This is a genomic window from Bradyrhizobium sp. Ai1a-2, assembly GCF_000426245.1.
GTDB lineage: Bacteria > Pseudomonadota > Alphaproteobacteria > Rhizobiales > Xanthobacteraceae > Bradyrhizobium.
On record NZ_AUEZ01000002.1, the window covers coordinates 1 to 57,175 of the forward strand.

Genomic DNA, 57,175 nt, shown 5'->3' on the forward strand with positions numbered 1-57,175 from the left:
ACCTTGGCCAGCACGTCCTCATCCGACCAGGCCGCGTTGGCGACAAAATGCAGCAGCGACTGGTGCTGTGCCGCCGTGCGCGCCGGAGCCGTCCGCGCCGCCATCGGCTCCACGCTCTTGCGCTCCCCAGGCAGCATCAGCCCCGTGCAATAGTCGCGCAGCGGCCTCGTCCGCTCCGCGTGACCGATCGCGCTTCCAAGACCGGCCACATACTCCGCAAACCGTGCTTCGCTCTGATCGAGATCCATCTGGCCCTCCACGTGCCAAATATTGAATCTCTTCAATTACTTGATTCTCAGCCCCAAAAGACCGCGACCGCTTGACTCAGTAGTGTTAGCGCAGCGTAACCAGCCATTTCATTTGCGAGAATGCCGGCGGGTTACGCTGCGCTAACCCGCCCTACAGACCAATACTCACGGCCGAAGATGCGGCGTCGTGTTCGGCGCGGGGGCCTGCTCCAGCTCGGTCTCTTCGGGCAGCTTCTCGCCATGCACGGCGAGCGGCGGGCCGATCCAGAGCGGATCAACCAGATGGTCGCGGCGCGGATTGCTCGTGTTCGGATGCACGAGGATGCTGAGACTGCCATGGTTGAGCATCAGCCATGGCACGAACTCGGCAAAGACCTCTTTGGCGAAAGCCACCTGGTACATCGCCTGGTCGTGCGGCCCGACCTTGACGTCGTGCCATCGGCCGAGCGTGACCAAGAAGCGCTCGCCGATCCATGTCCTCAAGCGCTCGGCCTCCGACCGCGTCGTCGCCGGATCGTAGTAGATGTGGGCGTGATAGCTCGCGATCTCGCCGACCGATCGCGGTGCGGCGCCTTGCTGTAAATCGCTCATTCGATTCACCTCGCCTGTTCAGGCAGGGTAATCTAAGCGTTCCTCGGTTCCGGCGCCACGGGCCGCCTCGGCACCTATTCTGATGAGGCCGATGAGCGTGTTCGATTCAACGACCAAAGCCTCAAGACGAAATACGGACGCGCAGCCAGGTCCACAGGCATATGATCACGGGTATGGCGACGGTCACCCACGAGAGGTAGCGGCCGAAATCGCCCAACATCAGCGCGGCCAGAAGCCCGATCAACGTCAACGCGGCGACAAGGATCGGCGCGCCGAATACGCTGAGCCAACGGGGCGAGCGGTCGGTGCGACTGGTCATCGCGACGCAAGCGCCACTGCACCTTCCGCCCGCACGGCAGCGGCATGCGCCTTCCTGCTGCGTCGCGCGAGCCAGAGGTAGAGACCGCTGCCGATCACCACGATCGTCATCACGTCGAGCGCCACCCAGATGATCTTCAACGGCAACCCGCCATAGTCGCCGAAATGCAGCGGCTGCGAGATCAGTAGCGCCTGCAAATACGCTGGCAACGCGCGCGTATCGGCCACCGCTGCCGTCTCGCCGTCGAGCAGCACCGGCTTCAACAGGCGCGAGGTCAGCGGCGTATCGCCGCGCATGAAGGCGGCAAAATGATGCGATGAGGTGAAGGGCGTGCCGGGATATGCGATGAATGCGATCTCCATGCCCGGCGCCGCCTTGGTCGCCTGCGCAACGACATCGTCCAGCGATGCGAGATGCGCCGGCGGTGGCTTGCCGGCATAGGGCGCGACCATGGCGGCGAGTTCGGTCGATTTCCACTGCGCCAGCATCAGTTCCGCCCAGGTATTGACGACGCCGGTCAAGCCGACCACGAGCGCCCAGGCGATGGTGACGACGCCGATCAGATTATGCCAGTCGAGCCAGCCGACCCGGCGCGAGCTGTTGTTGCGGATTGTCGCAAAACTCAAACGACGCGTGAACGGCCAGTACAGAACAACGCCTGAAACGATCGCGACCGCGAACAACAGCCCCATGCCGCCGAGGAACAGCTTGCCGGCCTGGCCGGCGAACATATCGGTGTGGAGCTTCAGTACGATCAGCATCGGGCCGGTACCGACTGGGCCAAGCAGCCTGGTCGAGACCGCGTCGAAGGCGCGCACTGTCGCATTGTCCGGCTTGCCGTCGACGGCATCGTTGGTGAAAGCCAGCACGAGCCCGGGCTCATCCTTGTCCCAGGAGATGTACTGCATCACCCGGCCGGCATCGGCGGCGAGCGCTGCTTCAACGATCCGCTGCGGAGGCACTGGCCGCACGCCGGCCGCAGCTTCCGGCTGTGGCGCATAGCCCAGCGCCTCGTCGATCTCGTGGTGAAAGATCAGCGGTAGGCCGGTAAGGCACAACAGCAGCAGGAACAGGGTCGAGACCAAGCTCGTCCAGGTGTGGACCAGCGACCAGAGCCTGACGGCGCGTGCCTTCAGCGTCTTACTCCTTTACCATTTGTAGGTCAGGCTCGCCGTGATCCGGCGCCGATCACCGTAGAAGCAGGACGTCGACGATGCGCAGCTTGCGACATAGATCTTGTCGGATACGTTGACGACATTCAAGGCGGCTCGCCAGTTCTGCCATTCATAGTGAGCCACCGCGTCGCCAAGGAACACGGACGGCACGATCAGCGTGTTGGCGGGGTCGGCAAAGGATTCGCCGACGTAACGCAGACCGCCGCCAAAACCAAACCCGCGCAGTGGCCCATCCTGGAACGTATAGTCCGCCCAGGTCGACGCCACCTGCTGCGGCGAGTTGGTGGGCGCCTTGCCGATCAAAGCGGGGTTCAGGTCCTTGCTGATGAAGAGTTCGTAGGTCGAGAAGGTGCCGGTCAGCTTCAGACCGGGCATGATATTGGCGACCACTTCGGCTTCGATGCCGCGGGAGGTGACCTCACCATTCTGGGTCTGCAGCAGAGGAAAGACCGGGTCGGTCGTCAGCGCATTCTGCCGCTTGAGGTCGAACCAGGCGACACCGAAATGCCCGTTGAAGCCCGCCGGCTCCACCTTCAGGCCGATCTCGGTTTGCTCGCCTGTTTCAGGCAGCAGCAGTCGGTTGGCGGCGTCGGTGCCGATGACGGGATTATAGCTCGTCGCATAGGCGATATAAGGCGCAAAGCCGCTGTCGAAATTGTAGATCAGGCCGACGCGGCCGCTGAATTTGCTGTCGGTGCGGTTGAGCTGGGTGACGCCGGATGGACGGTCGTCCTGGTTGGTCGAGACCCAATCGTTGCGGCCACTCAAGACCAAAGTGAAGCCGCCAAACTTCATCTGGTCCTGCATATAGGCGCCGAGCTGCTGCTGGCTCAGGATGAAATCCCGGAACGGCGTCCCCGAAAACCCCGTGATCGGCGTGTAGATCGGATTCAGGACGTTGATCGAGGGGGCATCGAAACTGAAGCCCTGGAAGTCGGCGATCCGGTATGATCGCAAATCGAGCCCGAACAATGTCGTGTGCTTCACCGGCCCCGTCTCGAACCGATATTCCACCTGACTATCCAGGTTGGCCTGGTTGGCGACATCGTGGGCGAAGAACTTGTAACGCGCGAGGTCGCCCGCCGCGATGTTAGAATAGCCGTTGCCGATCAGCCCCGAGTAGGTGACGTCGACATGGGCGAAACGGGCATTTTGCCGGAACGTTACGTTGTCGGAAAGATTGCGCTCGAACTGATATCCCAGCATCTCCTGTTCGCGCCTGAAGGAGTCGACGCTGGGATCGCCCCCGAAGAAGTGCGTGGGAATTCGGCCGAACGGTGCATTGACGACCGTGCCGACATAAGGGAGGAAATTGATGCCGCGCGTGTCGTTCTTCGACGCCGAGGCCAGCACCGTGAAGGTGGTATCTGCGTCCGGCTTGAACGTCACCGATGGCGCAATGAAGTAATTGTTGTCCGGCGTGAAGTCGACTTGCGTTCCGCCGTTCTGGACCTGGCCGACCACCCGATAGAACAACTGGCCATTATTTGCGCCATTGCTGGTCTGCGTTTGCACCGGCCCGCCGAAATCGAACGAGAGATAGGCGTTTCCGAAATTGTTGACGCCGGTCTCGAGATAGCGGATCGGTTCGGCTGGCGGCATCTTGCTGATGGCATTGACGATGCCGCTCGGGCTGGAGCCGCCGTAGAGGACTGCCGACGGTCCACGCAGGACCTCGACACGTTCCATGTTGAATGGCTGTAGCTTCCAACTCGCATAGGCTGTGTAGAAGAGCTGCATGCCATCGAGGAACAGGCCGATATCGTCGGATTTGAAGCCGCGGATCAGGAACCAGTCGTTGCGGGTGTCGGCGCCAAAGGTGCTGGCCACGACGCCAGGTGCGTAGCGCAGGATCTCGTCGAACTTGATCGGCTTCTGATCGCGGATCTGCTCGCGGCCGATGACGGATATCGCCTGCGGCGTTTGCATGATCGGCGTATTGGTCTTGGTGCCGGTCATGCTGCGCTGGGCAACATAACCATCGATCGGCCCGCGTGGATCCTCAACTACGGTGGTATTGCGACGTGGCGGCTGCGCCTGGCGTGGCGGCGTGATCTGCGTGGCGCGCTGGACGCGGCGCTGCGCCACGGGCGGCGCGCGGCGGCGCGCTTCAGGCGGCGCGACCACGACCGGCGGCAGCGGCTGCGCCGATTGCGAAGAACTCGACTGCGCAAACGTTGCCTGCGGCAACAATGCCAAAAACGATACCGTCGCCGACGCGGCGACCGCCACCCCACGAAGAACCTTCAATCCACCACCCCAACTACAGCTTGACCCCTGCGCGCCGCAGACAAGCTCGGCGCGCCAGCGCGATCACGCTTAGGCGAGGAGTGGAGGCCGCCGCCAATAGAACACCTCTAGAGTTTTCAAGAATCGTTCCAAGAACGATTCTAAAACCTGGGCGTCGGTGGCATCGAGAAGCATCATCGCCTGAGCTGTGCGACATCGCGCATCTGCGCGAGATCAATCATGCGTCCGTGGCTGACGACGACGGCCGGAGGCGCGTGAAAGCGCAGCACATTCGTGACATCGGGATGATCGAGCACGACAAGGTTGGCGGTATACCCCGCCTCGATGCCGTAGTTCGCCAGATTGATCGCTGCGGCAGGGCGCGACGTGATCATCTCATAGAGGGTATCGATGTCCTGCTGCTTCGTCATCCACAAGAGATGCGCGGCGAGGAACGCCACCTCGGGCATGTTGTTCCGGCCGAATGGATAGTAGGCATCGGAAATATCGTCCTGCCCGAGACAGACGTTGACGCCCTGTTGCAAAAGCTCCTTGACCCCTGCGTGCAACGGACCGGTGTGGGGATCGCTGACGATGCTGACGCGCGCCTGGCGCAGCAACCCGGTCAATTCGCCGAAGTAGGTTTCGGGATAGAGCGCCATCGCCCGGCAATGATGCGCCAGCGCGCGGCCCTGGTAGCCACGCGCGATCGCCTGGCGCGCCATCGCTTCCAGCGTCTTCATGTTGGGATTGCCGACATCGTCCAGCAGCATCGAGATATCAGCATTGAACTCGGCAGCGAGATCGAAACAGAAATCGATGTGGGCGCGCATGTCATCGGCGCTGGCTTCGATCCAGGGAATACCGCCGACGACGTCTGCGCCCATCGCCATCGCCTCCCGCATCAAACGGTCGGCACCCGGCTCGCGCGCAAGTCCATCCTGCGCGAACGCCACGACCTGGAGATCGACGATATCGCGGAACTCCTCGCGAATCGCCAGCAGTGCCTTGACGCCCTCGAGCCGCGCCTTGGTGTCGACGTCGGCAAAGGCCCGGATATGCAGATTGCCATGCAGCGCCGCCAGCGCGACCGCACGCCTCGCGTTCGGAATGATCCAGGACGCGTCGTATTGCTCCTTCACCGCGGCGGCGAGATCGATCGCTTTCGCCGCCTCGCTCATGCTGCCGCCGTGATAGGCTTCGAGCGCCGCTTCCGACATCATCGGCAATGTCCACACCTTGCAAAGATGCAGATGGGCGTTGACGTACGGCGGCGTGACCAGGTTTCCGCCGGCATCCAGCGTCAGGCGGGCATCGCCGCCGAGGCGCGGCGCGATCTCGGCAATGACGCCATCCGAAATCGCGATGTCCGCAAGCGCGTCGCCCTGTCCCAGCAAGCGGGCATTTCGGATCAGGAGGTCGGTCATATCAGGGAATTCCGGTCGGCAGGAGAATTGAGAATACGGGTCTCGTTTCGAGCGCCGCAATGCACATCTGATGCAAGATGGATACCGTTCTCTGCAGGCGCGGCCGTTCGCGCCTGCCCACCCGGGCAGTTTCCAACGGCGCAAGAGCGTGCCCAGATCGGAGAAAATCCAACGGAGTTTTGCCATGTCCGATCCCTCAGTGCTTGCCACAGTCTCCGGCGCGACGGCCGAAATCGTCGCCCGCGCCGCGCCTGCCGTCGTCTCCGTGCACTCGCACCGCTCGCGCGCCTCGGGCTTTGTCTGGAAAGCGGGCCTGGTCGTCACCGCCGATGAGGCGCTGGCCGAAGAAGGCGAGGTCCTCGTCCGCTTTGCCGACGGAACTGAACGGTCAGCAACTATCGCCGGACGCGATCACACCACCGATGTCGCGTTGTTGCGGGTCGAGACCTCTAACATCTCGCCGATCAAGCTTTCAGCCGGGGTACCGGCGCTCGGATCGCTGGCGCTGGTCGCCGCCGCCGAGCGTGGCGTGCCCGCGGCGGCGCTGGGCCTGATATCGCTAGTCGGCGGCACGTGGCGGAGTCTGCGCGGCGGCGACATCGATGCGCGCATCGAGCTCGACGTCCGGCTGAGGCCCAGTCACGAGGGTGGGCTTGCGCTCAATGCCTCAGGCGATGCCATGGGCATGGCCGTGCTCGGCGCGCGGCGCGTCCTTGTCATCCCGGCCGCGACCATCGAGCGCGTGGCGGGCCGGTTGGAGACCCATGGCCGGATCGCGCGCGGCTATCTCGGGCTCGGCCTGCAGCCGGTCAAGCTCGACGACGGCATCGGCGCGATGGTGATGAGCGTCGACAAGACTGGTCCCTCGGCCGCCGCCGGCATCCGCCAAGGCGACGTGATCGTCGGCTGGAACGACGAGAAGATTTCCGGTGTGCGGGCGCTGCTCAAAGCGCTCGGGCCCGACAGCGTCGGCGCGACCGTCGACGTGGCAGTGCGGCGCGGCGGCGAGCCGGTGCGCGTCAAGCTGACGGTCGGGGAAAGGCCGGAGACGTGAGCGAACAGACCTCGCTTCCCCTCGTCATCGCCATCGACATCGGCGATCCCGCGCTGGCGGACCGGCTCGCCTCGCTGCTCGGCGGCGTTCCCGGCTTGCGCCTTGCCGCCCCGGGCGAAGCGGCAAGCATCGCGCTGGTCTCGCGGGAGCAGCCTGCAAGCGAACGATCGGAGATCGAGCTGACGCCGCGCGAGCGCGACGTGCTGGCGCTGATGGCCGAGGGCGCCTCGAACAAGACGATTGCGCGACAGCTCGGGATCTCCGTGCACACCGCCAAATTCCACGTCAGCTCGCTGCTCGACAAGCTCGATGCCACCGGCCGCACCGACGCGGTGGCACATGCGGCGCGGCGCGGCGTGATCCATCTCTAGTGGTGCGAGGTGACGCATCGTCAAGTAATGCGATCGGATGCTAGTGATGCGGGCGAACTCCGTCGCAGGCACCCTATGCTCGATCGTATAAAACCCTGGGCGCGCTCGCTCAAACGCGACAGTCGCGCCATCTATCTGGCCGCCCGAGATCCGCGGGTGCCGTGGTATGCGAAGCTGCTTGCCGTTGCGGTTGCCGGATATGCGCTTTCGCCGATCGACCTCATTCCCGACTTCATTCCGGTGATCGGCTATCTCGACGATCTCGTGCTGGTGCCGCTCGGCATCTGGCTCGTCATCTCGCTGGTCCCGAAGGAGATCATGGTCGAGTGCCGCGCCAGGGCGAGTGAGGCCTCGCCTCCAGCCAGCCGTACCGCAATGGCCGTCATCATCCTGGTCTGGATCGCTACGGCGCTTGCCGCCGGGTGGGCGGCCTATGCGCGCTGGAGTTAGAACGTCGCCCGCACGCCGACATAGAACGCGCGCGGCCGCGCCGGGCTGACCGAGCGCGCATCGGTGAACTCCGTGCCGCCAGCGGGGAAATTCGGCACCTGGTCGGTCTCGAAAAAGGTGCCGTAGGTCGCGTAGTGGTTGTTAAGTAGATTATCGATGCGGCCATAGACCTGGAAGTTCTTGGTGAACTGGTAGGAGGCGTGAGCATTGAACACGGCGTATGACGCGAGCTTCGGCGCCTGGTTGGAATCGTCGCCGACAAAATACTGGCCGCTGACATAGATCGCGTCCGCGCCGACCTTGAACTGATCGGTGAGCGCATAGTCGAAGCCGGCCTTGATGCGATGGCGCGGAACGGGAACCTGGTTGCCGGGCAGGATCTGCACATTGCCGTTTTCATCAGCGAAGGGGCTGTTGGAGCCGACCTGGAGCGCATCCAGGAAGCGCGCATCGATAAAGGCATAGCTCGCATACATCTGCAGCGCGGATGACTTCATCTGGATCTCGGCCTCGACGCCCTGTCGCCGCGTCGAGCCGACATTCTGGAAATAGCCGAAGCCCTGCAGCTCAGGGCTTGGGATCGCGAGAATGTCGTCCTTGTTGGTGGCGCGGAAGCCGCCGACCTTCCAGGAGAGCGTGCCGATGTTCAATTCCTTGGTGCCGCGCAGGCCGGCCTCGACGGTGCGCGACACCACCTGCTGCAGCGGCGGATCGGAGACCAGGAAGGCGGCGACGATGCAGGGGCGCGCGGGATCGGCGCAGCCGAGCTCCAGCGGCGTCGGCGCGCGGTTGGCTTCGGAATACCCGGCATAGGCGGTCAGCTCCGGTGTGATCTTGTAGGTGCCGCCAATGAGCGGATTGAAGCGGTCATAAGTGTTGTAGCCGCTCAGCGCGCCGCCGAGCTGGTCGTCAAGCCTGATGCGCGCATCGTTGAAACGGCCGCCCGCGGTGATCGAGAACGCCTTCGTCACGTCGAAGGTGTCGACTGCATAGATGCCGGTATATTGATTGGTGGTGCGCAGCGAGACCGGGCCGATCGAGATGGGATCGCCGGACTGGCCGAGGAAGATGCCGCTGCCACTGACCACGTAGTTCGTGCCGATGGTGCCGAGCTCCGCACTCGCGGTGAAGTAGGTAACGCTGGTGTCAAAGCTGCCGCCGATCGTGAAGCGGTTGTCATGGCCGAAGAGCTGATCCGTGTTCGTCGCCGCCAGTTGCATGCCTCCCGTGGTCGATTTCGTCGTGGTGCGGTCGTTCTCGCCGAGCACTGCGCCCGCTGGAAACGGATTGGCGAGCTGAACGCCGTTCAGGCCGTTTGCGGGGACATCATCACTGTTGAAGCACAATAGCCCGGCATCGGCCTCGCAGGGCTGCGTCTCTGTCGGGTTGCCATCCTGCGTCTTCTGCTTGAAGAAACGCAGATGCGCGGCGCCCTCGATGGTCCAGGTTGGGGTCGCCTCCACCTTTCCGGTCAGGTTGAAGTAGCCGACTTTGTTGGCAGTGGTTTGCGGTGTCGTGTAGGTCGCGCCCCAATATCGCTGCAGCAGTTCGACCGGCACCGTCGCCGCCGCGCCGAACTTGTTGTCGGCGAGCCCGATATTGAGATGGAATTCGCTGACGTCGTTCTTGTGGGCGACATCGCCGTAGAAGCGGCGGACGTCGGACTGGGAGAAATTACGATAGCCGTTGTCGTGCAGGCCCTCGAGCGCGCCATAGACGGCAAAATTGTCGATCTGCTTGCCCCACTGCGCCGCCCCCTGGAAGCGGCCGTACGAGCCACCCATGCTGTTGATCTCGGCGCCCTGATAGGAAAAGCCGTCTTTCATCTGTACGACGACCGCGCCGCCCAGCGCGTTGAGACCGAAGGCCGGATTGTTGGTCACGACATCGATGGACCTGACCGCGCTGGTCGGGATCAGGTCCCAGTTGACGGTGTCACCAAAGGCTTCGTTGACCCGCACCCCGTTCTGATAGACCGCAAGGCCCTGCGGCGTGCCTGCCACGGGAGACGCCACGAAGCCGCGGAACTGAACGTCCGGCTGGAAGGGATTGCCGGCGACCTCGTTGACGATGATGCCGGGCACGCGTTGGTCGAGCGCAGTCGTGATATTGAGCGAATCGGTTCGCGCGATTTCTCTGCTGTCGACGACATTGACGGCCGCGGGCACCTTGTCCGCCTCGACTGCAGCAGCCGAATCCGAGGTCGGCGTCGGCGCGGTCGGGACATACACCACTCTTGGCGCTCTCGCCCGCGCACGAACGGGAGCCGCCGTCGGACGGCCGCGCCTGGCGCGGTCTGCAGGCGTCACCTCGACCGGCGGCAATGTCTCGACTTGCTGTCCCCCGCTCTGGGCGAATCCCGTCTCGTTCCCACTGACAACGACGACCCCCGTCGCAATCGATGCGGCAAGCCAAACCCGCACGCCCACCATTTACCACCCATTCCACCCACCGTCCGGCCGTTATCGCCGGTTCGAGCGATAGTAGAGTGCGGAACGAGCAGTGCGCTACTTGCAAGTGTTCCCGAAAGTTCCGGGAAGAATTCCCGACCCTTCGCGGCCGGAGCCCTCGGCCACCAATAAATATCTGCTATATGCCGATGACAGTGAATTCGTCTCTGGTTACTCCCCATGAAGCCAATCCCCGGCACCCAGCCGAAGCGGCCCGACGCCGCGTCACTCATGACATCAACGGAATTGCGCCGGCGCTGGCGGGCCGGCGAGGAGGTGGCGCTGCTCGATGTGCGCGAGGAAGGCCCCTACTCGCTGGCGCATCCCTTCTTCGCCGTCTCCCTGCCGCTTTCGCAGATCGAATTGCGTGTTCTCGATCTGATCCCGCGGTTCGGCGCCCCCATTGTCGTGTACGACGACGGCGAAGGATATGCCGAGCGGGCGGCGAAACGTATTTCAGCACTCGGCTATACGGATGTCTCGATCCTCGATGGCGGCCTGGAAGCCTATCGAACGGTCGGCGAAGTCTTTCGCGACGTCAATGTGCCGAGCAAGGCGTTCGGCGAACTCGTCGAGGCGATCCGCCACACACCTTCCCTGTCGGCGAACGAGGTCAAGGCCCTGATCGAGACGGAGCCCGATCTGGTGGTGCTCGACGCCCGCCGGTTCGAGGAATACCGCACCATGAGCATTCCCCGCGGCGTCAGCGTTCCCGGCGGTGAGCTCGCGTTTCGCGGCAGGGAAATCGCGCCCGCGCCTGGCACCACCATCATCGTCAACTGCGCCGGCCGGACGCGCAGCATCATCGGCACGCAGTCGTTGATCAACGCCGGGCTTCCGAACCGGATTTTCGCGCTACGAAACGGCACGATCGGCTGGACCCTGGCCGGACACGAGGTCGAACGCGGCCGGACCGACCGGTTCCTGCAGCGCCCCGAAGCGACTTACTCCACGGCCCTTGCCAGCGCGACGCAATGGGCAGCGCACGTCGGCGTTTCGGCGCTCGACCACAGCACATTCATTCGCTTTCTCGCGCAAGCGAATGAACGTACGCTCTATTTGCTCGATGTAAGGACACCGGAGGAATACGAGCGCGGACATCCGCCGGGCTTCGCCTCGGCACCTGGTGGGCAGCTCGTGCAGGCCACGGATGAATGGATTGCCGTGCGCGGATCGCGGCTCGTGCTGTTCGATGACGACGGCGTTCGCGCGCGCATGGCCGCATCCTGGTTGATCCAGATGGGCTGGGACGCTCACGTCGTCGGGCCGGAATTGATTGGGCCGACCGAGGCCGGCGCTCCGCCACCGCGCCGTCCGGTGCCAACAGCCTCCGGCCCCGCGATCGACGTCGCAGAACTGATCGCAAATCGCGACAGCTGGACCGTCATCGATCTGGCGCGCAGTCCCGCCTATGCGGCGGGCCATATCTCCGGCGCGCATTTCGTGCTGGCCTCGCGCTTCGCCAAGGATCTGCCGCGACTGCCCGGCGAGGGCGCGATCGTTCTCACCAGCGCCGACGGCGACGAAGCGATGTTCGCGCTCGCGGATGCGACCGCCTCGACACAGCGCAAAGTGGCCGTGCTGAAAGGCGGAACGCGCGCCTGGACCAATAGCAATCAGCCGCTGGAGCGGGACCGGCATTCCTGGATCTCGCAACCCGATGATGTCTACAAGCGCCCCTATGAGGGGACGGACAATGCGGCGGCCGCGATGCAGGCCTATATCGATTGGGAGCTGCACCTTGTGACCCAGCTCGCAAACGATTCAGTGTCCAACTTTCACGTGGTCTGAAGCGTCACGCTGCCATTCGAGCCAGTCTAGGAGCGCGCTTGCGTGGGTACCAGCGCCTCCACCGTCACGCCGTCAGATGACGAAACCGTCAGCGAGCCGCCCAATGCCAACAGGCGTTCGCGCATGCCGGTGAGGCCGAAGCCGAACTGGTGATCGGGGCTCAAGCCGCGGCCGTTGTCGCGGACCTGCACCCGCGCGCTGCCGCGATGTCCCCGCACGCTGTCCGGCTGCTCAGCCGGCTCGACGGTGACCTTGACTGCGGTCGCGCCGGCATGACGAAAGGCATTGGTCAGCGCTTCCTGGACGACGCGATAGATCGTGAGATCGGCGGTCTCGCCGGTCTCGCCAAGGGAAGGTGAAATGCTGGTCTCGATCGCCACTTCGGGATGCGATTCGGTCCACAAGCGGAACAGGGCAGAGAGCGCCTCGTGAAGTCCGAGCTCGGCTAGTCCGACCGGGCGCAGCTTCTCCAGTATCCGGCGGGTGAACTGCTGCAGCGCATTGACCTGCTCCAGCATCGCCCCGCCGTGCTTTCGTACCTGGTCCGGAGCTGCATCGCGCGCATCAGATAGCCGCATCAACGCGCTTGCGTGAGCGCGCAATGCGAACAGATGCGGGCCGAGTTCGTCGTGCAGTTCGCGCGCGATCTCCTTGCGCTCCCGATCCTGCAGCGAAAAGGCGCGTTCGGCGAGCTGCCGCTTGTCCTCGATCGCTTCGCCTAGCGTGGCCGCGAGATGATTGAGCTTGGCGCAGATCGCAGCCAGTTCCGGCGCGCCGCCCGGCGTCACCCGAACATCGTATTGCCCAGCCTCGATCTTCGCCATGGCTTGCGACAGCGACTCGAGCGGCGCCAGCGCGCGCCCGACAACGCTCCTGATGATCAGGAAGAGCACAATTACGATCGCGGAACCGACCGCGAGCTGAGTGACGATGCCATCCCAGATCTCCGCCATCTCGTCATTCGGATGCGAGGTGATCACGAGCGATTCGGATTTACCGCGGATCGAGATCGGCACGCTAACGGAAGTTGTCTCCGGATGGACCAGCGTGACGAACCAGGCCGGCGGCGATCGCGCTTCCTCGCGGCTGTCAATCGCCTCGGCCTCCCCGGACCTCGCGGTCGCGCCATCCTGTCGCGTGATGCTGACGTGACGCAGCCGGCTCAGATCGCGAACGATCTGGTCGAGCCGGGCGTCCGGATCGGGAGCCTCGTTCAGCCCGGACACGATCGTGGTTACGAATTCCCGCGCGAGGCGGATGACGCTCTGGTCTTCAGCCTGGACCCGGGGCCCGGCCTCGACGACAAGGCGGGCGATGTTGATGGCGAGACCGAGCGCGAGGACGAGCGCCAGCAGCAGGTTGATCCGCCCGCGCAAGGAAAGTTTCTGCCACATCGCCTTTGCCCACGATCATCCGCTTAGGTTCCTCAATCAAGAGGAGCGTTGACAGACAAATACCGCGTCTGTCTAATCGAAGGGTACAGTAATCGCGCTGGAGATGCATGAGCGGGCCCGGCGGGAAGCCGCGTCCATGCAATCTGATGCGGTGCAGCAACGCACTGACGCAGCTATCCGGGACTTCAAGCATGCGCGTTCTGATCGTTGACGACCATCCGATCGTCGCTTCCGGCTGCCGCACCGTGTTCGCCGACGAACCGGAGATCGAGTTACTTGAAGCATGCGACGCCGAAAGCGGCGAACGCGTCTTTGTCGCCGAACGTCCCGATATCTCCGTGATCGACATTAACCTGCCGACCGTCTCGGGCTTCGAGCTGGCGCGGCGGATGCTGATGCGCGACGATTCCGCACGCATCATCATGTTCAGCATGAACGACGATCCCGTGTTCGCCGCCCGCGCCATCGAGATCGGCGCCAAGGGCTATGTGGCGAAGACCGGCGATCCCAACGATCTCGTCGAGGCCATCCACGAAGTCGGCAATGGCGGGGTCTATCTGCCGCCCGCCATCGCGCGGCGCGTGGCCTTTGCCGGCCCCGCCGCGGCGCAGAGCCCGCTGTCGAAGCTCAATCCGCGCGAGATGGAGATCCTGCGCCTGCTCAGCGCCGGCAAGACGCTCTCCGAGATCGCCTGGCTGGTTCATTCCTCCTACAAGACCGTCGCCAACACCTCCTCGATCATGCGCCAGAAACTGGGCGTGCGCACCTCGGCCGAACTGGTGCGGTTGGCGATCGAGAGCGGCGTCGCCTGAAGATCGCGCACGCATGATACGGACATGCAGGCAGCGGTTTTCCGAAAAAATTATGCGCAGACAAAGCAAAGCGCCGGAGTGCTGGAGATGACGATTCAAACCGTTTCAACCAACAAATCCCATGGCGGCATCCAGGGCGTGTACAAGCATGCCAGCCGCGAGACCAGGACCGACATGACCTTTTCGGTCTATGTCCCACCGCATCCGGCAGGCGCGAAGCTGCCGGTCGTGTACTATCTCTCCGGCCTGACCTGCACCCATGCCAATGTCACCGAGAAAGGCGAATACCGCGACACCTGCGCCGATCTCGGCCTGATCTTCGTGGCGCCCGACACCAGCCCGCGCGGCGAGGGCGTGCCCGGCGATCCCGCCGGCGCCTACGACTTCGGGCTTGGCGCCGGCTTCTATGTCGACGCCACGCAGGAGCCCTTTGCCCATAACTACCGGATGTGGAGTTACGTGACGCACGAATTGCCGCAGGTCGTCGCGGCAAATTTCCCGGTCGATCCCGTGCGGCAGTCGATCATGGGCCATTCCATGGGCGGGCACGGCGCGCTGACGGTGGCGCTGCGCCATCCCAACCGCTATCGCGCTGCGAGCGCTTTCGCGCCGATCGTGGCGCCGTCGCAGGTGCCCTGGGGCACCAAGGCCCTCGGCGGCTATCTCGGCGACGACAGAAGCGCGTGGCGCAAGCATGACACGGTGGCGCTGATCGAGGACGGCGCGCGATTTTCCGACCTGCTGGTGGACGTTGGCGATGCCGACTCGTTCCTTGCTGAACAGCTTCGCCCGGAACTGCTGCAACAGGCCTGCGCGCAGGCGCATATCCCGCTGCTGCTCCGACGCCAGGAAGGCTACGACCACAGCTATTATTTCATCTCCACCTTCATGGCCGATCATTTGCGCTGGCACGCCGCGCGGCTGACGGCCTGAACCATCTTCGTCGCGGTTACGGGTACAGCGGCAATTCACATCATTGCCGCGACGGCAAACCGCGCTCTCATGATCGTGATCGGGCGGAATCGAGAACGTCGCAACGACAAAATGCGGGGTTGCAAGCCGGGACAATTCAGTCATCTTGCAGCCCAAGAGTAGCTCCATCGCCGGTCAAGGCGAGGAGCGTCGGGAGGAAACATGGTCCGATGGCTGGTCGCCGCAATCGGTCTGATCGCAATGGCGATGCCGGTGTGTGCCGCCGAGCCGATCGCGATCGGCATCGGCTATCTCAGCCGTGCCGGCGTTCAGCAGAAGCTGTCGCTGGTCGAGCAGCCCGCCGAGAATGACGGCATCGCCGGCGCGCGGCTTGCGATCGAGGACAACAACACCACCGGAAAATTCCTCAACCAGCGCTTTAACCTGGAAGAGGTCCGTCTCAAGGAAGGCGAGGACGTGGCGAAGGCCGCGACTGCGCTTGCCGATCGCAATGACTTCATCATCGCCGATCTTCCACCGGATGCGCTGCTGCAGGCGGCGGACGCGTTGCGCGATCGCGGCACGGTGCTGCTGAATGCCGGCGCAATCGACGACCGGCTGCGCGAGCAGGATTGCCGCGCCAATTTGATCCACGTCGCGCCGACGCGCTCGATGCTGGCGGATGCGCTGGCGCAATATCTGGTGTGGAAGCAGTGGAAGCGCTGGTTCCTGGTGGTCGGCTCGCATGACAAGGACAAGCTCTATGCCGATGCGCTGCGACGCGCCGCGACGCGCTTCGGCGCCAAGATCGTGCAGGAGAAGACCTTCGAGGACACCGGCGGTGCCCGCCGCACCGACAGCGGGGTAACGCTGATCCAGCGGCAGATGCCGGTCTTCACCCAGCAGATCCCGGCCTATGACGTGCTGGTTGCCGCTGACGAAAGCGAGGTCTTCGCGTCCTATCTGCCTTACCGCACCTGGGACCCGCGGCCGGTCGCGGGCTCGGCTGGGCTCGTACCCACGAGCTGGGACGCGGCGCAGGATCAATGGGGCGCGATCCAGATGCAGAACCGGTTCATGAAGCTGAATTCGCGGCGCATGACCGCGCTCGACATGCAGGCCTGGACCGCTACGCGCATGATCGGCGAAGCCGCCTCGCGCACGAACTCCGGTGACCCGAAGAGGCTGCTCGCTTTCCTCAAGGGACCGGATTTCTCGGTGGCCGCGTTCAAGGGCACGCGGCTGACGCTGCGGGACTGGAACCTGCAGCTTCGCCAGCCGATTCTTCTGGTCGACGGCCGCATGGTCGTCTCGGTGTCGCCCCAGGAAGGCTTCCTGCACCAAGTCTCCGAGCTCGACACGCTCGGCGCCGACCGTCCCGAGACAAAATGCAAACTGCAATGAAGGAGAGATCGCGCATGTGGCGCCACTGTCTGCTTTCCGGAACGGTCCTTTGGCTCGCGGCCGCCGCACCCGCTTCCGCCTTCATGGCTTTTGTCTCGAACGAGAAGGGCAATACAGTTTCGGTCATCGACACCGATAGCTGGACAGTGACGAAAACCATCAAGGTCGGCCAGCGTCCGCGCGGCATCGAGTTCACCCGCGACGGCAAGTTCGTCATGGTCGCGGTCGGCGATGACGACACCATCCAGGTGATCGATGCCAAGAAGCAGGAGGTGGTGGACACCCTGCCCTCCGGGCCCGATCCGGAACTGTTCACCCAGGATGCCGCGGGCAAGATCATGTACGTCGCCAACGAGAACGACAATACGGTGACCGTGATCGATCTCGAAAAGCGCGCCCGTATCGGCGATGTCCAGGTCGGCGTCGAGCCGGAGGGCATGACGATCAGCCCCGACGGCAAGATCCTGATCAACACCTCCGAGACCACCAACATGGCGCATTTCATCGACACGTCGACGCGCCAGATCGTGGCCAACGTGCTGGTCGACGCCCGGCCGCGCTTCGCCGAGTTCAAGCATGACGGCTCGGAATTGTGGGTGTCCTCCGAGATCGGCGGCACGGTGTCGATCGTAGATCCCGTCAAGCACGTGGTGACCGGCAAGGTCTCCTTCAACATTCCCGGCCTGCGCAGCGAAGCGATCCAGCCCGTCGGCATCGGCATGACCAAGGACGACAAGACCGCCTTCGTCGCGCTCGGCCCTGCCAACCGGATCGCGGTGGTCGACGCCGTCAATCACAAGGTGACCAAGTATCTCCTGGTCGGGCAGCGCGTCTGGCACATGGCGTTCACGCCGGACGAGAAATATTTGCTGGTGACCAATGGCGTGTCCAACGACGTCTCCGTCATCGACGTCGCCGCGCAAAAAGTGATCAAGACCATCCAGGTCGGCGAACTGCCCTGGGGCGTAACGATTGCACCGCAATGACAGCAGCCGAGAAACCCATCGCAGACAAACCATCGTCGGACATATCGGCCCGGCAGGATCCTGCCGGCGCGGCCGCCTTGTCGATCGAAGGCGTCAGCCATTCCTATGGCGCGCGCCGCGCGCTGATCGATGTGAGCTTTGACGTCGCGCCGGCGAGCTTCACGGCGCTGCTCGGCCTGAACGGCGCCGGCAAGAGCACGCTGTTCTCGCTGATCACGCGATTGTTCGGCATCCAGACCGGACGCATCGGCATTTTCGGTCACGACATCAGCCGCGCGCCGGGCGAGGCGCTGCGTCTGCTCGGCGTCGTGTTCCAGCCGCGCACGCTCGACCTCGATCTCTCGGTGACGCAGAACCTGCTCTATCATGCAGCCCTGCACGGCATTAGCCGGCGGGAGGCACGCTTGCGCAGCGGCGAGGTGCTGGCGCGCATCGCGCTTTCCGACCGCGCCGGCAGCAAGGTGCGCGATCTCTCCGGCGGTCAGATGCGCCGGCTGGAGATCGCGCGCGCGCTGTTGCACCGGCCGCGTTTGTTGCTGCTGGACGAGGCCACGGTTGGCCTCGACGTCAAGGCGCGTTCGGACATTCTTAACCACGTCCGGCAACTCGTCTCCGAGCAAGGCATCGGCGTGCTCTGGGCCACGCATCTGTTCGACGAGATCACGGCAAGCGATGATCTCGTGGTGCTGCACCAGGGCAAGGTGCTGGCGCGCGGCCAGGTCTCGCGCGTGATCGCAGACACGGGCGCACAGGACATCAACACCGCCTTCATGCGCCTGACCGGGGCTGTCGGCAAAGGCGTGAGCGAGGCATCATGAGCTCCATCACCGTCACGCCGTCGCGGCGCGGCTTCTCCTTTGCCGAATACATCACCTGCCTCAACGGGATCGTCTGGCGCGAGGCGCTGCGCTTCCTGCATCAACGCGAACGGTTCATCTCGGCACTGGTCAGGCCGCTGGTGTGGCTCTTCATCTTCGCGGCTGGCTTCCGCCAGGTGCTGGGTATCTCGATCATCCCGCCCTACGAGACGTACATCCTCTACGAGGTCTATATCGCGCCGGGACTGATGGCGATGATCCAGCTTTTCAACGGCATGCAATCCTCGCTCTCGATGGTCTATGACCGCGAGATGGGTAATATGCGCACGCTGTTGGTGAGCCCGCTGCCGCGCGGGTACCTTTTGTTCTGCAAACTGCTGGCGGGCACCGCGGTCTCGCTGCTGCAGGTCTATGCCTTCCTTGTGATCGCATGGCTCTGGGACATCACCCCGCCGCCGATCGGCTATCTCACGGTGCTGCCGGCGCTGGTGCTGTCAGGATTGATGTTAGGAGCGCTCGGCATGCTGATATCCTCCGGCATCAAGCAGCTCGAGAATTTTGCCGGCGTCATGAACTTCGTGATCTTTCCGATGTTCTTTGCCTCATCCGCACTCTATCCGCTGTGGCGGGTGCAGGAGGGCAGCCCGATGCTTTATTATGTCTGCCAGCTCAATCCATTCACCCACGCGGTCGAATTGATCCGCTTTGCGTTGTACGGCCAGATCAACTGGATTTCGCTTGGCGTCGTCGCAGGCTGCACAGCAGTTTTCATGATCGGCGCGATCCTGGCTTACGATCCCTCGCGCGGATTGGCGCGGCGCGGGCCTGCCGGAGGCGAGACATGATCGGGCGGATTGCGATCGGAGCATTGCTTGCCGTTGCATCGACCGGGGTCGCTTGTGCCGCCGATCCGCGCTATCCCAACTGGCCCTGCGCGCAGGCCAAGGTGCCGGAGATTTCGCTGGCGGCCGTATGGGCGGGACCACCGCTCGATGACGTGCAGGACAAATGGAAGGAGGATCCCAAGATCAGCGCGCTGGTGGAGAAACTGGCGGCGCGGCGCACGCCGCTCGATGATGCACAAAAGGCGATCACGGATTTCCTGGCGGCTTCCGCGGCCGACAAGACCACCGCCGGCAAGCTGCTGTTCGCGGGCCTGTTCGATTCGCTGAACGCCCAGCGTTCCTCGGTCATGAACGGAATCGAGCGGGTGAGCCGCAAGCAACGCGAGGCCGCTGAGAAGATTCGCGCCGACACGCTCGCGCTGCAGGCGCTGCAGAACGCGTCCTCGCCCGATCAGGCCAAGGTCGACGAACTCGGCAACACCCTCCTGTGGGAAACGCGGATATTCGAGGACCGCCAACGTGTGGTCAGATTTGTCTGCGAAGTACCGACAACGATCGACCAGCGCCTGTTCGCGCTTGGCCGTACGATCCAGCAAGAGATGGAGTAGCGCCGGTTCCGGCGCAAAAAGGTCAGTACAGCTCACCTTTTGTCCGGTTCCACCGACTAAATGCCGGAACCAAATGTGATTCCAGCGTCTTGTCGCTCAGGCCATCTCGAAACCGGGAGAGTTTTGATGAGAGCAATGACCATCATCTTGGCGAGCGCGACGGCCGTCAGCATGTTTGCAACCGCGGCTTCGGCTCAACAGAACATGACGGGAACCATCACCAAGATCGACCGGCTGAATAGCACCATCTCGATCCAGCAGACGCAGAGTGGCACGGTCGGCGCAGGTAGCGGCGCAATCCAGGAGTTCAAGGTGCAGGACACCAACAAGCTTGAACCCTTTCATGCCGGCGACAAGGTGAACTTCTCCGCCGCCGAAGGCGGCGGCACCAAGACCATCACCGACCTGAAGAAGCAATAATGTGATCCCACTGAACCTCGGCCCTCGCGGCCGAGGTTCGGCCTCGCCTGAGTGAAATCGCAGGGCTTATTTCTCTTCACCCGTCCGCGGCTCCGGCTTGGCTTCGACGAGTGGCAAGCCTGCGTGCTCCCATCCATCGGATCCCAGCGGATACCAGGCGATGTTGGAATAGCCGTAGGTCAGCGCGCGCTTGGCTGCGTTCCACGACATCCAGCAATTTTCCTGACAATAGATCACGAGCAGCGCCGCCTTGTTGCCATCAGAGGCACGCTCAAGGCCGCGGCGAAGATAGTCTTCAGTTACATCGGCGAGCTTTCCATAGCCGGTATCGGGCAGCCAGATGCTGCCCGGGATGTTGTGTCGCGGCTTGTCGCGCCACACGGTGCCTTCCGGCAGATTGGCGGGTTTTGGCGGACGCGGCAGCACGTCGACAAAAGCACCGGTCTTGTCGCGCCAGATCGTCTCGGCTTCCGCAGTCGAGAGCACGCGAGCGCCGGCAAGCGTTGCTGGCACCGGCGCCCGGTAGTTCTCGATGCGGTATTCTTGCGGCTCGGCGACCGGCTGCTGCGCGTGGACTGCTGCGCCGAGCGCCGCGGTGGCAACGACCAGGCTCGTGAGCCAGCGCCTCATGGCGATTTCGTCGCCGTGTCCTGGCCGATCGGCCGATCGCTCTCGTCCAGAAGCGGCACGCCGTAGTCGAGCAGGATCTTGTTGATGTCGCCCTGATTCTCCTGGATCAGGCGATTGAGCTGGCGTTTCCAGTTCTGGTCCGCCGGGCGCACGCCCATGCCGATGCGATAGACGAGTTTCGGGCCCGTCGTTTCCTTCACCAGCGGCGTGACATGCAGCGGCGGATTGGCCTTTTTGGCATAGAAGCCGGCCATCGGCCCCCACAACACGCCGGCATCGATCTCGCCCTTGGCAAGATCCTTGATCATCGCCTCTGCGGAGGAATCGATGCGCGTATCGATCATCAATGGATAGGGTTTTGCATTCGCCATCAGGCCGGCCGCGGCCATGTTGGTGCCCGGCGGCGTGCCGGCGACGACGCCGATATGCTTGCCCTTCAGCCGCTCGTCCTCGAGCGTGGTGACATCGTCGAGGCCGCTGCCTTGCTTGGTGACCAGTGCATAGGCCGTGCGATAATAGGGATTGGTGCCCTGGGCGAGTTCGTCGCCCTGCGGAAAGCCCATGATGACGTCGCAGCGGTGCGAGCCGAGCGTCATCCGCACGAAGCCGGTCGCCTGCGGAAAATACGTGAACTCGAGCTTCTTCTGCAGCTTCTGGGCAAACAGCTCGGCGAGCTTGTTCTCGAAGCCTTCGCCCTTGTCGTTGGAGAACGGCAGGTTCCTCGGGTCGGCGCAGACGCGCAGGACCTTGGGATCAATCAATTCGATCGAGAGATCGCCGCTGTCGTTGGTCTGCGCGCGAGCGGCACCATGCCCGACCACCATCGCGGCGATCGCAAGCAGCACCGGCAACAAGCGGCGATATCGTCCGGCACCCGCCATCGCGCTTCCTCCTCTTTCTTGTTTGTGGCTAACCATAGATTGCCCGGCACGTCACGGCGTGCAACAGCTTCGTGGTGATTTCGCCTGGCATGCTGCAGCGCAAACAGGCGTGATCCGAATGCGAAGCGGTCGATGCCCTTCGCGCACCAACTTGGGCGGAAATATGGCTCGTATCGTCTCGCTGATCGCGCTGGTCGCTGCACTCTGCCTGTCGACCCTAGCGCAGGCGCAGGAACAAGAATTGCCTGTGAGCGAAGTCGCGCCCGGAATCTTCGTGCATATCGGCGCGATCGCCCTGATGACCGGCGAGAACGAAGGCGCCATCGCCAACATCGGATTTATCATCGGCGACAGCGCCGTTGCCGTGATCGATACCGGCGGCAGCGTCCGCGAGGGACGGCGACTATTGGCCGCCATCCGCGCCCGCACCGACAAGCCGGTCCGCTATGTCATCAACACCCACGCCCATCCCGATCATGCTTTCGGCAACGCGGCGTTCGTGGGTGGTGGAACCGTTTTCGTCGGCCACAATCATCTTCCGCTGGCGCAGACGATACGAGGCCAGTTCTATCTCGAGGCCTTCCGCCGGACGATGGGCGCGGAACTGATCGATGAGGTACGCATCGTGCCGCCCACGATGCTCGTCGACGACGTCCTCGCGCTCGATCTCGGTGGACGATCGCTTACGCTAAGGGCATGGCCGACTGCGCACAGCGATAACGACCTTACCGTGCTCGACGAGAACACCGGCACCTTGTTCGCCGGCGACCTCGTGTTCGTCAGCCATATCCCGGTCCTGGACGGCAGCATCAAAGGCTGGCTCGCCATCCTCGGCGAACTCGCCGCCCTGCCCGCGCAGCGCGTGGTTCCCGGTCACGGCCCCGTGAGCGAATGGCCGGCAGCGCTGGCCGATGAACGCCGCTACCTCGAAACGCTGGCGGCCGACGTGCGCGCGCTGATCGCGAAGGGCAAGCCGATCACTGCCGCCGCCGAAAGCGCCGCCGCGTCGGAGCGGCCGCGCTGGAAACTGTTCGGCGAGTACAACGCCCGCAACGCAACTGCAGCATTTTCGCAATTGGAGTGGGAATAGGTTTGGCGAGGCCGTATAGTGGCGGCGTTGCTTGCATCCTCGCCGCGAGGAGAACGACCATGTTCGGAGCACCTTTCCGTCTAGCCTGTATCGCCGGCCTGATGGGCATCATCGCCTTTAGCGCACCCGCGGTGAGCGCGGAGACCGATGATCCGTGGCCCGGCCTCGTCCAGGACATCTTCAACAATCGCCCAATGAGCGACGGCAGCGACGTGATCGCGATCGAGATGCCGACCCGTGCGGAAGATGCCGCAATCGTGCCGGTGACGCTGCGCAGCAAGCTTGCGCCCGACGACAGTCGCCGCGTGCGGACGATCACCCTCGTCATCGACCAGAACCCGGCGCCGATGGCGGCCAGGTTCGACCTTGGAGCTGACGCCAACGTCACGGAAATCTCGACCCGCGTGCGCGTCAACAACTACACCGACGTCCATGCCGTGGCCGAACTCACCGACGGCAAGCTCTATGTGGTGAAGACCTACGTGAAGGCGTCCGGCGGCTGCGCCGCGCCTGCGCTGAAGAACGCCGAAGAGGCCAAGGCCAGGCTCGGCCAGATCCGGTATCGGCAGCTTTCGAAGGCCGGCGCTGGTTCCACGAGCGGAGCCCGGGAGGCGCAGATCATGATCGGCCATCCCAACAATTCCGGCCTGCAGATGGACCAGGTGACGCAGCTCTATATTCCCGCCTTCTATGTCGACCGCCTGCAGCTCTGGCAGGACGACAGCCTGGTGCTGAAGATGGAGGGCGGAATCTCGATCTCCGAGGATCCCAACATCCGCTTCACCTATGTCTCGAATGGCGCCAAGCGCTTCCGCGCCGAGGCCAAGGACACCGACGGGCACGTCTTCGAACACGAATGGAAGATCGATTCGGATAGTTGAACCACCGGCGCTAGATTTTTGTTTTGACGCGTTTTCTTCACGCGAACCGGTATCCACTTCGCTCGAAAACGCTCTAACCGTCTCAGAAGCACCTGACTTCAGCTTCGGCCTGGGCCCGGCGGAGATCGTTGAGGGCATTGGTCGCCTGCTCGGACGTGCGGAACGGCGAGCCCATGTCGCCCCTCACCTGCGACAGGCTGAGCACCGTCTCGGCGGTGACATAGCGGTCATAGGGAATCAGCGATGCGACCACGTCGATCGAGCACGAGCATTGCTCGATGGCCTGCCGTGTTTCGCCGTTCGCCTTCAGGCAGCCGAACACGTATTCCGCGCGGGCGGCTGTCGGATAATCATTGACCTCCTCGCCGCGCGCGATCGCCGCAGTTGCCGCGAACACGATCAAAGCGGCGACAATAGGTCGTACCGGTCGCGCAACTGTCATAGCCATCCTCCCGCTTTCAATGGCGCAAGCTATGCTATGACTACCCGATAGAAAAGAACACGTTCGAGGAAACGGCTCAACAAAATGAGTGCCATCATTCGCACGCTGCTGGCTGCCGCGGTTCTTGCGGTGACGCCACTCGCCGCCTGCTTTGGCGCAGACACGATCCGCGTTGCAGTGCAGAAAACCGGCACCTTTGCCTGGGAACTGGCGGTCATCCGCGCGCATGGCCTCGACAAGAAGGCCAATCTCACGATCGAGGCCACCGAGCTCGCGAGCCCCGAGGCGGGCAAGATCGCGCTCCGCGCCGGCAATGCCGACGTCATGGTCTCCGACTGGCTGTGGGTTTCGCGCGAGCGCACGCTTGGCGCCAAGCTCGCTTTCTATCCTTATTCGAGCGCGCTCGGCGCCGTGATGGTACCGACCTCCTCGCCGATCCGCTCGCTCGCCGATCTCCGGGGGAGCAAGCTCGCAGTCGCCGGCGGGCCGATCGACAAGAGCTGGCTCTTGCTGCGGGCATCCTTGAAGCAGGAAGGCCTCGATCTGAAGTCGGCGGCGACCATCGTCTATGGCGCCCCGCCGCTGCTCGCGGCCAAGGCAGTAGGCGGCGAGGTCGACGCCGTCGTCAATTACTGGAATTTCTGCGCCGCGCTGGAAGCCAAGGGCTTCCGCCGCGTCGCCGGCATCGAGGACATCTTGCCGAAACTCGGCGCCAAGGGCCGCATTGCGATGGTCGGCTATGTCTTCGACGAAGGCTGGGCCAATGCGAATCGCGACGCGGTCGTGCGCTTCATCGCAATGACCCGCGCGGCCAAGGAGATCCTCACGAAATCCGATGACGAATGGGAAAAGATCGCGCCGCTGACGGGCGCGGCGGACGCTGCAACGCTGCACGCCTATCGCAACCGCTATCGCGAAGGCGTTCCGCGCCGCCCGATCGCGGACGAAGAGGCCGACGCGCAGGTGCTCTACCGGGTACTCGCCGGGATCGGCGGCAGCGAACTGGTGGGATCGGCAACCGAGCTTGACCCCGGCACGTTCTATCACGCAATCCCGGGAGATTGAGCCGTGGTGCGCCTTCTCTCCTTCCTCCTGTTTCTTGTGACGTGGTGGATTGCGGCGCTCCTGATCGGCGACGTGAAGCTGCCGGCGCCGCCGGCTGTGCTGAAGGTGATGCTGACGGAAGCGGCATCCGGCGCGCTGTTCGTCAATCTCGGTGCTACGCTGGCGCGGGTCGTCCTGTCCTTCACGCTCGCAATGGCGCTGGGCGCCGCCATCGGCTATCTGATGGGCCGGGTCAAGCTCGCCGACAAGATCGGCGATCCCTGGCTGATCCTGCTGCTCAATCTGCCCGCGCTTGTCGTCATCGTGCTCGCCTATATCTGGGCGGGGCTCACCGAGGTCGCAGCGATCGCGGCGATCGCCGTCAACAAGCTGCCGACCGCGGTCGTCACGCTGCGCGAGGGCACGCGGGCGCTGGACCGCTCGCTGGACGAGATGGCGACGGTGTTCGCGATCCCGCGCGGGAAGGCGTTCCGGCACGTGATCCTGCCGCAGCTTGGGCCCTATATCGCGGCTGCCGCGCGATCGGGGCTCTCGCTGGTCTGGAAGATCGTGCTGGTTGCGGAATATCTCGGACGTCCGAATGGCGTCGGCTTCGAGATCGGCGTCGCCTTCCAGTTGTTCGACATTCCGCTCCTGCTCGCCTATTCGCTGACCTTCGCCGCGGTCGTGCTTGTGATCGAGACGGTGCTGGTGCAGCCATTCGAACTTCGTGCAGCCCGGTGGCGACCCCGTGCAGCTTGAGGTCGATATCACCGGTAAGCACTTCGAGAATGCGGCGGGCGAACGGCACGACGTGCTCGCCGGTATCAAGTTCTCGCTTCACGCCGGCGAAGTCGGCGTGTTCGTCGGCCCTTCCGGCTGCGGCAAGAGCACGATGCTGAAGATCCTGGCCGGCCTCGACCACAACTATCAGGGAAAGGTCTCGCGCCCAGCCGTGGCGCGGCTTGGCATGGTATTCCAGGAGCCGCGGCTTCTGCCGTGGCGGTCGGTTGAGGACAATATCCGGCTTGCCGCGCCACACATTGACGAGAAGCGGCTCTCGGAACTCTTCGCCGTCCTGGAATTGACGGAGCATCGCAGCCATTTCCCCGGCGAGCTCTCGCTTGGCCTTGCCCGGCGCGTCGCGCTCGCACGGGCCTTCGCGATCGACCCGGATTTCCTCATCCTGGACGAGCCCCTGGCTTCACTCGACGACGCGCTTGCCGCGCACCTGCGCGAGCAGATCGCAACGCTGGTGGAAAGCCGCTCAATGATGACGCTGCTCGTCACGCATAATCTTGACGATGCCGTTTACCTTGGCGACCGGCTGTTCCTGCTGTCGGCGCGGCCGGCCAGGATTCTGCAGGAAGTGCCGATCCCGACACCACGCACGCGACGCAGCGCGAGCGAGATCAACCACATCAAGGCCGACCTGGTGCGGCGGCGGCTTGCAAAGATATGAGACGTGGGCTTCATATTGAAGGAAACTTGGAGGTCACGATGCCGCGCCGATCGATTGCTGTCGCCATCCTGCTGGTCGCATTGCCCGGCGAACTCTGCGCGCAGACCAAAGGCAAAGGCATCAGGCTCTGGAATCTCACCAGTTCAACCATCTCCGGCTTCCAGCTTTCGCCGGCCGGCAAGAACGATTGGGGTCCCAACCAGACCCTGAACGATAAGGACAAGGAGGTCGATCACGACGAGCGGCTGCGCATCGTCGGCGTCGAGCCCGGACGCTACGACGCCAAGGTGAGTTACACCGGTGCCAAGCAATGCCTTGTCCGCGACATCGAGATCAAGGCCGACGCGGTGTTCTCGATTTCAGACAAGGATCTGAAGGACTGCAACAAATAGGTCAGCCCGCGGGCGAAGCCGCCCCCTTCTCCGCTCGATCATGACCGTGCGGATATTCGCAGCGCCATTTGACCGCGGTCCATTTCGGATGCTCGCCGACCCATTGCGCAATATAGGGCGGCGCTGCCATCGCACATTGCCGCAGCGAACCGTTGAAGGAGAACACGAGATGAGTCTCCTCGCAGGTAGTGGGCGACAGCACGGCACAGACGGTCACGATGAGGTCGATCGGATTCATGCCTCAAATCCCTGGTGCTTCGGTGCAGCAGTAACAAAACGAGCTACGGAGGCGGCAAGGCCAGGTTTCGCCTCACCGGGAAAGCCGGAACCACCTTCGTAGGTTCCTAGAAATTCATGCCAAACACAAGCCGGGCCTGATGGCGCTCGAAATTGACCAGGTCGAGCGCCACGGCCGATCCGGCCGGGCGGCCCCAGGCCTGAACGCTCCAGGCCGCGGTCAGCCGCGCGCGCTCCGACAGTTGGAGATACGCGACCGGGCCGATGAACAAGGCCTGGCCCTCGAATTCGTTCAGCCCGATCCCCTCATAGCGGCGGAAATAGCGCGCCTCGCCGCCAACGAAAACGCCGGGCCTGATCTGCGCCATCAATCCAACGGCCGCGCCCACCGTCGCCTCCTGCTCCGCGGCGCGCGAGGCAAGAAAACGAGTCCATTCGGGCTGGTAGGTGAAATTGAGTGCCGCGACCAGAAAGTTCGGCACCAACTCGCGATCGAAAGCCAGCGTGAGTTCAGTACCGAAATTGCGGATGCGATCGGCCGTGGTCTCGTCGATCCGGTCGGAGTGGCTCTCCACCGCAAGGGTCATGCCGAACGGCGACGTCTCACGGTCGAGAAATCGATAACGGACATCCAGGGAGAGACCTTGCCAGGTCAATTGTCGCCGATCTTCAAAGCCGGGAATGCCGTAAATCTGGTGGGCCACAAAAGCGCCCCCCAGTTCGATACGGATGTCGCGGGCCGGCACGAATTCGACTTCGAACTCCTGGGCAATCGAGCGATAGCTGCCGCCATTTCTGGAAAATCGTCCCGTGGTCTCGGTCTGGAATTCTCGCTCGCCGACATGCCCGACGTCGGTGCCGATCATGAAGCCGAACAGATGCTCGGTATCGATTTCCTCTGCACGCGCGCCGACGGCAGCAGGCAGTGTGAAAAAGCACACGGCAGCCGCCCGGAGCATCGTTGCGCGAAAAGACATTCCATTCCCGAGAACGAATCGAAAGCGTCAGCAGCGCTGACAAGAAGACACCCCTACCACAACGTCCAGTCGAGCGGCAGCGATTGGAAGCTTGATTGCAAGGACCATTTCGGCTGCAATGCAAGACCCGGGAAGGGCCCGCGGAAGAACAATCGCTTCAGGGAGAATAAACCGAATGGCACGAGTTCTGGTACTTTACAAGAAGCCGAAAAACACCGAGGCGTTCGACAAGCATTATGCCTCGGTGCACATTCCGCTGGCCAAGAAGATCCCGGGACTGAAGAAATATGACATCAGCACGGCGCCGCTCAGGACGCCAGCGGGCGAGAGCAACATCCACCTAGCCGCGACGCTGTATTTCGATTCGCTCGACGCGCTGCAGGCAGGCATGGGATCGGCGGAAGGAAAGGCCGCAGGCGCCGACCTCGCCAACTTCGCCGATGGCGGTGCCGACCTCTACATTTTCGATACAAAGGAAGTTTGAGGGCGTCTCAGACAGAGCCCAACGAATATGAGCCCAACGAATGCACCTGCCGCGGCTTGCGCAGATATCGCTGCGCAAGCCGGGCAGACGCTCGACGCTTACTTGCGCGATGCGCAGGCGTACATGTTGATTTCCATGCCGACCTGAACTTCGACGATCTTCGGAGTCTTCCAGCTCATTCGATCCTCCCAAATGGCTTGGCACGAGGTTCGCGCCAAGGTCGAACCTATGGCCAGCGCGCAAGTGGCGCAAGTGGACAAGATCGACCAGAAGGCGCATCAGCGTCGCAGTTGCGCGCCGATAGTTCCCTCCTGGGCAAACCAGTTCCCTCCTAGGCAAAGCCCGTCAGGTTGGACTCACAGAGTTCTTTCGCGTTCGATCGCACGATGCAGCGTCAGGCGTGACACTGCTCAAAGGCATGCCCGTCTCCTTCACACCTCCCAGGTTTCGGGTGGCGACGTGAAAGCTGATGCTATTCACTTCCGCCGTTCATAGAGCATCACTTGCAAGTGCTTCGAGGTCTCGCATGAGAACGTCAATCTGCGTTTCACTCGTTCCATTCATCATGATCGCTGTCGCGTCGCCAGCTATCGCCGAGGAACGGCCTCAGCCTCGACAAACGCAAGCGCCGGCCACGCTGACTGGCAAGGAACGGCTCGGCAAGAAATGGATGGACGAGCAGCGGATCGATAATTGCAACGTGCCGCCGGACAAGCGTGGCTCCAGACCGAGACCTGGAGCCTGCTTGCACGGGCCAGCCAGCTAAGTTGTTCCTATCGCAACAGCCGCAGCAGAGCGCGACCGGCGGGCGAGCTCAATTCCTTGGCGTCAAGGGTTCCATCCTTGTCCGGATTCGCTGCGTTGAAGCGCTGCTCCACGACCGCAAGATATTCATCCAGCGTCAGCGTTCCGTCATGGTCGGGATCGGCGGCCGCCAGCTCCTTGGCGCTTAACCGACCGCGCAGCTCACGCGCATCGAGCGTGCCGTCATGATCCGGATCGAGTTTGGCGAACAGCGCCGATGCCGCCTTCTTCACCTCGGCCAGATCGAGGGTGCCATCATTGTCGGTGTCGAACATCTTGATCGGGTCGGCGCGCTTCGGCGCAGCCAGGGCCGGCCCCGAAAACGCCGCAGCGGCCATTACCAAGGCAACGAGACCGCTCAAGACAACAAGACCACGCAATTGCATCTCTGATCTCCCTTGGCAGAGTTCAACAAGGGCAGCAGAGAAGCTTGCACAGATGGCAGAGCGCACGCCGGCCGCCCACGGCGCGCTTTACGATCTAATCCGAGGTCGCCGAAAACTCCGCGGTGGAGCCGGCCTGCTGCTGGCGGTGAACGGCTGACGGCACGATGCCGAAATACTTCCGGAACACGCGGCTGAAATGCGAGGAGCTGGAAAAGCCCCAGGAGAATGCAACGTCCGTGATCGTCTTGCCGGGCTGCGCCTCCAGCTCCTCGCGGCAATGCTGCAGCCGGGCGCGCCAGATGTAGTCGCTCACGGTCATGCCGCGCTCGCTGAACAGCATGTGCAGGTAGCGTTTGGTGCAACCCAGCGCCGTGGAAATCTGGTCGATGCAGAGATCCGGATCGCGCAGATGTTCGCGGATGAAGAACTGCGCCCGGATATAGGTCGCTTCCGCACCGCCATGATTGAACGTCGTCTCCGCTTCACGCAGCGGCAGCAGCAGGAGATCGATCAACGAATCGGCAACGCCCATCGCATTGTAGGGGGATAACCTGCTCGCCTCGGAAAAGGCCGCATGCACGAAATCGTAGGCGATGCGGCCGGTGCCGCTGCGGGCCGAGAGCTTGCAGGCCGGCATCCGCGTCGAACGGAAACCGCGTTCCTGCAAGAGCGCTTTCGGCACGATCACGACCTCATGCCGCGTCAGCGACGGGCTGATGATGGTGTGCGGGCTGGAAACGTCGTAGGCGAGACAATCGCCGGGAACGAGCTCGAAATGGCGGCCATCCTGCTCGAAATAGGAGACGCCGTGGGTCTGGAACAGGATCTTGATATAGGGATGATCGCTCAGTTTCGATCGCGCGTTGATATGGGCGATACGGTGTTGGCTCACTTCGATCTGGCAGAGTTTCAGCCGCGAGACTGTCGTGTAGTTGACCCGTGCCTCCAGCGAAGCCGCGTCCATCGGGTCGACATCAAACCGGCCGCATAGATCGGTCAGTGCGTCTGTCCAACATTGGACCTGCTTCCCCGGCGTCAATCCGGAGGTAGTGAGCGAACGGATGGTATCGGGCATATCCAGCCACCGATTCGAGATGAAAGCGTGACTGCTCGCCGCGAGAGGCTTTGGTCACCGTGAAGTACCGTTACCCCAATCTTAATGCGGTCTTTGACCCCTGAGCAGCGTTCCTCCTGACAACCTTAAGCATTAATCCTCGACTTTACTGCAAGTGTCGTCAAGGGAAATCGGCCTCGTGCGCCCGCGACCAACGTCGCGCCCGCGCACTACCGCGCTGCACTACGAGCAAAAAAGTTCTTCGAGTTTCACTATTGAGCAAGCCGGCCTTCTCTCTTGGGCAAGTCGCGCGTCGACGAAGGGGATAGGAGGAGGAACCAAAAAAATGGGCCGTTTCGACGGAAAGCGGAAGGTCATCATTGGGAGGAGATCACTATGCGCAAGGTGCTAATCGCCACCTCTCTCGGCGCCATGGCGGCGTTAGGCGGAGGTGTTGCCAGTGCCAATGAAGAACTCAGCAAGATGGCGCAAAACCCGAAGGACTGGGTTATGCCGACGGGTGACTATGCCAACACCCGCTACTCGAAGCTGAATCAAATCAATGCCTCGAACGTCGGGAAGTTGCAGGTCGCCTGGACATTTTCGACCGGCGTGCTGCGTGGCCACGAGGGCGGGCCGCTGATCATCGGCAATATGATGTACGTGCACACGCCTTTCCCGAACAAGGTCTATGCGCTTGACCTGTCGCAGGACAACAAGATCGTCTGGAGGTACGAGCCGAAGCAGGATCCGAACGTGATCCCGGTCATGTGCTGCGACACCGTGAATCGCGGCCTGTCCTATGGCGATGGCAAGATCTTCCTGCACCAGGCCGACACCACACTCGTGGCGCTCGACGCCAAGACCGGCAAGGTGGAGTGGACCGCGAAGAACGGCGATCCGGGCAAAGGCGAGACCGGAACATCCGCCCCGATGGTCGTAAAGGACAAGGTGCTGGTCGGCATCTCCGGCGGCGAGTTCGGCGTGCAATGCCACGTCACGGCCTACGACACCAAGAGCGGCAAGCAGGTCTGGCGCGCCTATTCCGAAGGGCCGGATGATCAGATCAAGCTCGATCCCGAGAAGACCACCGCTCTCGGCAAGCCGGTCGGCAAGGACTCGAGCCTCAAGACCTGGCAGGGCGACCAGTGGAAGGTCGGCGGCGGCTGCACCTGGGGCTGGCTGGCCTACGATCCGTCTCTCGACCTCGTCTACTACGGCTCGGGCAATCCATCGACCTGGAACCCGAAGCAGCGTCCGGGCGACAACAAATGGTCAATGACCATCTTCGCCCGCAATCCGGATAACGGCATGGCCAAGTGGGTCTATCAGATGACGCCCCATGACGAGTGGGACTATGACGGCGTCAACGAGATGATCCTGACCGACCAGCCCTTCAACGGTCAAGAGCGCAAGCTGCTAACGCACTTCGATCGTAACGGCCTGGCCTATACGCTCGATCGCACCAACGGCGAACTGCTGGTCGCCGAGAAGTATGATCCGAAGGTCAACTGGACCAGCGGCGTCGACATGAACAAGAGCTCGCCGACCTATGGCCGGCCGAAGGTCCTCGACCAATATTCGACCGACAAGCAGGGCGAGGATGTCAACGTCAAGGGCATCTGCCCGGCCGCGCTCGGCACCAAGGACGAGCAGCCGGCAGCCTACTCGCCGGAGACGCAACTCTTCTACGTTCCGACCAACCACGTCTGCATGGACTATGAACCGTTCAAGGTGAGCTACACCGCGGGTCAGCCCTATGTCGGCGCGACGCTCTCGATGTATCCGCCTCCCGGCGAATCCCACATGGGCAACTTCATCGCCTGGGACAACAAGACGGGCAAGATTGTCTGGTCGAACAAGGAGCAGTTCTCGGTCTGGTCAGGCGCACTTGCGACCGCCGGCGGCGTGGTGTTCTACGGCACGCTCGAAGGCTATCTCAAGGCGGTCGATGCCAAGACCGGCAAGGAGCTCTACAGGTTCAAGACTCCCTCCGGCATCATCGGCAACGTCACGACCTATGAGCAGGGTGGCAAGCAGTACGTGGCTGTGCTGTCCGGTGTTGGCGGCTGGGCGGGCATCGGCCTTGCTGCCGGCCTGACCGATCCGACCGCCGGTCTCGGCGCAGTCGGCGGCTATGCGGCGCTGAGCAACTATACCGCCCTTGGCGGAACGCTCACCGTGTTCTCCCTCCCGCAGTGAGCCGAACGTCGTTCCGGCGCGTGGACCATCCACGCGCCGGTTTTGCCTGTATCTGATCTTGAGGACATGCTCTTGCGTAAAAGCTGGTTTGTGGTTGCGGCGATGATCGTCGCCGTATCTGGAGGATTCGCCTTTGCCGACGATGCGGTCGATCCGGCCGCCGTGAAGGAAGAGAACGGCAAGTATCTGGACAAGGAAGGTAACCCGACCTTCAAGATCGCCGCCGACGGGACGGTAGATTGGTACACCTACTCCGGATATCGCCGGTATCATTCGGAGTGCCATGTCTGCCATGGTCCGGACGGCATGGGTTCGACCTACGCGCCGGCATTGGCGACTTCGCTGAAAACTATGAGCTATGCCGACTTTTTGGGCGTCGTCGCCAGCGGCCGCAAGAACGTCACTACCGCGCAGGAAAATGTCATGCCGGCGTTCGGTGACAATCCAAACGTCGCCTGCTACATGGACGACCTCTATGTCTACCTGCGCGCCCGCGCGAATGACGCGGTGGGGCGCGTGCGCCCCGCAAAGAAAGAAGAGAAGTCGGATGCCTACAAGCAGGCGGAGAGCGCCTGCATGGGCAAGAACTGAGATTGCGTAGCGCGGGCGACAACACGATTACGGAGAGATCAACATGAAGACACGCGCCGCCGTCGCATTCGAAGCCAAGAAGCCGCTTGAGATCGTCGAGCTCGACCTGGAAGGCCCGAAGGCCGGTGAAGTCCTGGTCGAGATCAAGGCCACAGGCATCTGTCATACCGACGCCTACACGCTTGACGGTCTCGACAGCGAAGGAATCTTCCCCTCCATCCTCGGCCATGAGGGCGCCGGCATCGTCCGCGAGGTCGGTGCGGGCGTGACCTCGGTGAAGCCGGGCGATCACGTGATTCCGCTGTACACACCCGAGTGCAGGCAGTGCAAGAGCTGCCTGAGCCAGAAGACCAATCTCTGTACCCAGATCCGCGCCACTCAAGGCAAGGGCGTGATGCCGGACGGCACCTCGCGCTTCAGCTACAAGGGCAAGACGATCTTCCACTATATGGGCTGCTCGACCTTCTCGAACTACACTGTGCTGCCGGAGATCGCGGTGGCGAAGATCCGCGAGGACGCCCCGTTCGACAAGAGCTGCTACATCGGCTGCGGCGTAACCACTGGCGTCGGCGCCGTGGTCAACACCGCCAAGGTCACGCCAGGCTCCAACGTTGTGGTGTTCGGCCTCGGCGGCATCGGGCTCAACGTGATCCAGGGCGCCAAGATGGTCGGCGCCGACAAGATCATTGGCGTCGACATCAACGACTCCAAGGAAGACTGGGGCCGCCGCTTCGGCATGACGCATTTCGTCAACCCGACCAAGGTCGGCGGCGATATCGTCCAACACCTGGTCGGTCTCACCGAGGGCGGCGCCGACTACACCTTCGACTGCACCGGCAACACCAATGTGATGCGCCAGGCGCTGGAGGCCTGCCACCGCGGCTGGGGCGTCTCGGTGATCATCGGCGTTGCGGAAGCCGGCAAGGAGATCGCCACCCGGCCGTTCCAGCTCGTCACCGGACGGGTCTGGAAGGGCTCGGCCTTCGGCGGCGCGCGTGGCCGCACCGACACGCCGAAGGTCGTCGACTGGTACATGAACGGAAAGATCCAGATCGATCCGATGATCACCCACGTGCTCAAGCTCGAGGAAATCAACAAGGGATTCGACTTGATGCACGAGGGCAAGTCGATCCGTTCGGTCGTCGTCTACTAGGGCGTGATCCGAATCCGGAAGGGCCGCGTTCGCGGATGCGGACCCGGCTCCCCGGAAGGGTCATGCTCCAGCAAAAGGTGGAACGGGATCACCGTTCCAGAATCAACGTGTCAAACACCAGGAGGATTGACCCATGACTGTTCATCTCCACCCGTCGATTGACAACGGCGTCCAAAAAGGCTCGGGCAGCTTTGCCGGTGGCACACTGGTCTGCAAGTGCACGGATCACCCGGTGAAAGTCGCGATCAAGGGCGACGTCGCACATAACCACGCCTGCGGCTGCACCAAATGCTGGAAGCCGGAAGGGGCGATGTTCTCGGTCGTCGCAGTGGTGCCGAGACAGAACCTGACAGTCCTGGAAAATGGCGACAAGCTGCAGATCGTCGACCCCGCGGCCGTGATCCAGCGCTATGCCTGCAAGGACTGCGGTACGCATATGTACGGACGGATCGAGAACAAGGCGCATCCGTTCTACGGCCTCGACTTCGTGCATCCCGAACTCTTCGAGGAAAGCGGCTCGGCAGCGCCGGGATTCGCTGCGTTCGTCTCGTCGGTGATCGAGTCCGGCGCCAAGCCGGAGGACATGCCGGCGATCCGAGGCCGGCTAAAGGAATTGGGACTCGAGCCCTATGACTGCCTGTCGCCGGCGCTGATGGATGCGATCGCGACCCACGTGGCGAAATCCAAGGCCGCCTGACAAGGCTGCCTGATTTACCCACGCTCCCGCTGGCGGTGCTCGACCGCCAGCGGCGCCGCCGGTGTTCGCACCGCAGCATTCTCGGCGGAAAGCGCCCATCCCTCACAATATTCCGGCGAGCGTCAGTTCCGCCTTTTCCCGATCCTCGCCGCGGTGCATTTTCCGAGACCGTGCTTTGCAAAATTATCCTGACGATCTCGGATCACAGCGGTCGGCCCCGCTTTTGACAAACGGAAAATGCAAAACACTGGGGTGTGAAGTCACCGTCGCATCGGTTTCTGGTAGCATCTGATTTTCCCGATGCGCGCGGGCGGCGCATTTCATTTGAACATAGCAAAGGAGCAGCCGGACACGGACTACCGATCGTGCAGCGGGCTCCCGTTAAACCTCTCAAAAGGACCGGCCCGCAGCGCGAGACCCAGAAGCGGTCGCGAGCGCAGGGAGAAATATGTTCTCGCTCGTGGCCTGCAAACATCAACAGCTTAAGAAGAGCGAGGGACGATCATGGTCAAGTTGAAGATTAATGGTCAGGAACAGAATTGGGATGGCGATCCCGATCTTCCGCTACTCTGGTTCATCCGTGACGAAATAGGACTCACCGGTACCAAATTCGGTTGTGGTCAGGCGCTGTGCGGCTCCTGCACCGTGATCATCGACAAGCAGGCAGTGCGCGCCTGCATCACCTCGGTTTCGGATGCGGCCGGCCGCGAAGTCACCACCATCGAGGGCCTGCATCCGACCGGCGATCATCCGGTGCAGAAGGCCTGGCGCCAGGTCAACGTGCCGCAATGCGGCTATTGCCAGGCCGGCCAGATCATGCAGGCCGCCGCGCTGTTGGCGGACAATCCAAAACCGTCGCACGACCAGATCCGCGAAGCCATGTCCGGCAATATCTGCCGCTGCGGCTGCTACCAGCGGATCGAGAACGCAGTTCATCTCGCATCGACGGGGGTGTGACATGAATATCCTCACCAATCCCAAAAAGCTTCGCGGTTTCGAGAAGCACATCAAGATCGAGAACGTTTCGCGCCGCAGCATCCTCAAGACCCTGGGGCTGGCCGGCGGGTTCGTGCTCGCCGCACCGGTCATGATGCGGCCGAGCTTTGCCTACGAGACCGGCGCGGGAAAGATGCCGCACGGCGTCGTGGTCGACCCGCGCGTCTTCGTGTCGATCGCGCCGGATGGCATGGTCACGATCATCGCACACCGCTCCGAGATGGGAACCGGCGTGCGCACCAGCCTGCCGCTGATCGTGGCCGAAGAGCTGGAAGCCGACTGGTCGCGCGTCCATGTCCAGCAGGCGCATGGCGATGAGGCCAAGTTCGGCAACCAGGACACCGACGGCTCGCGCAGCACGCGCCACTATCTGATCCCGATGCGTCAGATCGGCGCTTCGGCCCGCACGATGCTGGAGCAGGCCGCTGCGAAACGCTGGGGCGTGCCGGCGGGCGAGGTGAAGGCCGCCAATCATGAGGTCGTTCACAGCGCCAGCGGGCGCAAGCTCGGCTTCGGCGAACTGGCGGCGGACGCCGCAAAGGAATCGGTGCCGAGCATCGAAGGCCTCAAGCTGAAGAACCCCAAGGACTTCCGCTATCTTGGCAAGGGCGAGATCAGCATCGTCGACCTCCACGACATCACGACGGGTGCCGCCCATTATGGCGGCGACGCGCGGCTGCCCGGCATGAAATATGCCGTCATCGCCCGTCCACCGGTGACCGGCGGCAAGCTCGTCTCCTTCGACGGCGCCGAAGCGATGAAGGTCTCCGGCGTCGAGAAGGTGATGGAAGTGAAGGGATGGCCGTGGCCATCGAAATTCCAGCCGCTGGGCGGCGTGGCCGTGATCGCACGCAACACCGGCGCGGCGATCAAGGGCTGCAACGCACTGAAGGTGACCTGGGACGACGGCGCCAATGCCAAGTACGATTCGGTCGCCTATCGCACTGAACTCGAGGAGGCCGCGCGCAAGCCGGGCCTCGTCGTGCGCAAGGACGGCGATGCCGAGGCGGCGTTGAAGAGCGCCGACAAGGTCATCATCGGTGAGTACTACCTGCCGCATTTCGCCCATGCCAGCATGGAACCGCCGGTGGCGGTCGCCAACGTCAAGGGCGACAAGGCGGAGGTCTGGGCGCCCGTGCAAAGCCCGGGCGGAACGCGCGAGGACGTCGCCAAGACACTCGGCATCCCTGAGGAGAACGTGACCGTCAACGTCACGCTGCTTGGCGGCGGTTTCGGGCGCAAGTCGAAATGCGACTTCGCGCTGGAGGCCGTGTTGCTCTCGAAGGAGCTCGGGGTGCCCGTGAAGGTGCAGTGGACGCGCGAAGACGATGTGCGCCACGACTTCCTCCACACCGTCTCGGTCGAGCGCATCGAGGCGGGCCTCGACAAGAATGGCAAGGTGATCGCCTGGCGGCATCGCAGCGTGGCTCCGTCCATCGCTTCGACCTTCGCCGCCGGGACCGTCCACCAGGCGCCGTTCGAGCTCGGCATGGGGCTGATCGACAATCCGTTCGAGATCGCCAACCTGCAGTGCGAGAATCCGGAAGCGGCCGCGCATACCCGCATCGGCTGGTTCCGCTCGGTATCGAACATCCCGCGCGCCTTCGCGGTGCAGTCCATGGTCGCCGAAATCGCCCATGCCACCAACCGCGATCCGAAGGACATGCTGCTGGAGCTGATCGGTTCGCCGCGGATCGTCAATCTTTCCTCGGTGAAGGATCCCTGGAACTATGGCGAGCCCTACGACAGCTACCCGATCGACACCGCGCGGTTGCGCAAGGTGGTCGAACTGGTTGCCGACAAGGGCGGCTGGGGACGCTCGGTGCCGAAAGGCCACGGCCTCGGCATCGCCGTGCACAGGAGCTTCGTCAGCTATATCGCGACCATCATCGAGGTGGCCGTCGACGACAAGGGCAAGCTGACGGTGCCAAGGGTCGACACCGCGATCGACTGCGGCACCTATGTCAACCCCGAACGCATCCAGTCGCAGATCGAGGGTGCGGCGATCATGGGCCTGAGCCTCGCCAAATATGGCGAGGTCACCTTCAAGGACGGCAAGGTGCAGCAGGGCAATTTCGACGATTATCAGGTGATCCGGATCGACGAGTCGCCTGCCGTGACCAACGTCTACATCGTGCCGCCCGCCAGCCCTGACACGCCGCCGAGCGGCGTCGGCGAACCCGGCGTGCCGCCGTTCGCGCCGGCGCTGATCAACGCGATCTTCGCCGCGACTGGAAAACGCCTCCGCGCGATGCCGATCGGCAAGCAACTGGAGGCATGAGGCGGAACGCAAGCTCGCACCAACCGTTTCATCGATCTGGAGAGGAGACAGATCGATGAAACACAACTTCCCGGCGCTCGCAGTGTCTCTACTGGCGGGCGCCTTTCTTTTGAGTGTACAGGCGGCGAACGCACAAACGAACACGTCACCACCCGCGACTGCCACGCGGCCCGCAAAGACGCCCGCAGAGCAGAATTCCCTGCCGAACAACGCCCCGCCCGCCACCACCAACCAGACCACGGGCGAAGCCAGCCGCGATCCGACGATCAAGAAGATGAACGAGGACGAGAAGGCGAAGGTCGATAACAAAGGCAAATGATCCAGATTCTTGTCTTGACGCGTTTTCTTCACGCGAGCCGATATCCACTTCGCTCGAAAACGCTCTAACGAAGAACGGCGGACCTTTCGGTCCGCCGCTTTGTCACCCCGCTCCGCCACGCGCTATTTCTTGACCGCGAACACCCAGATGACGCCGCCTTGGGGCACGTTGTTCTCCACGCCGACATTCTGAGTGGCCAAGGCATCCTGGATGCGCTGCGCATCGACGCCCCAGCCCGACTGGATCGCGATATATTGCGTGCCGTCGACCTCATAGGACATCGGCATGCCCATGATGCCGGAATTGGTCTTCTGCTCCCACAGCAGCTCACCGCTCTTGGCATCGAAAGCGCGGAAGTTGCGATCGTTGGTGCCTCCGGCAAAGACCAGATCGCCCGCGGTCGCCAACACCGAACCGAACAGTTGCGATTTCGGGAAGTTGTGCGACCAGACCTTCTTGCCAGTGGCCGGATCCCAGGCCTGCAGCTCGCCCATGTGAGTGGCGCCCGGGCGCACCGTCAGACCGATGTCCTCCGGCTTGGTGCCGAGCCAGAGCTGGCCGGGAACCAGCGGTGTTTTCTCGCCGGTGAAGCCGCCGCAGAAATTCTCGTTGGCGGGAACGTAGACGAGCTTGGTCTTCTGGCTATAGGCCGCCGACGGCCAGTCCTTGCCGCCCCACAGCGACGGGCAGAACTCGACGCGCTTGCCGAGCACCGGCTTGTGCTCGGGATCGACGATCGGCCTGCCGGTCTCCTTCTCGATGCCCTTCCAGACATTGGTATGCACGAACGGCCAGCCGGTCACATAGTTGATGCGATCGGGCTTCGCTTCCAGGACCCAGAAGATCGCATCGCGTCCGGGGTGGATGAGCGCCTTGAACGGACGGCCTTCCCGTTCCAGGTTGACCAGGATCGGCGCTTCGACCTCGTCCCAGTCCCAGGAATCGTTCTGGTGATACTGGAAGTGGTTCTTGATCTTGCCGGTGTCCGGATCGAGCGCCAGCACGGAACTGGTGTAGAGATTGTCACCGGCATGCGCCGAGCCGGGCCATGGTGCGGCGTTGCCGACTCCCCAATAGACCGTCTTGGTGTCCTTGTCGTAATTGCCGGTCATCCAGGCCGATCCGCCGCCGGTCTTCCAGTCGTCCCCGCTCCATGTCTCGCTGCCGGGCTCACCGGGAGCGGGAATGGTGAAGGTGCGCCACAATTCCTTGCCGTTGTTGGCGTCATAGGCGACGACATAACCGCGAACGCCGAACTCGCCGCCGGAGCCACCGACGATGACCTTGCCGTCGACGACGAGCGGCATCAGGGTCATGTACTGGCCCTTCTTGTAGTCCTGCACCTTGGTATCCCAGACCACTTTGCCGGTCTTGGCATCGAGCGCGACCACATGGTCATCCGTCGTCGCGAGATAGAGCTTGTCCTGCCACAGGCCAACGCCGCGGCTGGTCGGATGCAACTGGAACAGATCGTCCGGAAGCTGCCGCTTGTAGCGCCAATATTCGTCGCCGGTCTTGGCGTTGAGCGCGATCACCTGCCCCATCGGGGTCGCAACGAACATCACGCCGTTGTTGACGATCGGTGGCGCTTCGTGGCCTTCGATCACGCCCGTGGAGAAGGTCCATGCCGGCGTCAGGCTCTTGACGTTCGAGGTGTTGATCTGCTCGAGCGGGCTATAGCCCTGCCCGTCATAGGTCCGCCGATACAGCATCCAGTTGCCTGGCTCGGGATTTTCGAGACGCGCCGAGGTCACCGGACTGTAGTTCTCGACCGGGCCAGCCACCGCGGCTGTTGAGACAAGGCACGCGAACGCCGCTGCACTCGTAAGAAACCATTGTTTCGTGGTCATTAGCTGCTACCTCCCTGCTTTGTTTTTCATCTACGATCTTTCGCAACTCTTGGTTGCATAAATAAAATTCGACCGCGTTGCTTGGTGCTTTGCCTCAGGCACCTACCTTTCCTACGAACGCCGCAGACACGGTGAGCGAACCGTCAGTGAGAGCCAACGGAAGCGCCGCCAGACGGCGGGTCGCCGGCCCGAACACGACTTCCGCGCCGTGCCGCGGGTCATATTCGGAATTGTGGCAGAAGCACTTGAGGACCTTCTGGTCGCCTTCGGCCGCCTTCACCCAGCCGGTGGTAGGACATCCGGCATGCGCACAGATCAGCGAATAGGCAACGATGCCGTCGGCCGAACGCGCGCGTGTGTCATCATCGAGTTCATCGGGATTTAGCCTGACGACGAGCACTTCGTTCAAACGCGAACCTTTGCGGACCACCGATGTGCCGGGATCCTTCGGCCAGGCGCGCACCGGCGGGCCGCCGGGCTTGAGGTCGTCGGACTTGATCACCTGGCCGGCGCGTTCTCCTTCGGAGAGAACGAGGAAGTCGCCCTTCTTCGGTCGATCGCTGCTGCCGGGCTGATCCTCTTGCGCCGCAGCAGGCCCCGTGGCCGCAACGCAGGCGCCGGTGGCAAGAACCTTCAGTAGCGAACGACGTGTCTGGTCTGGATGGTGCATCTCGAGTTCCATCTTGGGTTGAAGTGTAACACCGAGCTTGAATTCAGACCCGGTGCAAATGAGCGCCGGAACTCTGCCAAAAACAAGGCAAGCAATGACTCTGTCGAAGCGAGTCGTTTTTCTCTCGCCGTTCGTTGTTGGCAGCAACCGCGATGCTCAAACTCTCATCACATCACGCGCGAGCGTCAACGCATGAATGATGATTTTGCGGATCAGGTCCGACGTTGCTGAATTTGTGCGGCGCGCCAAGGAACGTGTGCGATGCGGATGCGGGCGACAGCTTCAATTGTAATAGCCCGCTAACACATCTCGCTCGCGGTTGGGTGCGAAGGGAAATTCTGATTCAAAACAGCAGTTCCGTAGGATGGGTAGAGCGAAGCGAAACCCATCACGATGGAGCAAGCTGCGCGAATGATGGGTTTCGCTTCGCTCTACCCATCCTACGTCTGATTCAAACAGCGGATATGCGTTCGCGTTCTCGCGGCGCTTTGCGCCCGAGCTTTGCGTACCTTTCCACCCTCCTCGAAATCAGAGGGCGCAGGGAAAGCCGGGTGCTGGTTGCACCCGTGGGTCCCGTGCAACAAAAAGCACGGGGGTAGGACCACAGGTTCAACCGAAGCATTCCGGCTTTCCCTGCGCGATGGTTTACGGCTTACTTCGTGCTCTCCCCGGTGACCGGGCTTTCTTGCCACCGTCATCTCAAGCGCGAACTTGTTCGCGCGAAAAACTTAGCGCCAGCGTCGGGGCGCCAGGACCACACGACTTCGCCGTCCGTGATGCGCGTGCTCGTCAGTCACACCCATCGCGTCCACCGCACCTCACCGCAACGTTCGTGACGATCGCGACCCGCCCCTCATCCGCCGTGAGACGCGCGGAGTTAAATCACTGATTTGCCCGACGACGGAAGCAGAATGTTTTTCGCGCGACGGCTGGACAGACTTTTGGTGATTTGCCCGTCGGGTTGATTTGTCGCACCCAAAGCAACCGCATCGTCATTGCGAGCGGAGCGAAGCAATCCATAGCGCGGCAGGCGGAGATATGGATTGCTTCGCTGCGCTCGCAATGACGGCGGTGGGGCGTGGCGGGCGAATGCTAATCCGCCCTTACGAATTTGCGGGGCGCTTCCTGCAGGCGAAGAACGCGGTGACGGCGAGCGGGACTGCGAGCGCGATCCATGACGTCGTGTCCCAGATGCCGTCGCCGAGCAAGGCCGACACCAGTCCGAAAGCGACGATCACAGCGATGATCGCCGGGAACAGAAAGATCTGCGTTGCCGAGCGGCGGACGTTGATCATCAGAGGCGCTCCGGAACCTGAGCGGCCAAGCCGGGCGCCCGCGCGGCGGCTTTCCATGATGGCGCGGTGCGCCAGCGCGCGACCCACAGATACAGACCGCTGCCGAGCACGATCAGCGTCAGGATATCCAGCAAGCCCCAGATGATCTTGAGCGGCAGGCCGCCATAGTCACCGAAATGCAGCGGCTTGGAAACGAACAGCACCTTGGCGTACCACGGGAGCTCCCGGCTCTCCGAAAACGTCCCATCGGCTGCATTGATCATGACCGGCATGATCAGTTTCGACGTCAGCGGCGTGTTGCCATGGAGAAACACGCCGTAATGATGGCCGCCAGCGAACAGCGAGCCCGGCATCGCGATCGACGAGACCTCCATCCCGGGTGCGGAAGCAAGCGCCGTCTCCATCGCCTTCTGGACTGAGCTCGGATTCGCCGGCGCCGGCGCATTGCGCCACGGTGCGATCATCTCCACCAACTCCGTCCGCTGCCAGTGCCGCGCGATCTGCTGGGCCAGCGTGTTGATGGACCCCGTCAGCCCTACCACCAGCATCCAGGCGGTCAGAACGACGCCGGCCAGATTATGCATGTCGAGCCAGTAGAGCCGTCGGGCACGGGGACGCATCGTCCCGAAATCCAGGCGCCGCATGAATGGTCCATAGACGACGATGCCCGAGACGATTGCCGCGACGAAGCAGAGGCCGATGGCGCCGAGAAACAACATGCCCTTTTCGCCAAGGAACAGATCGGTGTGCAGGTCGGTGATGAACTTGACGATCGGGCTGCGGGTGCTGTCGCCAACCCGCAAGATGCGCCCGGTGCGACCATCGATCGTCATCACCGCTGCGACCTTTGGCGAGTTGATCGCCGCGGCAAAGAACAGATGCCATACCGGATCGTCGTCATCAGGCACGGCAAACGTAATCGCCTCGTTCGGCCGCTCCGCGCGGCCGATCTCGATCACCCGATCGAGGCTGATCATCGGCGCATCAGCAGCAATGCTGTCGGGCGCCGCCGTGGCGCCCAGCATGCGATCGATCTCCTCATGGAAGATCAGCGGCAATCCGGTCAGGCACAGGATGAACAGGAACAGCGTGCAGACGAGGCTCGTCCACTTGTGCACGTCCTTCCAGATGCGAACCGTCCGCGGCGTCATGAGCAGCGCTCCGTCGATATCACCAGGTATAGCGAACGCTTCCGGTCACGACCCGCCCGGATCCGAGGAAGCACGAGTTCAGGCTATTGCACCATGAGACGTAGTACTTGTCGAAGAGGTTTTGGGCATTGACGGCGAGCTTCACGCCGCGCAGCTTCGGATCGAGGTAGGAAAGGTCGTAGTGAATGGTAGCGTCGAGCAGCGTGTAACCCGGAATCGGGATCGTGTTCGCGGCATCGCCATAGGAGTCGCCGATGTAACGCACGCCGCCGCCGAGCCCGAAGCCAGCGAGCTGGCCCTGTTGGACTGTATAGTCGACCCACAGCGCCGCCTGGTTGATCGGCTGGATGATGAGCTGCTTGCCAAGCTGGTTTGCAATGTTGGTCTTGGTGACTTCAGTGTCGGTATAAGAGTAGGACCCCACCAGATTTAGTCCCTCGGTGAGGGTCGCGGTCACCTCGAGCTCACCGCCGCGCGAGCGCGCTGCGCCGGTTTGCACGTTGAACAGCGGATTGCTGGGATCCGGCGTCGTGATGTTCTCCTGGGTGATGTCGAACAACGCCGCAGTCACCAGCATGTTGGTGCCGGGAGGCGCATACTTGACGCCGATCTCGACCTGTTCCGCGGTGGTCGGCTGGAAAGGCGTCTGGGCCTGCGTCACGCCGAGGGTCGGCTGGAACGACGTTCCATAGGCGATGTACGGCGCGACGCCGGAATCGAAGATGTAGTTCAGTCCGACCCGCCCGGTGAGCGCGGAGTCATCCTGGCTCTGCCTGGTGTTGCGCAGGAAATTGAGCGTGTCGGTGCTGACCCAGTCGTGCCGTCCACTAAGGGTCAGGCGCCATCCGCCGAGCGCGATCTGGTCCTGCATATAGACGCCGGTCTGGTCCTGCCGTTGACCGCTGTAGTTGGTCCTGGTCGCCGGAAAGGCGATCGGCGCACCGTAGACCGTGTTGTAGAGATTGATCGGCGGCGCATTGCCGACACGCATGTCCAGTTCGCTGTTGATACGACGGTAGTCGACCCCGAACAGCAGGGTATGCGCAAACGGACCGGTCGCAAAGCGCGCTTCGGCTTGGTTGTCCACCGTGAAGGCATTGGCATTTTCCGGGAACGAGAACACGCCCCGATTCAGCGTACGCAAATTCGGCTGCAAGGCCGTGATGCCAAGCGCGCCGCCGCCCGCGACCGCGTAGGTGTCGGTCTCGAGGCCGAAGTAACGAAGGTTCTGCCGCACTGTCCATGTCTCGTTGAACGAATGCTCGAATTGATAGCCGGCCCAATATTGTGTGCGGTCGAAACGATCGAAGGCGGGCTCGCCAAGGAACTTGGTCAGTGGCACGCGGCCATTCGGATTCGGCAGCAGCGTGCCGGCCGAAGGGAAGAACTGTAGGGCAAGACCGGTGACGTCGCGCTGGTAGCCGCTCAGGAACGTGAAAGTGGTGTCGAGGTCGGGCTTCCAGGTGAAGGACGGCGCGATCGCGCCACGATAGTCATCGACGAAATCGACCTGGGTTCCTCCGCCATGCACGGTGCCTACGAGGCGATAATAGAAGTCGCCCGTGGAGAAGGCGCTCTTGGGGACGACGCCGCCGATATCGAAATTCGCTTGCGCGCGGCCCCAGCTGTTGGCGAGGAATTCGATCGAGTTGAGCGGCGTGGCGGTTGGCAGGCGGCTCACCAGGTTGATCATGCCGCCAGGGGCGACCTGTCCATAGAGCGAGGACGAAGGACCTCTCAGCACTTCGATCCGCTCGAGCAGGTTCACGTCGATCTTGGGCTGACCGAACTGGCTGGCGCCGTACGGAAGCTGCATCCCGTCGAGATAAAGCACCGGCTGAAAGCCGCGGATACGAAGCGATTCAAAGCGCGTGTCGTTCGGGCTGTTGGTGGTGACGCCCGGCGTGTACGACAACGCCTGCACCACGGATTGAGCGTTCTGGTCGCGCATCTGCTCGCGGCCGATCACCGAGATCGACTGCGGCGTTTCCAATAGCGAGGTGTTGGTCTTGGTGCCGACCAAGCTGCGATGCGCGACATAGCCCTGGATCGGGCCGTTGCCTTGCTGGAACGTGCCCTTGCTGGCCGACGTCTCGGTGCGCGCCGTCTCAGTGCCGCGTCCCGGCGCGGTCGTGGGTCGCGCCGAGCGTGCCGAACGCGTCGCGCGGGTCGTCGCAGCCCGTGATTGCGTGCGCTGCTTCGGCGCATCGACGGTAACAGGAGGCAGCGATGCCCCTTCACCTCGAGACGGTGCCGCCGTCTGTGCTTTCGCCACTGTCACGCAGCTTGCCAGTGCGACCCCCACCAAAACAGTGAATGATGTTCTGGTGCCACCAACAAGAATTACCAATTTCGCGCCCCCGCTTGATTGATTAAGGGGCAGCCCTACCGGTCGAGCGTCGCGCTGAAAAGCGTGCAGGCGTGAAGTTTTTCTAGAAGCTCTCTTAGAAAAATTCCAGAATTGTAGGAGCCGCCGGAATCCGGGCTCGGCTAGTCACCCTACGATTATACCCCATCGTCATTCCGGGGCGCGCGTCAGCGCGAACTATGTGTGCAATTGCACATCAGCGAATCCATCGGGCCACAGGCGCAAGAGGCGAAATGGATTCCGGGCTCGATGCTTCGCATCGCCCCGGAACCGAGAGAGGTGATAGCGCCCGCTCACGCCGCTGGAGGTGAATGCGCTTTCTCGTCGGCCTTGCCGAAACGGCGCTTCGCCACTTCGCGCCAGCGCTGGAAGGTGACGTACAGCATCGGCACGAGGAAGATGCCGATCGAGCTTGCGGCGAGCATGCCGCCGAACACCGCGGTGCCAACCGCCCTGCGGCTGATCTCCGCGGCGCCCGTCGCCACCACGAGCGGCACCAGGCCGAGGATGAAGGCGATCGAGGTCATCATCACCGCGCGGAACCGCATCTGCGCGCCGAGTTCGGCAGCTTGCGCGATCGGCAATCCGCCCTCGCGCTGCTCCTTGGCGAACTCGACGATCAGGATGCCGTTCTTGGCGGCAAGCGCGATCAAGACCACGAGGCCGATCTGGCCGTAGAGATCGAGGTTCAACCCCGCAACCTTGATCGCCGTGTACGAGCCGAGCACGCCGACCGCGACCGACAGCAGGACCGGGATCGGAATCGTCCAGCTCTCGTAGAGCGCGACCAGGAACAGATAGGCGAACAGCACCGCAAGCGCGAGGATGATGCCGGTCTGCCCGGACGCCGCCTGCTCCTGATAGGCGGTGCCGGTCCATTCGTACGAGTAACCCGCGGGCAGTGTCGACGCCGAGAGTTCCTCCATCGCGGCGATCGCCGTTCCAGACGAGACGCCCGGCGCCGGGCTGCCGTTGATGGTGACCGAGCGGTAGTTGTTGTAGCGGGTGATGACCTGCGGTCCGGTGACGATCCTCAAGCTCGCGATCGAGCGCATCGGCACCATGTCGCCGGTGCTGTTGCGGACATAGATCTGCCAGATGTCGGAAATGTCGCCGCGATTGGCAGCCTCACCCTCCACATTGACCTGCCAGGTGCGGCCGAACAGGTTGAAGTTGTTGACGTAGATGCCGCCCAGCGTCGCCTGCAGCGCGGTGAACACGTCGGCCATGTTCAGCCCGAGTGCCTGTGCCTTGGCGCGGTCGATGTCGAGATAGATCGACGGGTTGGTCGCGGTGAAGGTCGAGAACACGCGCGCCAATCGCGGGTCGCGGTTGGCCGCATTGATCAGGCCGGTCATCACGCTGCCGAGCGCCGCCGGATCCTGCCCCTCCAGAGCGTCGAGCTGATATTCGAAGCCGCCGGAGGTCGAAAGCCCGATGATCGGCGGCAGGTTGAACGGCAGGATATTGGCCTGCCGTATCTGCGCGCCCTCTGCAAACATCCGCCGGATCGTCGCCTGCACCGAATCCGCGGCGGCCTGCCGATCGGCGAACGGCTTCATGCGCGCCACCATGAAGGCCGAGTTCGGCTCGCTGGCGCCGTCAAGCAGCGAGAAGCCGATGATCGAGAGCACGTGCTCGACCTGGGGCATGTTCTTCAGGAGCGCCTCGACCTGCTTGGTCACCTGGCTGGTGCGCGATACCGACGCGCCGTCAGGCAATTGCACCGAGATGAAGAAGGCGCCCTGGTCTTCCTCGGGCAGGAATCCCGTCGGAGTTATTCGCGACACGCCGAGGACGCCGCCGGCAAACACCAGCACCGCCACCAGCGACAATATCGCCACCCGTACCAGCCGGCGCACGATGCCGGCATAGCGGTCACGGACCCAGTCGATGCCGCCGAGCACGCCCCCCATGATGCCGCGGCGCGGCCCGGTATGCCGCAGGAACACAGCACAGAGCGCGGGCGACAGCGTCAGCGCGTTCAGCGCCGAGATCACCATTGCCGCGCTGATCGTCACCGCGAACTGGCGGAACAGGGTTCCGGAGATGCCGGGGATAAACGCAATCGGCACGAACACCGACAACAGCACCAGCGAAATCGCGATGATCGGCGCGGTGATCTGCGCCATCGCCTTCTTGGTGGCCTCCGCCGGCGACAGCTCGGGCTCGCTCTCCATCACGCGTTCGACGTTCTCGACCACGACGATGGCGTCGTCGACCACGATGCCGATGGCAAGCACCATCGCAAGCAGCGACACGGTGTTGGCGGAATAGCCGAGGATCAGAAGAACCGCGAAGGTGCCGATCAGGCTGACCGGCACCGCGACCGCCGGGATCACCGTGGCGCGCAGGTTGCCGAGGAACAGGAACACGACGATCACGACCAGCACGAAGGCTTCGCCCAGCGTCTTCAGCACTTCCTTGATGGTGTCGGAGACGAAGGTCGTGGAGTCGTACTGCACCAGATAGGTCAGGCCCGGAGGAAACCGTTGCGACAATCTGGTGAGCGTGGACTGCACCGCGGCGGCGGTGGTCACCGCATTGGCGCCCGGCGCGAGATAGATGCCGATCGGCACGCCGGGCTGACCGTCGATCCGGGACTCGCTGTCCATGTTCTGGGCGCCGATCTCGACCCGGGCGACGTCGCTGATCCGGAGCACGGAACCGTCCGGATTGGCGCGCAGCACGATATTGCCGAACTGGGTCGACGTCGTGAGCCGCCCTTGCGTCTGCACGTTGAACTGGAACTGCTGGTCCTCGGCGATCGGACGGGCGCCGATGCGGCCGACCGGGGCCTGCACGCTTTGCGCACGGATCGCCGCGATCACATCCGACGGCGCCAGATTGAGGCTGGTGAGCCGCTGCGTATCGAACCAGATCCGCATCGAGTAGTTCAGCTTCGCGAACAGCGTCGCCTGCCCGACGCCCGGCGTGCGCGAGATGGCATCGAGCACGTTGATGATGGCGTAGTTGGTGATGAACAGCGGATCCTGCTGGCCGCTCTTGCTGTACAGCACGATGAACTGCAGCACGGCCGAAGATTTCTTCTGCACGACCAGGCCTTGCGCCTGCACCTCGGTCGGCAGTTGTGCGAGCGCGCTCTGGACGCGGTTGTTGACGTTGACGGTGTTGATGTCCGGATTGGTGCCGAGCGCGAACGAGACGGTCAGTGTGTAGCTGCCGTCATTGCCGCTGGTCGACTTCATGTAGAGCATCTTGTCGACGCCGACGACCTGGGCTTCGAGCGGCTGCGCGACGCTCGATTCCACCACCTCGGCAGAGGCACCCGGGAAGTTGGCGGTGACGGTGACTTGCGGCGGCACGATGTCCGGAAACTGCGCCACAGGGATTTGCAGCAGCGCCAGCGCGCCCGCGATGGTGATGACCAGCGCGATGACGATGGCAAGCCGCGGCCGATCGACGAAGACGGCGGAGATCATGGGCTGGTGCCTGCAGGCTTCGGACCAATCGCACCGCTGCCCCGGGGCGGGTCGGTGTTTTCCGCCGTTTCCTTCAGGCTCGACTGGATCAGCGCGCTCGCCGGTCCCGGCGCCACGGGCTGGCCGGGCCGCACCCGCTGCATTCCTTCAGCGATCACCTTCTCTCCGACCGAAAGCCCAGAGGTCACCGAGGCGATGGTCGCGGTCGACTGTCCGAGGACGATCCGTCGCTGCTCCGCCTTGTTGTCGGCCCCGAGCACGAACACATAGTCGCCCTGCTGATCCGACAGCACGGCTGAGCGCGGAATCGCCACCACCTCGACCGGCTGCACGCCCTCGAGCAGGACGGTGACGAACTCATTGTCGGTGAGCTGGCGCACCGTGACGTCGTCTGCCGACGACAGATGAGGCAGGATGGGATTGGGGATCGTGCCGCGCAGCGTGATGGTGTCGGTATTCTGCGCGATCGTGTTGTTGACGAAGTTGAGCTGGCCGACCTGGTCATAGAGCTTGCCGTCGGGCAGACGGACCCTGATCACCACCGCCCTGAACCCGCCCAGCGCCGCGTAGCGGTCGCGCAGCGTGAGACCTTCGCGCACCGAGACCGGGAAGGTGACGTACATCGGGTCCTGGCTCACGATGGTCGTGAGCACTCCCGAACTCGGACTGACGACGTTGCCCTCGGTGACCGCCGTGCGGCCGATCTTGCCGTCGATCGGCGAGCGGATCTGGGTGTAGTCCAGATTGATCTTGGAGAGGTCCACTTGCGCCTGGGCGGCCTGCACCTGCGCTTCCAGGCTCTGTTCGTTCGCAAGCGCGGCATCATAGGTGGATTGCTGGCCGGCCGGGCCGCCGAGCAAGGCCTTGGCGCGGCCGGTCGTCAGCTTGGCGTTGACGAGGGTTGCCTGCAATTGCGCGACCTGCGCCGTCTTGGATTCAAGATCGGCCTCGAACGGGCCGCGCTCGAGCTCGTAGAGCATATCGCCGGTCTTGACCTCGGCGCCCTCGACGAAGTTCCGCTTCTCCAGGAAGGCGGTGACGCGGGCGACCACGTTGACGCGATTGGTGGCCTCGATACGCCCCAGGAACTCATTGGACTGGGTGACGGGCCGCTTGACCGCCTCGATGATGCCGACGGCGGGAGGTCCCGCGGCCTGCTGAGCCTCGGCGGCTGCAAGCGCACCGAACATGGCGGCTCCCAACGCGACGGCTCCGAGGAGCCGGCCCATTGCTATCCCTGCAAAATTCACTGTTCGCGCCTTTGTCCCGTTTGATCCGGATCAATAGCACCCGCAGCAGGAAAGCCAACGGTATCAACGTATAGCAATGCGAGATCGATGCTGTCTCTGAGGCCAGATCTCTGCGTCGCACCAAAATGTGATGACGGAGGACGGATCCGGCCCGGGCGGGTTCGCTGGTAGCGAAGTGTGGCGCTGCCGCTACGGGAACAGACTTTTTTCGTTGGGCGCTGCACAACTTGTTGAATGTTGCTTGCAGCACGATCGGCCAGCAAGCCAAGGTTGGCCAAGCGCTGTGGGGCCGGTCGCTGGGAGCTTTCTGATGGCGAAGCTCGGGATCTGCGCGGCATTCCTTCTTGCAGTCGTCGGCGCCTCGGGCGCATCAGACGCATGGGCGGCGGACGTGACGCCGACCAAGGCGCCGCAGGCCTCGTCCACGACGCCGCGTCCATGCACCGACGCCGCGGACTTCGTGACGACCAACTGCCAGCTCACCTGGGAAGGCATCACGGTCTTCGGCATCATCGACACCGGCTTCGGCTGGCAAAGCCACGGTGCGTCGTTCGATCCGCGATCGGCGGTCGGGGCGTCCTACCTGATCCAGAAACAGAACCGGTTGGCGACATGGACCCTTGCGCCCAACGCGCTGAGCAATTCGACCATCGGCATCAAAGGAACCAGGCCGATCGGCGAGGACTTTTCTTTCGTCTTTGACCTCGATGCCGGCTTCGACCCGTATTCGCTGCGATTCTCGAACGGGCCGGGAGCGATCGCTGCGAACAATGGCGTCCCACAAAACCTGCAAACCGCTTACTCGGATTCAAGCCGCGCGGGGCAATGGTACAACGGCCAGGGTTACGTCGGCGTCAGTTCTCCCACCTATGGCACGCTGACGGTTTTCCGGCAGAACTCGCTGACGCTCGATGCCGTGTTCGATTACGATCCGTTCGGCGCCTCCTACGGTTTCTCGGCGATCGGCTTCCAGGGCATAACCTGCGGCGGCGGCAACACCGAGAATTGCAGACACTCGACGTCGGTGAAGTACCGGTACAACTTCAACCACTTCCGTGCCGCGGCGCTGTGGCAGTTCGGCGGTTATGACGAGAACAATGCCTCCACCGGCGCCTATCAATTCCAGCTCGGCGGCGACATTCCGATCCGCGGCAACGACGTGCTCTCGGTCGATGCGATCTACAGCCACGTCAAGAATTCCGTATCGCTCGCGCTGGCGTCGGGAGCAAACGCAAACAACGCGTTCGGAGCGCCGATCGCCCCGTTCCTGCCGCAGACCCTGACGGCGACGATCTCCGACAACACCGCCGCGATGTTCGTGGCGAGATACACGACCAAGTCACTGAAGCTGTACGCCGGTTACGAATACATTCGATACGAGCCGCCGAGCAATGCGCAGGTTGCCTTCACCGACATCGCAGGAAACTTCCTTTGCCAGGGCTGCGATGCCTTCAACAGCACGAATATCAGCAATGTCGCGTTCGGCGTGAACGGGCTCGGCAACAAGACCTTTCAGGTCATGTGGGCCGGCGCGAAATACTCCGTAACCGACGATGTGGACGTGATCGGCGCCTATTATCACTACATCCAGGATTCCTTCTTCGGCACTGCCGCCACAGGTCGCACCTTCTGCTCCTCTAGCGAACACCCGCAATGCGCCGGGACGTTCGACGCAATTTCTGCCGCGGTCGATTGGAAGTTTGCGCCGAAATGGGATACCTATGTCGGCGTGATGTTCACGCAGGTCAACGGCGGACTGGGCTTCGGCTTCTTCGAGCATAGCAACGTCGCCACGACGGCCGGGTTGCGCTTCCGCTTTTGAGATTGACGCGACCTACGCGGATCGCTGCGACCAGCCTACAGGCGCCTCGATATCGAAATTGGCAAGCTCATAGCCGCGACGGAAATCGACGATGTGCTTGTCCATCCAGGACCGCGCCTCGGCGGGATTGCGATCGCTGAGCGCCTGCAGGATCTTCTCATGGGCGAACAGCAGGCGCTCGCCCGCATTCAGGCGGGAGAACACCTTGAGGAAAGCCGGATAGAACAGCTGGCTCATCGGCTCGCGGCTGAGCTGCAGGGCGCGGTTGCGCGAGGCACGCGCGATGATCTGATGAAACTCGATGTCGAGCGCAACGAGGCTCTGCTTGTCCTCGAGCGCCGTCCTGGTCTTGTCGACATTCGCCCTGAGCGCGGCCAGCATGTCGTCGTCGATCCGCATCGCGGCGCACTCGGCCAGCACCGGCTCGAAACACCGCATGCTTTCCCAGAGCTCGAAGAAGCTGATCTCCTGCAGCACGATCGCCGCCGTCACCTTCTCGGAAATGTCGGCTTCGCGAGGCGCGGTGACATAGAGCAGCTTGCCACCGTCGTGACGGCGGACCAGGCCATTCTGCTCCAGCACGCGGATCGCTTCCCGCACCGTCGAGCGGTGGACACCAAAGCCCGCGGCCAGCGCGGTCTCCGCCGGCACCCGGTCGCCGACGGCCCACTCGCCCGACATGATCTTGGCTTCGATGCTGCGCACCACCAGCCGGTAGACCGGCTCGTTTCGCTCTTGCGCGCTGTTGTGGTCTGCTAGGGACATCTTGGTCAGACCACGCTTGACGTTCTGGATGACGACGATGCCGGGCGCGCGAACTCGCGGTCGCGCAATTCGCGGCGGCGGATCTTGCCGGTGATCGTCATCGGCAGCTCGGCGATGTACGCGATCGCGCGCGGATATTTATAAGGCGCGGTGACCGACTTGACGTGGTCCTGCAGTTCGCGCGTCAGTTCCAGCGAGGCCGCATGGCCCTGCCGCAGCACGACGAACGCCTTCACGATCTCGCCGCGTTCGGTGTCGGGACTACCGACCACCGCGCACATCTGCACCGCCGGATGCTCCGCCAGCGCGTTCTCGACCTCGATCGGGCCGATGCGATAGCCGGCTGAATTGATCACATCGTCCGAACGTCCGCGGTACCAGAGATAGCCGTCGGCATCCTTCTCCGCGCGATCGCTGGTCAGAAACCAGCGCCCATCGGGACCGTCGATGAAGCAGGCCGCGGTGCGCTCCGCATCCTTCGAGTAGCCGAGCATGAGTTGCGGGTTTGGCATCTTCAGCGCGAGGTCACCCTCCTGCCCCGGCGGCAAGCGGTTGCCATCAGCGTCGATCACATCAAGGTCGGAGCCCGGCGACGGACGTCCCATCGAGCCGTAACGGACCGGCTCGTTTGGATAGTTCAGCGCCACCATCAGGGCTTCGGTCTGCCCATAGGCTTCATCGATGCGGATGCCGGTTGCCGCTTCCCAGCGCTCGGCTACGACGGGGTTCATGGCTTCGCCTGCGGTGACGACGCGGCGCAGCCGGCCGAGATCGCTGCGCGCGCGGACTTCGCCGACGACCCGCGACAGCTCCGTGCCGGGCGCACAGTAGACGGTGACATGGTGCTTGCGCAGGAACTCGAGCCGATCCTTCGGCACAAAGGGGCCGTCGAAGAAGAACGAACAGGCGCCGCAGCTCAGCGGCCCGAAGATGATGCTCGTACCCGCCTTGCTCCAGCCGGTGTCGGCCGTGCACCAGATCACCTCGCCGGGACGCAGGTCGAGCCAGTAGATCGCCGAGACCCGCCACGCATAGATCGCGCGCGCCGCATGGACCACGGCCTTCGGATGGCCGGTCGAGCCGGACGTGTAATACATGATCGCCGGATCTTCGGCGCGGACGATCGCCGGCTCGATCGTCTCCGAAGCGCGCGCCATTTCGCTGTCCCAATCGAGCCAGCCCGCCGCCTCGCCCAGCGCGATCCTCACCGGGATCAGCTTCTCCACCGACGCAAACTTCGCCGTCTGCTCCGGACGGCAGATCGTCGCCTTGGCCTCAGCATTGGCGACGCGATATTCGATATCGCGCGCCGTCAGCATCTCGATGCACGGGATCGGCACTGCGCCGATCTTCATCGCCGCAATCAGCGCGATGAACCATTCCGCCAGCCGCGGCAGCATGATGATGACGCGATCGCCCTTCTCCACGCCGTTCGCCCGCAGCACATTCGCGAGCCGGTTCGATAGCAGCGACAGATCGGAATAGCTGTAGCGTCGCGTCTCGCCCGCGGCGTTCTCCCAGATCAGCGCCGGACCGTCCTGCTCGCGGGCGCGGCGGTCGATGATGTCGGTGCCGAAATTGAAGGTCTCTGGCACCTGCCAGCGGAAATTGGCGCACAGGCTTTCATAGCCTTCAACCGCAGGCACATTGGGTGGTGACCAGATATCGCGCATCGTTTCCTCCTGTTCGCGCGTTTTGCGCTTGTTGTTCTGTTCTGCGGCGGCGGCTGCTGCCGCCTATCTCGCGCCGTGCGTCACGATCCGCCGCCCGATCGCCCAGCGATGCACTTCCGACGGGCCGTCATAGATGCGGAAGGCGCGGACGTCGCGATAGAACCGCTCCACCACAGTGTCACGCGTGGTGCCGAGCCCGCCGAGGATCTGCAGCGCACGGTCGGCGACGCGCGCGATCGCTTCCGAGCAGATCACCTTGGCCATCGAGCTTTCGGTCGAGGCCCGCTCGCCTTTGTCGAGCAGCCACGCCGTATGCCAGATCGTCAGCTGCGCCTGGTGGATGTCCATTGCGTTGTCGGCCAGCATGAAGGAAACGCCCTCGTGCTCGCCGAGCGGCTTGCCAAACGCGGTGCGACGCCGCGCGTACTCGGTTGCAATGTCCTGGGCGCGGATCGCGGCGCCGAGCCAGCGCATGCAATGGGTCAGGCGAGCCGGCGCGAGGCGAACCTGGGCGTGGCGAAAACCCTGTCCGATCTCGCCGAGCACGGCGTCGGCAGGCAGGCGGAGGCCGTTGAAGCGGACCACCGCGTGCCCGCCGACAAAGCTGGAATCGATGGTGTCGAGCGTGCGCTCGATCGTGATGGCGGGATCGGACATGTCGGCGAGGAACATGGTCGCGGCCCCCTCCATTCCTGCGCCGCTTGTCTTCGCCATGATGATCGCAAATGCGGCGCCCTCGGCGCCGGTGATCAGCCATTTCTCGCCGTCGATGACCCAGTCATTGCCGTCGCGCCGCGCTGTCGTCTGCAACTGGCCGGGATCGGAGCCTGCGCCGGGAGCAGGCTCCGTCATGCAGAAGCAGGAGCGGACGTCTCCGGTCGCGAGCGGCTTCAAATAGCGCTCACGCTGGTCCGGCCGTGCCACGACATCGAGGAGATGGATGTTGCCCTCATCGGGCGCGGCGCAATGCAGGGCGACGGGACCCAGCATCGAATAGCCGGCAGCGGTGAACACGGCGGCGCGGCCGATGTGCGACAGATGCTGGCCGCCATATTCGGCCGGCGCGTGCGGCGCGAATACGCCGGCCTTGCGCGCGAGGGCGTTGAGCTCGCGCCGCAACGCGTCGGTCGGTCCATGGGACGTCCAGCGCTTGTCCTTCTCGAACGGGACCACCGTTTCGTTGACGAAGGCTTTGACGCGATCGGCGAGTTCGGACACGCGCGGCGGCAGCGAAAAGTTCATGTCGAGTTGATGCATCGTCAGTTTCCTCGCTCAGTTCCGGTCATGGCATCGCGCGCGACCAGTAGAATGTCTTCGCCAAGACGGGCGAAGTCGGCATAGCGATTGTCCTTCACCGCGCCATTGACCCATTGCCGGTGCAGCTGCAGGAACACGATCCCGAGCTTGAACAGCGCGAGCACGCGCATCGCCGGCAGGTCGTCGATGTCAAGACCGGTCAGGTCGGCATAACGCCGCGCGACCTCGGCACGGCGCCAGAATCCGGGATGAGTGGTCGGCATTTGCTGCAGACGCTGCAGCGCCGGCGGATCGTCCGGCTGTGCCCAGTAGCTCAGCAGGGTC

General features: G+C 63.1%; 54 protein-coding genes (1 of these 54 cut by a window edge). 27 read left to right on the top strand and 27 right to left on the bottom strand.

Features of this window, described 5'->3' with window-relative positions; genetic code table 11:
- From K288_RS0101520 to K288_RS0101550, 6 genes are all read right to left on the bottom strand, one after another.
- Positions 1-248, bottom strand: a 248-nt coding sequence (locus tag K288_RS0101520; RefSeq protein WP_043159176.1) for a transposase, incomplete at its 3' end; no start/stop codon positions are given.
- Positions 249-413: 165 nt separating this feature from the next.
- Positions 414-839, bottom strand: coding sequence for a DOPA 4,5-dioxygenase family protein (locus tag K288_RS0101525; RefSeq protein ID WP_027577986.1), 426 nt, complete (start codon positions 837-839; stop codon positions 414-416).
- Between the two features lie 121 nt (positions 840-960).
- Complete coding sequence (locus K288_RS0101530; RefSeq protein ID WP_027577987.1) at positions 961-1,158, bottom strand: hypothetical protein; 198 nt, start codon at positions 1,156-1,158, stop codon at positions 961-963.
- Positions 1,155-2,294: a PepSY-associated TM helix domain-containing protein gene (locus K288_RS44345; protein WP_051334289.1), complete on the bottom strand. Its 1,140-nt coding sequence runs from the start codon at positions 2,292-2,294 to the stop codon at positions 1,155-1,157. The genes K288_RS0101530 and K288_RS44345 overlap by 4 nt, the downstream gene beginning before the upstream one ends.
- 12 nt (positions 2,295-2,306) lie before the next feature.
- Complete coding sequence (locus tag K288_RS0101540) at positions 2,307-4,583, bottom strand: TonB-dependent siderophore receptor (protein WP_027577988.1); 2,277 nt, start codon at positions 4,581-4,583, stop codon at positions 2,307-2,309.
- Positions 4,584-4,756: 173 nt separating this feature from the next.
- The gene (locus K288_RS0101550) at positions 4,757-5,989 is read right to left on the bottom strand and encodes an amidohydrolase family protein (RefSeq protein ID WP_027577989.1); all 1,233 of its coding nucleotides are present in this window, start codon (positions 5,987-5,989) and stop codon (positions 4,757-4,759) included.
- Positions 5,990-6,173: 184 nt separating this feature from the next.
- Here K288_RS0101550 and K288_RS0101555 point away from each other — a divergent pair, with 184 nt between their 5' ends.
- The 3 genes from K288_RS0101555 (at position 6,174) to K288_RS0101565 (ending at position 7,864) form a co-directional block, all read left to right on the top strand.
- Positions 6,174-7,043, top strand: coding sequence for a S1C family serine protease (locus tag K288_RS0101555; RefSeq protein ID WP_027577990.1), 870 nt, complete (start codon positions 6,174-6,176; stop codon positions 7,041-7,043).
- Entirely contained in the window at positions 7,040-7,414 is a 375-nt protein-coding gene (locus tag K288_RS0101560; RefSeq protein ID WP_027577991.1) for a LuxR C-terminal-related transcriptional regulator, read from the top strand. The genes K288_RS0101555 and K288_RS0101560 overlap by 4 nt, the downstream gene beginning before the upstream one ends.
- A 75-nt stretch (positions 7,415-7,489) precedes the next feature.
- Positions 7,490-7,864, top strand: coding sequence for a YkvA family protein (locus tag K288_RS0101565; RefSeq protein ID WP_027577992.1), 375 nt, complete (start codon positions 7,490-7,492; stop codon positions 7,862-7,864).
- Here K288_RS0101565 and K288_RS0101570 read toward each other — a convergent pair.
- The gene (locus tag K288_RS0101570) at positions 7,861-10,296 is read right to left on the bottom strand and encodes a TonB-dependent receptor (protein WP_051334290.1); all 2,436 of its coding nucleotides are present in this window, start codon (positions 10,294-10,296) and stop codon (positions 7,861-7,863) included. The two genes, K288_RS0101565 and K288_RS0101570, sit on opposite strands and share 4 nt — an antisense overlap.
- 198 nt (positions 10,297-10,494) lie before the next feature.
- On the opposite strand from K288_RS0101570, the gene K288_RS0101575 reads away from it, so the two are divergent.
- Complete coding sequence (locus K288_RS0101575; protein ID WP_027577994.1) at positions 10,495-12,105, top strand: rhodanese-like domain-containing protein; 1,611 nt, start codon at positions 10,495-10,497, stop codon at positions 12,103-12,105.
- A 26-nt stretch (positions 12,106-12,131) separates the two neighbouring features.
- On the opposite strand, the gene K288_RS0101580 is transcribed toward K288_RS0101575, so the two are convergent.
- Positions 12,132-13,499, bottom strand: coding sequence for a sensor histidine kinase (locus tag K288_RS0101580; protein ID WP_027577995.1), 1,368 nt, complete (start codon positions 13,497-13,499; stop codon positions 12,132-12,134).
- A 191-nt stretch (positions 13,500-13,690) separates the two neighbouring features.
- Between K288_RS0101580 and K288_RS0101585 the strand changes: the two genes are divergently transcribed.
- The 8 genes from K288_RS0101585 (at position 13,691) to K288_RS0101620 (ending at position 20,304) form a co-directional block, all read left to right on the top strand.
- Complete coding sequence (locus tag K288_RS0101585) at positions 13,691-14,311, top strand: response regulator transcription factor (RefSeq protein ID WP_027577996.1); 621 nt, start codon at positions 13,691-13,693, stop codon at positions 14,309-14,311.
- A gap of 87 nt (positions 14,312-14,398) precedes the next feature.
- Complete coding sequence (fghA, locus tag K288_RS0101590) at positions 14,399-15,244, top strand: S-formylglutathione hydrolase (RefSeq protein ID WP_027577997.1); 846 nt, start codon at positions 14,399-14,401, stop codon at positions 15,242-15,244.
- 201 nt (positions 15,245-15,445) lie between these two features.
- Positions 15,446-16,627: an ABC transporter substrate-binding protein gene (locus tag K288_RS0101595; RefSeq protein ID WP_027577998.1), complete on the top strand. Its 1,182-nt coding sequence runs from the start codon at positions 15,446-15,448 to the stop codon at positions 16,625-16,627.
- Positions 16,628-16,641: 14 nt separating this feature from the next.
- Entirely contained in the window at positions 16,642-17,613 is a 972-nt protein-coding gene (locus K288_RS0101600) for a YVTN family beta-propeller repeat protein (RefSeq protein ID WP_244443026.1), read from the top strand.
- Positions 17,610-18,431, top strand: a complete 822-nt coding sequence (locus K288_RS0101605; RefSeq protein ID WP_051334291.1) for an ABC transporter ATP-binding protein — start codon at positions 17,610-17,612, stop codon at positions 18,429-18,431. The genes K288_RS0101600 and K288_RS0101605 overlap by 4 nt, the downstream gene beginning before the upstream one ends.
- Positions 18,428-19,276 carry an ABC transporter permease gene (locus tag K288_RS0101610; RefSeq protein WP_027578001.1) on the top strand — a complete coding sequence of 283 codons (849 nt, stop codon included), beginning with the start codon at positions 18,428-18,430 and terminating at the stop codon, positions 19,274-19,276. Before K288_RS0101605 ends, K288_RS0101610 begins: the two co-directional genes overlap by 4 nt.
- The gene (locus tag K288_RS0101615; RefSeq protein ID WP_027578002.1) at positions 19,273-19,884 is read left to right on the top strand and encodes a hypothetical protein; all 612 of its coding nucleotides are present in this window, start codon (positions 19,273-19,275) and stop codon (positions 19,882-19,884) included. The genes K288_RS0101610 and K288_RS0101615 overlap by 4 nt, the downstream gene beginning before the upstream one ends.
- A gap of 126 nt (positions 19,885-20,010) precedes the next feature.
- Positions 20,011-20,304, top strand: coding sequence for a copper-binding protein (locus tag K288_RS0101620; RefSeq protein WP_027578003.1), 294 nt, complete (start codon positions 20,011-20,013; stop codon positions 20,302-20,304).
- A gap of 66 nt (positions 20,305-20,370) precedes the next feature.
- On the opposite strand, the gene K288_RS0101625 is transcribed toward K288_RS0101620, so the two are convergent.
- Together K288_RS0101625 and K288_RS0101630 are read right to left on the bottom strand one after the other, a co-directional pair.
- On the bottom strand, positions 20,371-20,934 hold the full coding sequence (locus tag K288_RS0101625; protein ID WP_027578004.1) for a PQQ-dependent catabolism-associated CXXCW motif protein: 564 nt from the start codon (positions 20,932-20,934) through the stop codon (positions 20,371-20,373).
- Positions 20,931-21,815, bottom strand: a complete 885-nt coding sequence (locus K288_RS0101630) for a substrate-binding domain-containing protein (RefSeq protein WP_027578005.1) — start codon at positions 21,813-21,815, stop codon at positions 20,931-20,933. Before K288_RS0101630 ends, K288_RS0101625 begins: the two co-directional genes overlap by 4 nt.
- A 163-nt stretch (positions 21,816-21,978) precedes the next feature.
- Here K288_RS0101630 and K288_RS0101635 point away from each other — a divergent pair, with 163 nt between their 5' ends.
- Positions 21,979-22,905 (top strand): quinoprotein relay system zinc metallohydrolase 2, encoded by a 927-nt coding sequence (locus K288_RS0101635; protein ID WP_027578006.1) that lies wholly within the window; start codon positions 21,979-21,981, stop codon positions 22,903-22,905.
- Between the two features lie 59 nt (positions 22,906-22,964).
- The gene (locus tag K288_RS0101640) at positions 22,965-23,786 is read left to right on the top strand and encodes a quinoprotein dehydrogenase-associated SoxYZ-like carrier (RefSeq protein ID WP_027578007.1); all 822 of its coding nucleotides are present in this window, start codon (positions 22,965-22,967) and stop codon (positions 23,784-23,786) included.
- 82 nt (positions 23,787-23,868) lie between these two features.
- Here K288_RS0101640 and K288_RS0101645 read toward each other — a convergent pair whose 3' ends face one another.
- Positions 23,869-24,228 (bottom strand): hypothetical protein, encoded by a 360-nt coding sequence (locus K288_RS0101645; protein ID WP_027578008.1) that lies wholly within the window; start codon positions 24,226-24,228, stop codon positions 23,869-23,871.
- 84 nt (positions 24,229-24,312) lie between these two features.
- On the opposite strand from K288_RS0101645, the gene K288_RS0101650 reads away from it, so the two are divergent.
- Genes K288_RS0101650 through K288_RS0101665 form a run of 4 tightly spaced genes read left to right on the top strand, consistent with a single transcriptional unit; the run spans position 24,313 to position 27,126 of the window.
- Positions 24,313-25,293, top strand: coding sequence for an ABC transporter substrate-binding protein (locus K288_RS0101650; protein ID WP_027578009.1), 981 nt, complete (start codon positions 24,313-24,315; stop codon positions 25,291-25,293).
- A 3-nt stretch (positions 25,294-25,296) separates the two neighbouring features.
- Positions 25,297-26,034 (top strand): ABC transporter permease subunit, encoded by a 738-nt coding sequence (locus tag K288_RS0101655; RefSeq protein ID WP_027578010.1) that lies wholly within the window; start codon positions 25,297-25,299, stop codon positions 26,032-26,034.
- Positions 26,024-26,734, top strand: coding sequence for an ATP-binding cassette domain-containing protein (locus K288_RS0101660; RefSeq protein ID WP_027578011.1), 711 nt, complete (start codon positions 26,024-26,026; stop codon positions 26,732-26,734). The genes K288_RS0101655 and K288_RS0101660 overlap by 11 nt, the downstream gene beginning before the upstream one ends.
- A 38-nt stretch (positions 26,735-26,772) precedes the next feature.
- Positions 26,773-27,126: a hypothetical protein gene (locus K288_RS0101665; RefSeq protein ID WP_027578012.1), complete on the top strand. Its 354-nt coding sequence runs from the start codon at positions 26,773-26,775 to the stop codon at positions 27,124-27,126.
- A 1-nt stretch (position 27,127) separates the two neighbouring features.
- On the opposite strand, the gene K288_RS0101670 is transcribed toward K288_RS0101665, so the two are convergent.
- A complete protein-coding gene (locus tag K288_RS0101670; RefSeq protein WP_027578013.1) occupies positions 27,128-27,364 on the bottom strand; it encodes a hypothetical protein in 237 nt (78 codons plus the stop codon).
- Between the two features lie 106 nt (positions 27,365-27,470).
- Positions 27,471-28,304, bottom strand: a complete 834-nt coding sequence (locus K288_RS0101675; RefSeq protein WP_027578014.1) for a hypothetical protein — start codon at positions 28,302-28,304, stop codon at positions 27,471-27,473.
- Positions 28,305-28,515: 211 nt separating this feature from the next.
- Here K288_RS0101675 and K288_RS0101680 point away from each other — a divergent pair, with 211 nt between their 5' ends.
- Positions 28,516-28,824: an EthD family reductase gene (locus tag K288_RS0101680; RefSeq protein ID WP_027578015.1), complete on the top strand. Its 309-nt coding sequence runs from the start codon at positions 28,516-28,518 to the stop codon at positions 28,822-28,824.
- A gap of 98 nt (positions 28,825-28,922) precedes the next feature.
- Here the strand turns inward: K288_RS0101680 and pqqA are convergent, their stop codons facing one another.
- The 3 genes from pqqA to K288_RS0101695 form a co-directional block, all read right to left on the bottom strand.
- Entirely contained in the window at positions 28,923-29,003 is an 81-nt protein-coding gene (gene pqqA / locus K288_RS44350) for a pyrroloquinoline quinone precursor peptide PqqA (RefSeq protein WP_035689484.1), read from the bottom strand.
- A 594-nt stretch (positions 29,004-29,597) separates the two neighbouring features.
- Positions 29,598-29,966 (bottom strand): calcium-binding protein, encoded by a 369-nt coding sequence (locus K288_RS0101690; RefSeq protein WP_043159183.1) that lies wholly within the window; start codon positions 29,964-29,966, stop codon positions 29,598-29,600.
- A gap of 142 nt (positions 29,967-30,108) precedes the next feature.
- Positions 30,109-31,089, bottom strand: a complete 981-nt coding sequence (locus K288_RS0101695) for a helix-turn-helix domain-containing protein (RefSeq protein WP_027578017.1) — start codon at positions 31,087-31,089, stop codon at positions 30,109-30,111.
- A 375-nt stretch (positions 31,090-31,464) separates the two neighbouring features.
- Between K288_RS0101695 and xoxF5 the strand changes: the two genes are divergently transcribed.
- The 7 genes from xoxF5 (at position 31,465) to K288_RS0101730 (ending at position 39,307) form a co-directional block, all read left to right on the top strand.
- Positions 31,465-33,270 (top strand): lanthanide-dependent methanol dehydrogenase XoxF5, encoded by a 1,806-nt coding sequence (gene xoxF5 / locus K288_RS0101700; protein ID WP_027578018.1) that lies wholly within the window; start codon positions 31,465-31,467, stop codon positions 33,268-33,270.
- A 102-nt stretch (positions 33,271-33,372) separates the two neighbouring features.
- Positions 33,373-33,861, top strand: a complete 489-nt coding sequence (locus K288_RS0101705) for a c-type cytochrome, methanol metabolism-related (protein ID WP_027578019.1) — start codon at positions 33,373-33,375, stop codon at positions 33,859-33,861.
- Positions 33,862-33,904: 43 nt separating this feature from the next.
- Positions 33,905-35,014, top strand: a complete 1,110-nt coding sequence (locus tag K288_RS0101710) for an S-(hydroxymethyl)glutathione dehydrogenase/class III alcohol dehydrogenase (protein ID WP_027578020.1) — start codon at positions 33,905-33,907, stop codon at positions 35,012-35,014.
- A 133-nt stretch (positions 35,015-35,147) separates the two neighbouring features.
- On the top strand, positions 35,148-35,711 hold the full coding sequence (gfa, locus tag K288_RS0101715) for an S-(hydroxymethyl)glutathione synthase (RefSeq protein ID WP_027578021.1): 564 nt from the start codon (positions 35,148-35,150) through the stop codon (positions 35,709-35,711).
- 504 nt (positions 35,712-36,215) lie between these two features.
- On the top strand, positions 36,216-36,668 hold the full coding sequence (locus K288_RS0101720; RefSeq protein WP_027578022.1) for a (2Fe-2S)-binding protein: 453 nt from the start codon (positions 36,216-36,218) through the stop codon (positions 36,666-36,668).
- A 1-nt stretch (position 36,669) separates the two neighbouring features.
- A complete protein-coding gene (locus K288_RS0101725) occupies positions 36,670-38,988 on the top strand; it encodes a molybdopterin cofactor-binding domain-containing protein (RefSeq protein ID WP_027578023.1) in 2,319 nt (772 codons plus the stop codon).
- 55 nt (positions 38,989-39,043) lie between these two features.
- Positions 39,044-39,307 carry a hypothetical protein gene (locus K288_RS0101730; RefSeq protein WP_027578024.1) on the top strand — a complete coding sequence of 88 codons (264 nt, stop codon included), beginning with the start codon at positions 39,044-39,046 and terminating at the stop codon, positions 39,305-39,307.
- Positions 39,308-39,429: 122 nt separating this feature from the next.
- Here K288_RS0101730 and K288_RS0101735 read toward each other — a convergent pair whose 3' ends face one another.
- The 7 genes from K288_RS0101735 to K288_RS0101765 all read right to left on the bottom strand — a co-directional run bounded on the left by K288_RS0101735 (position 39,430) and on the right by K288_RS0101765 (position 51,274).
- On the bottom strand, positions 39,430-41,157 hold the full coding sequence (locus tag K288_RS0101735) for a methanol/ethanol family PQQ-dependent dehydrogenase (protein WP_027578025.1): 1,728 nt from the start codon (positions 41,155-41,157) through the stop codon (positions 39,430-39,432).
- Positions 41,158-41,251: 94 nt separating this feature from the next.
- Positions 41,252-41,827, bottom strand: a complete 576-nt coding sequence (locus K288_RS0101740; RefSeq protein ID WP_043159237.1) for a Rieske 2Fe-2S domain-containing protein — start codon at positions 41,825-41,827, stop codon at positions 41,252-41,254.
- A 1,103-nt stretch (positions 41,828-42,930) separates the two neighbouring features.
- Positions 42,931-43,122, bottom strand: a complete 192-nt coding sequence (locus K288_RS0101745) for a hypothetical protein (RefSeq protein ID WP_027578027.1) — start codon at positions 43,120-43,122, stop codon at positions 42,931-42,933.
- Positions 43,122-44,273, bottom strand: a complete 1,152-nt coding sequence (locus tag K288_RS0101750) for a PepSY-associated TM helix domain-containing protein (RefSeq protein WP_027578028.1) — start codon at positions 44,271-44,273, stop codon at positions 43,122-43,124. Before K288_RS0101750 ends, K288_RS0101745 begins: the two co-directional genes overlap by 1 nt.
- Positions 44,274-44,292: 19 nt before the next feature.
- Positions 44,293-46,554 (bottom strand): TonB-dependent siderophore receptor, encoded by a 2,262-nt coding sequence (locus tag K288_RS0101755; RefSeq protein WP_152535344.1) that lies wholly within the window; start codon positions 46,552-46,554, stop codon positions 44,293-44,295.
- A 380-nt stretch (positions 46,555-46,934) separates the two neighbouring features.
- Positions 46,935-50,084, bottom strand: coding sequence for a multidrug efflux RND transporter permease subunit (locus K288_RS0101760; protein WP_027578030.1), 3,150 nt, complete (start codon positions 50,082-50,084; stop codon positions 46,935-46,937).
- A complete protein-coding gene (locus K288_RS0101765) occupies positions 50,081-51,274 on the bottom strand; it encodes an efflux RND transporter periplasmic adaptor subunit (RefSeq protein ID WP_051334313.1) in 1,194 nt (397 codons plus the stop codon). The genes K288_RS0101760 and K288_RS0101765 overlap by 4 nt, the downstream gene beginning before the upstream one ends.
- A 370-nt stretch (positions 51,275-51,644) precedes the next feature.
- On the opposite strand from K288_RS0101765, the gene K288_RS0101770 reads away from it, so the two are divergent.
- Positions 51,645-53,156, top strand: a complete 1,512-nt coding sequence (locus K288_RS0101770; RefSeq protein ID WP_027578032.1) for a porin — start codon at positions 51,645-51,647, stop codon at positions 53,154-53,156.
- Positions 53,157-53,168: 12 nt separating this feature from the next.
- Here the strand turns inward: K288_RS0101770 and K288_RS0101775 are convergent, their stop codons facing one another.
- From K288_RS0101775 to K288_RS44360, 4 genes are all read right to left on the bottom strand, one after another.
- Entirely contained in the window at positions 53,169-53,921 is a 753-nt protein-coding gene (locus K288_RS0101775; protein WP_027578033.1) for an FCD domain-containing protein, read from the bottom strand.
- 5 nt (positions 53,922-53,926) lie between these two features.
- Positions 53,927-55,594: an AMP-binding protein gene (locus tag K288_RS44355; protein ID WP_084799440.1), complete on the bottom strand. Its 1,668-nt coding sequence runs from the start codon at positions 55,592-55,594 to the stop codon at positions 53,927-53,929.
- Between the two features lie 63 nt (positions 55,595-55,657).
- Entirely contained in the window at positions 55,658-56,851 is a 1,194-nt protein-coding gene (locus K288_RS0101785) for an acyl-CoA dehydrogenase family protein (protein WP_244443027.1), read from the bottom strand.
- 2 nt (positions 56,852-56,853) lie between these two features.
- Positions 56,854-57,175, bottom strand: the 3' portion of a protein-coding gene (locus tag K288_RS44360; protein WP_051334295.1) for a phosphotransferase family protein. The gene runs 770 nt beyond the window's last position; only the last 322 of its 1,092 coding nucleotides appear in the window; its start codon lies off the right edge, out of view; the stop codon is at positions 56,854-56,856.

Bases quoted from the DNA above. Each gene is read 5' to 3' on its own strand.
- K288_RS0101525 (WP_027577986.1), bottom strand. From the start codon at position 839: ATGAGCGATTTACAGCAAGGCGCCGCACCGCGATCGGTCGGCGAGATC.
- K288_RS0101530 (WP_027577987.1), bottom strand. From the start codon at position 1,158: ATGACCAGTCGCACCGACCGCTCGCCCCGTTGGCTCAGCGTATTCGGC.
- K288_RS0101550 (WP_027577989.1), bottom strand. From the start codon at position 5,989: ATGACCGACCTCCTGATCCGAAATGCCCGCTTGCTGGGACAGGGCGAC.
- K288_RS0101555 (WP_027577990.1), top strand. From the start codon at position 6,174: ATGTCCGATCCCTCAGTGCTTGCCACAGTCTCCGGCGCGACGGCCGAA.
- K288_RS0101565 (WP_027577992.1), top strand. From the start codon at position 7,490: ATGCTCGATCGTATAAAACCCTGGGCGCGCTCGCTCAAACGCGACAGT.
- K288_RS0101570 (WP_051334290.1), bottom strand. From the start codon at position 10,296: ATGGTGGGCGTGCGGGTTTGGCTTGCCGCATCGATTGCGACGGGGGTC.
- K288_RS0101575 (WP_027577994.1), top strand. From the start codon at position 10,495: ATGAAGCCAATCCCCGGCACCCAGCCGAAGCGGCCCGACGCCGCGTCA.
- K288_RS0101580 (WP_027577995.1), bottom strand. From the start codon at position 13,499: ATGTGGCAGAAACTTTCCTTGCGCGGGCGGATCAACCTGCTGCTGGCG.
- K288_RS0101585 (WP_027577996.1), top strand. From the start codon at position 13,691: ATGCGCGTTCTGATCGTTGACGACCATCCGATCGTCGCTTCCGGCTGC.
- fghA (WP_027577997.1), top strand. From the start codon at position 14,399: ATGACGATTCAAACCGTTTCAACCAACAAATCCCATGGCGGCATCCAG.
- K288_RS0101595 (WP_027577998.1), top strand. From the start codon at position 15,446: ATGGTCCGATGGCTGGTCGCCGCAATCGGTCTGATCGCAATGGCGATG.
- K288_RS0101600 (WP_244443026.1), top strand. From the start codon at position 16,642: ATGTGGCGCCACTGTCTGCTTTCCGGAACGGTCCTTTGGCTCGCGGCC.
- K288_RS0101605 (WP_051334291.1), top strand. From the start codon at position 17,610: ATGACAGCAGCCGAGAAACCCATCGCAGACAAACCATCGTCGGACATA.
- K288_RS0101610 (WP_027578001.1), top strand. From the start codon at position 18,428: ATGAGCTCCATCACCGTCACGCCGTCGCGGCGCGGCTTCTCCTTTGCC.
- K288_RS0101615 (WP_027578002.1), top strand. From the start codon at position 19,273: ATGATCGGGCGGATTGCGATCGGAGCATTGCTTGCCGTTGCATCGACC.
- K288_RS0101620 (WP_027578003.1), top strand. From the start codon at position 20,011: ATGAGAGCAATGACCATCATCTTGGCGAGCGCGACGGCCGTCAGCATG.
- K288_RS0101625 (WP_027578004.1), bottom strand. From the start codon at position 20,934: ATGAGGCGCTGGCTCACGAGCCTGGTCGTTGCCACCGCGGCGCTCGGC.
- K288_RS0101630 (WP_027578005.1), bottom strand. From the start codon at position 21,815: ATGGCGGGTGCCGGACGATATCGCCGCTTGTTGCCGGTGCTGCTTGCG.
- K288_RS0101635 (WP_027578006.1), top strand. From the start codon at position 21,979: ATGGCTCGTATCGTCTCGCTGATCGCGCTGGTCGCTGCACTCTGCCTG.
- K288_RS0101640 (WP_027578007.1), top strand. From the start codon at position 22,965: ATGTTCGGAGCACCTTTCCGTCTAGCCTGTATCGCCGGCCTGATGGGC.
- K288_RS0101645 (WP_027578008.1), bottom strand. From the start codon at position 24,228: ATGACAGTTGCGCGACCGGTACGACCTATTGTCGCCGCTTTGATCGTG.
- K288_RS0101650 (WP_027578009.1), top strand. From the start codon at position 24,313: ATGAGTGCCATCATTCGCACGCTGCTGGCTGCCGCGGTTCTTGCGGTG.
- K288_RS0101665 (WP_027578012.1), top strand. From the start codon at position 26,773: ATGCCGCGCCGATCGATTGCTGTCGCCATCCTGCTGGTCGCATTGCCC.
- K288_RS0101670 (WP_027578013.1), bottom strand. From the start codon at position 27,364: ATGAATCCGATCGACCTCATCGTGACCGTCTGTGCCGTGCTGTCGCCC.
- K288_RS0101680 (WP_027578015.1), top strand. From the start codon at position 28,516: ATGGCACGAGTTCTGGTACTTTACAAGAAGCCGAAAAACACCGAGGCG.
- pqqA (WP_035689484.1), bottom strand. From the start codon at position 29,003: ATGAGCTGGAAGACTCCGAAGATCGTCGAAGTTCAGGTCGGCATGGAA.
- K288_RS0101690 (WP_043159183.1), bottom strand. From the start codon at position 29,966: ATGGCCGCTGCGGCGTTTTCGGGGCCGGCCCTGGCTGCGCCGAAGCGC.
- K288_RS0101695 (WP_027578017.1), bottom strand. From the start codon at position 31,089: ATGCCCGATACCATCCGTTCGCTCACTACCTCCGGATTGACGCCGGGG.
- xoxF5 (WP_027578018.1), top strand. From the start codon at position 31,465: ATGCGCAAGGTGCTAATCGCCACCTCTCTCGGCGCCATGGCGGCGTTA.
- K288_RS0101705 (WP_027578019.1), top strand. From the start codon at position 33,373: ATGATCGTCGCCGTATCTGGAGGATTCGCCTTTGCCGACGATGCGGTC.
- K288_RS0101710 (WP_027578020.1), top strand. From the start codon at position 33,905: ATGAAGACACGCGCCGCCGTCGCATTCGAAGCCAAGAAGCCGCTTGAG.
- gfa (WP_027578021.1), top strand. From the start codon at position 35,148: ATGACTGTTCATCTCCACCCGTCGATTGACAACGGCGTCCAAAAAGGC.
- K288_RS0101720 (WP_027578022.1), top strand. From the start codon at position 36,216: ATGGTCAAGTTGAAGATTAATGGTCAGGAACAGAATTGGGATGGCGAT.
- K288_RS0101725 (WP_027578023.1), top strand. From the start codon at position 36,670: ATGAATATCCTCACCAATCCCAAAAAGCTTCGCGGTTTCGAGAAGCAC.
- K288_RS0101730 (WP_027578024.1), top strand. From the start codon at position 39,044: ATGAAACACAACTTCCCGGCGCTCGCAGTGTCTCTACTGGCGGGCGCC.
- K288_RS0101735 (WP_027578025.1), bottom strand. From the start codon at position 41,157: ATGACCACGAAACAATGGTTTCTTACGAGTGCAGCGGCGTTCGCGTGC.
- K288_RS0101740 (WP_043159237.1), bottom strand. From the start codon at position 41,827: ATGCACCATCCAGACCAGACACGTCGTTCGCTACTGAAGGTTCTTGCC.
- K288_RS0101745 (WP_027578027.1), bottom strand. From the start codon at position 43,122: ATGATCAACGTCCGCCGCTCGGCAACGCAGATCTTTCTGTTCCCGGCG.
- K288_RS0101750 (WP_027578028.1), bottom strand. From the start codon at position 44,273: ATGACGCCGCGGACGGTTCGCATCTGGAAGGACGTGCACAAGTGGACG.
- K288_RS0101760 (WP_027578030.1), bottom strand. From the start codon at position 50,084: ATGATCTCCGCCGTCTTCGTCGATCGGCCGCGGCTTGCCATCGTCATC.
- K288_RS0101765 (WP_051334313.1), bottom strand. From the start codon at position 51,274: ATGTTCGGTGCGCTTGCAGCCGCCGAGGCTCAGCAGGCCGCGGGACCT.
- K288_RS0101770 (WP_027578032.1), top strand. From the start codon at position 51,645: ATGGCGAAGCTCGGGATCTGCGCGGCATTCCTTCTTGCAGTCGTCGGC.
- K288_RS0101775 (WP_027578033.1), bottom strand. From the start codon at position 53,921: ATGTCCCTAGCAGACCACAACAGCGCGCAAGAGCGAAACGAGCCGGTC.
- K288_RS44355 (WP_084799440.1), bottom strand. From the start codon at position 55,594: ATGCGCGATATCTGGTCACCACCCAATGTGCCTGCGGTTGAAGGCTAT.
- K288_RS0101785 (WP_244443027.1), bottom strand. From the start codon at position 56,851: ATGCATCAACTCGACATGAACTTTTCGCTGCCGCCGCGCGTGTCCGAA.